Source organism: Paraburkholderia sp. BR14320, from assembly GCF_040948665.1.
GTDB lineage: Bacteria > Pseudomonadota > Gammaproteobacteria > Burkholderiales > Burkholderiaceae > Paraburkholderia > Paraburkholderia youngii.
In genome coordinates, this window is sequence record NZ_JBFPKG010000010.1 from 1 (window position 1) to 56,665 (window position 56,665).

The window sequence follows — 56,665 nt, forward strand, 5'->3', positions numbered from 1 at the left end:
CCGTCATGCCTGATGACCATAGCGAGTCGGTCCCACCCCTTCCCATCCCGAACAGGACCGTGAAACGACTCCACGCCGATGATAGTGCGGATTGCCCGTGTGAAAGTAGGTAATCGTCAGGCTCCCCCACAAGCCAGAAACCCCACCCCCAGCGGTGGGGTTTTTGCGTTTACGCGGCCAATTCCGCGCGCTTCAACTACTTTCCGATCCGCAGCGCATCCGCGTAACCCGTCAGTTCCAGATAGGCCCGCCCTACATCCGCATTCTGTTGACTTACCCGCACCGCGCCTTCCCAATACACCGCGCCGGTCGACTGTCGTGAATCGAGTTCCTGATCGTCCATCAGCGGATCGAGTTGCCATGTCAGCGTTCCGGTTCTAACCGTCATCGAGACCGGGTACAAAGTGTTTGTGTGCGGCGACCGCCACATGCGACGCGGCGTGAACGAAACCTCGCCGGGGCCGAAGTTCGCTACCTGTCCATCGCGTCTGCGAAGCGTCGCGTGGGCCCACGTTGCATGTCCATCGCGGCTGCGGATCTTGAATGCCATGAGCGCCGACCCGTCCGTCAAATTGGCGCCGAGCCAATCCCATCCAACCGCATTGGCGTCGAGCAATGTGCTCGACCATTCGTGATCGAGCCATGCGGTACCCGTCACCACAGCATTGCGCGTCGTGTCGTTTGCACCCGCGGCCGGGCGCACCACAGTGCCCGTCACGCGGAGTTGCGGTTCGCTGTAGTAATAGCTTGCCTGTTCGGGACGCGGTCCTTTGCGCGAGTAACCGCGCTCGCCCTGAATCAGCGGAGACTGCATTGGCGCGAGTTGGAGGTGTAGCGAGAATCCGCTTGCGTCGGCGGTGATGTCGTAGTGGCCGTCCGCGGCGCGAATCATTTTCCATGCGTCGAGTTTGACGTCGGTGTTGTCGGGCCTCGCGTAGGCAAGCCCGAGACCTTGCCGAGCGATGCGCTGATCGTGAACGAGGTGGCCGATGGCCGGATCGCTCAACGCAGCGTGCGCAATGATCAGTTGCGAGGGGGCGAACGCGCTGGGGTCGGCCGCGTCGTGACCGGTCGCCGAACGGAAGAACGTGATCTGGAATCCGAGCGGTTGGTGGTCGGGTGTCGTGAGCCAGCCCGTCGCGTACCACCATTCGGTGCGGAATTCCGGATGGGCACCGGTGTCCCGCGGAAACGAGATCGGATGTTCTGGTGTAACTACCGCGAAGGCGGCCGGCGCGGATGCAGAGGAATCGCTGCTAGCGGCAAAAGACGGCGACACAGCGGCTATGCCAACGCAAAGTAGGCTCCGAAAAGTTCGATGCGGGTATTTGAGCAAAGATTTGCAGGTACTCCAGAGCAATCGCATCCCGCACGCACTTCGCGCAACTCGCATCACCAGTCCTCCTTCACCGCTCGTACGGCATCCACCGACACCGCACCGCGTCCCGCGAGCACCGCCGTCGTGCACGACAGTACGAGCATCACCGACGCGACCGTGCCCAGCACAAGCCACGGCACATGCAGCGACATGCTCCAGTGAAACGACTGCGGATTGACGACGAACACGAGAATCAGGCTGATCGCGAAACCAAGCGCGAAACCGAGCGCAATGCCGGATGCCGTGAGCAGGCCGCCCTCCGATGCGAGGATCGCGAGAATTTGCGCGCGCGTCACGCCGACGTGGCGCAACATCCCGAACTCGCGAGCCCGAGCAAGTGTCTGCGCGGAAAAGGTCGCGGCGACACCGAACAATCCGATCACGATCGCCACCGCCTCGAGGAGATACGTGACCGCGAAACTGCGATCGAAGATCACCAGCGTGCGCTCACGGATCTCCCCCGGTTGCGACATCTCGAGCGAAGCGCCGAACGGCAACGCCTTCAAACTTGCGACGACGCGTTCGACACTCACGCCCGGCACCACGGTCACCGCGACGTCGGTTGCGGTGGAGTCGCCGGTCAGCCGCCGATAGTCGCCAAGCCGTATCTGAATCGCGCCGCTCTGCCGCGCGTAGTCGCGCCAGACGCCGGCGACGACGAACCTCTGACCGTGCTCCCCGAGCGGCAACCGTACGCGTTGACCTAACTGATACCCATACAGGTCGACCATTGCTTCGGAAACCCAAATAGGTATGTCGCCGGTGCGAAGCGCGGACGGCGACAGCACCGCGCCGGTCATCTGGAGGGTCGCGCCCGGATCGGCCGCATCGATCTCGCGGGCGAGCAGCGCGACGTCCGGGCGGGCGGGATCGAGCGTCAGATGTGTGATGCGCGAGAACGCGGCGTTGCGGATGCCGGGCACCGTCGCGATGCGCGTCTGTTCATCGGGCCGCAAGCCGCCACTGTCACCGCTATTGCCGCCGGAGGTGACGCGCACGTACAGATCCGCGGAGAGCAGATGCGTGATCCAGTCGTCGACGGATACGCGGAAGCTGGCCACCATGATCGCCATCGCGACGATCAGCGCGAAGCTCGACAGCACGCCGCCCATCGCGATCGACGCCTGCCCCGGCGCATTCGCGAGACGCGCAATCGCGAGCGTACTCGTCGCGCCCGCGCGGCGTCGCGTGGCGCGTGCGCGACTCGCCGCGCCGAATATCAGCGCGGTCACGCGCGGCATCAGCGCGATGCCGCCGACGAGCAGCAGCGCGACCGCCAGATAACCAGCGATCGGCGCATCGAACCACGGTGGCATGCGCGTCAGCGCGGCGGCCGCCAGCAAACAGCCGAACGCCGGCCACGGCGTCGCGAGCCGTGCCAGCGCGGTCTCCTCGGCGCCGGCCTTGAGTGCCGCGGCAGGCCGTGCGCGTGCAGCATCGATGGCGGGTGCGACGCTGCCCAACACCGACACCGCCACCCCGAGTGCGAGAAACACCGCGCTCGCGAGCGGCTCGAAGCCGACTCGTGGTTGCACACCCGGAAAATAGCCGCCGCCGAGATCGCTGCCGAAAAAGCGCAGCGCACCGCTTGCCATCGCGTAGCCGAGCGCAAGTCCGCACAACGAGCCGAGCAGCCCGAGCAGCGCCCCTTCGAGCAGGATCTGCCGCAACAGCTGAGCTCGCGTGAGGCCGATCACACGCAGCATTGCGAATTGCGAGCGGCGTCGCACGACACCGAGTGCCTGCGTCGAAAACACGAGGAATGCGCCGGTGAACAGCGCGACCAGTGCGAGCACATTCATGTTGATCCGATAAGCACGCGACAGGCGATCGGTACGGCTCTCAGTATCGCGTGTTTCGGCGACTACCCAGGCACTGCCGAGCCGTTGCTGCAGATCGCGTTTGAAGCGTTGCCGATCCACACCGCGTTCGAGTTGCAAGTCGACGCGCGACAGCTTGCCCACCTTGTCGAACCGCCATTGCGCGGCGGCGATGTCCATCACCGCGAGCCGTTGACCCGGCCGCGTGCGCACGAGCCCGCCCGCGACGCGCAGCTGCAGATCCGAGGTGCCGACGCGCAGCGTCACGTCGCCGCCGGTCTTGACGTTCAGCCATTGCTGCGCGGCCGTCGACAGAAATATCGCATCGGAGGCGAGCGTGTCGAACGGGCGCGCAGGCGAGGGCACGCCGATCAGATCGGGCGTGATCCGGCTCGCCTTGAAGACGTCGATGCCGAGAATGGGCAGTGCACCGTTGCGGCCGGGCACCGCGACGTCGAGCGCGAGCACGGGACTCGCCAGCGCCACCCCCGGTTCGTTGGCCAGCTGCGGATAAAGGGACTCGTCGATGAAAGGCTGCGCGCCGCGCACTTGCAGATCCGCTTCGCCGGACAGACTGCGCGCGGCCGCGGAGAATTCATCGAAGGCCGCGCTGTTGATCAATTGCACCGCATAGCCGAGCGCGACGCCGAGCACGATCGTCGCGATTGCGACGAGTGCGCGTCCGCGATGGCTGCGCCATTCCGCGGCCAGTAGCCAGCGCGCGAGAACGCGATATCCGGGCGCGCGCGGCAGTGGCTGAAGGTCAGCGGCCATCGTCGGTCGAGCGGGCCGCGGCGTGCGCGATGTTCGCGGCTTTATCGCGCGCGGCATGCAATCCGCCGTCGCTCAGGATCAACACGCGGTCGGCCACGGCTGCCGCGGCTTCCGAATGCGTGACCATGATGGTCGCCGCGCCCGTCGCCTTGCTTTGCGCGCGGAACAGGCCGAGCACGTCGTGCGCGGTCGCGGGATCGAGGTTGCCGGTTGGTTCGTCGGCGAGAAGCAGCGTCGGACGATGCACGAGTGCGCGTGCAATGGCTACGCGCTGCAATTCGCCACCGGAGAGATCGCGCGGAAAATCGTCGCCGCGTCCGCCGAGGCCGACCGCCGCGAGCATGTCGAGCGCGGCGGCCGTCGGTAGATCATTGAGCAGCAGTGGCAGCGCGACGTTCTGCGCGAGCGTCAGATGCGGCAGCACATGAAACGCCTGGAATACGAAGCCGAGCTTCTGGCGGCGCAGACGCGTCGCGGCGTTATCGTCGAGTTGCTCGACCGGGCGTCCGTCGATCAGCACACTGCCGCTATCGGCGCGGTCGAGTCCGGCGATCAGGTTGAGCAAGGTCGACTTGCCGACGCCTGAGTCGCCCATGATCGCAACGAACTCTCCCGCAGCGAGTGTGAAGTCGAGCTGCGCGAGCACGATGCGGCCGATGCCGTACCGCTTGCTGAGGCCGCGGCATTCGAGTGCGGGTACGACGTCGTCGTCACGAAGCGCCATGCGAGGAGGTCCGGAAAAGGGGCCGGGCGAGGGGAGCTGGCCGGGCGAAATGAGTGTGCCTTGCCGCGCGAATTTGCGCAGCAGCTACCCGCGCCGTAACGCTGTTGTTCGTAAGGTAAATGGAAGATTCGCGCGCCTCGGTGGAACAAATTCAGAGCATCTTCATCTGAGGCGCTCAGCACGGTTGCCCCTGTTCGCCGGTCAATTTAGACCGCCACCACAAAAAAATTTTTTATCGTCGAACAGGGCAAATTCTTGTTCAAATGCGGGTCGTCGCCACTGGTCGAAAAGCACCGTGCAGCACGATCCGTTCCAGCCGTACCGGCCCCACAAACAGGCGATGTCTAAAAGCGGTCAACCTCCGGGTAATTGCGAGCTTTTGCAGCCAAATCAGCCCGGCCCGCCAAGCCGTTTGTAGTCATGTGCAAACGCACATTTTGATGCGTTTTGCAAGCGTCCACGTCGCAACAATCTAATCCGAAGGGATTTCGCGGCTGCTGCGATGCAAAATTATTCTTATCTTGGTAATCTCCCACCCTCGGTCGGTCGGCTGCGGGTAAACGTGTAGCGGGAAACCCCTCCACGCGTCAATTTCAGCGCACTCCAACTTACATTTCTATTTCAATGCCTGCTGTTTTGGCGGCATTGACGCAGCGTTTTGTACTTCAAGTTTTGACAGAGCACATGCCATTGCCTCTCCTAAGTCTTCTCATCTGGATCCCAATAGTCGCCGGCTTCGTGGTTCTGCGCGCCGGGTCCGACGCGGCGCGTAATCGCACGCGCTGGCTCGCGCTGATCGGCGCGGTGGCGGGTTTCTTGCCGGTGATTCCGGTCGTGGCGAATTTCCGCAACGACGTGACCTCGATGCAGTTCGTCGAGAACGTCCGCTGGTCGCCGACGTTCGATATCGCATGGCATGTGGGAATCGACGGGATTTCGCTGTGGCTCGTCGCGCTGACCGCGCTGACGACGATCATCATCGTGATCGCGTCATGGGAGTCGATCACGCAGCGCACCGCGCAGTACTACGGCGCGTTCCTGATGCTGTCGGGTTTCATGCAGGGCGTGTTCACGTCGCTCGACGGCATGATGTTCTTCGTTGCATTCGAGGCGACGCTGATCCCGCTGTACCTGCTGATCGGCACGTACGGTCACAAGAACCGCACGTATGCGGCGGTGAAGTTCTTCTTCGTGTCGTTCCTCGGCTCGCTGATGATGCTGATGTCGCTGCTCTATCTGTACAGCCAGACGCACAGCTTCGACCTCGCCGTGTGGCGCGAAGCGCATCTCGACATGGTGCCGCAGACGCTGATCTTCCTCGGCTTCCTCGCCGCGTTCGGTGTGAAGGTGCCGATGTGGCCGCTGCACACGTGGCTGCCCGACGTGCACCTCGACGGCCCGACCGGCGCCGCGGTGATGATCGGCATGCTGAAGATCGGCGGCTACGGTCTACTGCGTTTCGCGCTGCCGATCGCACCGCAAGCGAGCCACTTCTTTGCGCCGATGATGATCACGCTGTCACTCGTCGCGGTGATCTATTCGAGCCTGCTCGCACTCGTGCAAACCGACATGCGCCGCCTGCTCGCGTATTCGACGGTCGCGCATATGGGCCTCGTCACGCTTGGTCTGTTCGTCTTCAACCGCTTCGGTCAGGCCGGCGCAATCGTGCAGATGATCTCCTATGGCGTGGTGTCCGGCGCGATGCTGTTGTGCACCGGCATGCTGTACGACCGCACGAAGAGCGCATCGATCGCCGAATACGGCGGCGTCGCGAACACGATGCCGCGCTTTGCCGGTTTCGTGATGCTGTTCTCGATGGCCAACATCGGTCTGCCGGGCACGTCGGGTTTCGTCGGCGAATTCATGGTGCTGATGGGCGCGATCCGCTTCAACTTTTGGATCGGCGCGATCGCCGCGACCACGCTGATCCTGAGCGCGGCCTACACGCTGTGGATGTACAAGCGCGTGATCTTCGGCGCGATCGCCAATGCGCGCGTTGCGAATCTGAAGGACCTCGGCAAACGCGAGTTCGCGCTGCTCGGTGCGTTGGCGCTGCTCGTGCTCGCGATCGGACTTAATCCGAAGCCGTTTACCGATGCGATCGATCCGTCGGTCGGCACGCTGCTCGCGCAATCCGAACGCTCGGCGCTGCCTTCTGACAACGTGCCGGCCGAAGCTGGCGAGCATCTGCAGGCGGCGGTGCCCGGACCGGCACCCGTCGCCACGCACAATCCGGGTTAAAAGAACAGAGCGCAAGAACCGTTGTCGCATCCGCGCGTCAGGATGCGGCGACGCTTTTGCGCTTTTGCGCGTCGCTATCAACCCCTTTATGAATGCATGCACGGCGGAGTACTGCGAACCCGCCGCGCGCCCAGCGGTTTTCCAGCGCTTATTTGAAGGGGCTCTTGCGATGCGTCAACTTTTCGATGCTTCGTTTTGAAGCGTCGCAAACGACGCTGGTGAGTAGGGTGTGCGGGGAAATGCGGCAACGTGTCGCACTGCGGCGCGCTGCAATAGATCGTTGCAAATTCGAGTGTTTATTAGCATTCGATGCCCCCCTATTATGCGAGCGCTTATTACTGGAGAGCCGTCGAATGACGTTCGTTGAAGTCAAAAAAACGAGGCAGTGGATATGAAAGGACGGGCGCTGGGAAGGCCGGCAAGTTTCATTTCCGCCAGCCTCATGTTGCTGCTTTCGGGTTGCAGCAACCTCGATATTCTGAATCCGAAGGGGAGTGTGGGACTGGCGGAGCGTGATCTGATCGCGACTTCGGTGTGGGCCATGCTGATTGTCGTGGTGCCAGTCATTCTGATGACACTGTTTTTCGCGTGGCGTTATCGCGCGTCGAATAGAAACGCCGAATACAAACCGGGGTGGACGCATTCCACCGCGATCGAAGTCGTCGTCTGGACGATTCCGGCGCTGATCATTTTGTTCCTCGCCGTGTTGACGTGGAAGAGCACGCATGAGCTCGATCCGTATCGTCCGCTCGAGTCGGAGGTCAAGCCGATCAACGTCGAAGTCGTCGCGCTCGACTGGAAGTGGCTGTTCATCTATCCGGACCTCGGTATCGCGTCGGTGAACCAGCTCGCGATCCCGGTGGGCACGCCGGTGAACTTCCGGATCACGTCGGACACGGTGATGAACTCTTTCTTCATCCCGCAATTGGGCGGCCAGATCTACGCGATGGCAGGCATGCAGACGCGCCTGCACCTGATCGCCGATCACGCTGGCGACTACGCGGGCCTCGCGGCGAACTTCAGCGGCAAGGGCTTCTCGGACATGAAGTTCCGTACGCTCGCCTCGTCGCCTGAAGAGTTCAACGCCTGGGTCGAGAAGGTGCGCGCTTCGTCGGACCGCCTCGACATGGACCGCTATCACGCGGTATCGGAACCGAGCGAAAAGGACCCTGTGCGGTACTTCTCGACCGTCGATCCGAAGCTCTTCAACAACATCATTGCCAAATACAACAACGGCAACGTCATCGACAACATGAAAGACGCCAACTGTGCGCCTAAGGGGTAACTCATGTTCGGAAAACTCACTCTCGATGCGATTCCGTATCACGAGCCCATCATCGTCACGGCGGGCGCCGGCATGGCCCTCGCCGCATTGGCGGTGCTCGGCGGAATCACGTATTTCGGCAAATGGCGCTACCTGTGGAGCGAATGGCTGACGTCCGTCGACCATAAGAAGATCGGTGTCATGTACATCGTCGTTGCGTTCATCATGCTGCTGCGCGGCTTTGCCGACGCAATCATGATGCGTATGCAGCTGGCGCTGTCGTACCTGAGCCCAGGCTATTTGCCGCCGCATCACTACGACCAGATCTTCACCGCGCACGGCGTCATCATGATCTTCTTCATGGCGATGACGTTCATGATCGGTTTGATGAACATCATCGTGCCGCTACAGATCGGCGCGCGCGACGTCGCTTTCCCGTTCATCAACTCGCTGAGCTTCTGGCTGACGGCAGTCAGCGCGATTTTGATCAACATTTCGCTGGTGGTTGGTGAATTCGCACAGACGGGCTGGCTCGCTTATCCGCCGTTGTCGGAATTGCAGTTCAGTCCGGGTGTCGGCGTCGACTACTACCTGTGGAGTCTGCAGATCTCCGGTGTCGGCACGTTGCTGACCGGTGTGAACTTCTTCGTGACGATCGTGAAGATGCGCGCTCCGGGCATGTCGTGGATGAAGATGCCGGTATTCACGTGGACCTCGTTGTGCGCGAACGTGCTGATCATGGCGTCGTTCCCGATCCTGACCGTCACGCTCGCGCTGCTCGGTCTCGACCGTTACCTCGGCATGCACTTCTTCACGAACGAAGCCGGCGGCAACGCGATGCTGTACCTGAACCTGATCTGGGCCTGGGGTCACCCCGAGGTGTACATCCTGGTCCTGCCGGCGTTCGGTATCTTCTCGGAAGTCGTCGCGACCTTCGCGAAGAAGCCGCTGTTCGGCTACAAGACGATGGTCTGGGCGACTTGCGCGATCATGGTGCTGTCGTTCCTCGTGTGGCTGCATCACTTCTTCACGATGGGCTCGGGCGCGGACGTGAACGCGTTCTTCGGCATCGCGACGATGGTGATCTCGATTCCGACCGGCGTTAAAGTGTTCAACTGGCTGTTCACGATCTACAAGGGCCGTCTGCAATTCACGACCCCGGTTCTGTGGACGATCGGCTTCATCATCACGTTCACGATCGGCGGTATGACCGGCGTGATGCTGGCGATCCCGGGCGCGGACTTCATGCTGCACAACAGCCTGTTCCTGATCGCTCACTTCCACAACGTGATTATCGGTGGCGTGCTGTTCGGCTATCTGGCTGGCTTCAACTACTGGTTCCCGAAGGCGTTCGGCTTCAGGCTGAACGAGAAGCTCGGCAAGGCCGCGTTCTGGTTCTGGCAGATCGGTTTTTGGGTCGCATTCACGCCGCTGTACGTGCTCGGCTTCATGGGCGCGACTCGTCGTCTGAACCACTACGACAACCCGGACTGGCACCCGTGGATGATCATCGCCGCATTCGGCGCGGTGCTGATCGCAATCGGTATCGCTTGCCAGCTGCTGCAACTGGTCGTCAGCATCCGCGATCGCAACAAGATGGAAAACCGCGACCTCACGGGCGATCCGTGGGACGGTCATACGCTGGAATGGGCGACGAGCTCGCCGCCGCCGGTTTATAACTTCGCGCACATCCCGGATGTCCGCTCGCTCGACGCGTTCAGCGAAATGAAGTCGCGCAAGGGCGGTGTCAAAGTGCCGGCGTATCGCGACATTCACATGCCGTCGAATACGTCCGCGGGTCTGCTGGTGGGGCTGTTCTCGCTGGTGCTCGGATTTGCAGCCGTGTGGCACATCTGGTGGCTTGCGATCGTTGGCCTGGTTGGCACCGTGCTCACCGTGATCGTCTACAGCTTCATGGACAACGACGGCTATTACATTCCGGCGGACACTGTCGCGCTGATTGAAGAGAAACGCAACGGCGGTGCTGGCGCCGTGGCCGGTGTCGGCGCAGGCGTCGGCAAGCAGGTCGCGCTGGAGGTGGACTGATGTTACAGAAGACTATTGCGGTTGAGCCGCATCTCGCGCCGGACCACGTGCCGTCGCACTCGGTGTTCGGCTTTTGGGTGTACCTGATGACCGACTGCATCATCTTCGCGGCACTGTTCGCAGTGTTCGCGGTGATGAGCCAGCAGTTCGCGGGCGGTCCGACCGGTAAGGAGCTGTTCGAGATTCCCGGCGTCGCGCTCGAAACGACGATGCTGCTGCTCTCGAGTATCACCTACGGCTTCGCGATGCTCGGCGCGCACAAGAACCGCAAGGGCGTGCTGCTCGGCTGGCTCGGCGTGACTTTCCTGCTGGGTCTCTCGTTCCTCGTGCTGGAATTGCGCGAGTTCTCGCACATGATCGCCGAAGGCGCGGGTCCGAGCCGCAGCGCGTTCCTGTCGTCGTTCTTCACGCTGGTCGGCACGCACGGTCTGCACGTGACGTTCGGCCTGATCTGGATGGTGGTGCTGGCGCTGCAGGTGCTGCGTCATCGCGACCTGACCGAACGCGACATGATCCGTCTGACGTGCCTGAGCCTTTTCTGGCACTTCCTCGACGTCGTGTGGATCGGCGTTTTCACCTTTGTCTATCTTGCGAGCGTGATCTAAATGGACCATAGCCATAGCGCCCATGGCGCACACTCGGAAGGCGGTCACGGCAGCTTCGGCAGCTATATGACGGGCTTCGTGCTCTCAGTCATTCTGACCGTCGCGGCATTTGCGATCGTGATGACCGGCACGTTGACGGGCCAGAGCGCGTTGTTCGCGATCGCGGGCCTCGCGGTCGTGCAGATCCTCGTGCATCTGGTGTTCTTCCTGCATATGAACGCGTCGTCGTCGCAGCGCTGGAATGTGACGGCGTTTGTGTTCACTGCGTTGACCGCGGTTATCGTGGTTGGCGGAACGTTGTGGGTGATGCATAACGTCAGTATGAACATGATGTCGCGCTAAACGGATAATGCTTTAGCGTTAGCTTCGATAAAAAGCCCCGCAAGATTGCGATCTTGCGGGGCTTTTGCTTTGATGGCGGCATGACGAGAGAGAACCCGAAACCTTATGCGACAGACATATCAGACGAAGAATGGGGCTTCGTCTGTAACGTGACAATGTTATTGAGTGGACGATTGGTTTGTCCGATCAGCGAGAAAACCTAACGTTCCAATTCTTTGAGACGCTTGACGTCGCGCAGCCTATCGATACAGTCGACTTGATTTTCAATCATGGTTTGCCGACGCGGTTTCGCGAAACTCGCATGTGCGGTGAAATCGGCGATCTCGCTCCACTCAACGGGACAGGCTCCTGGTAACCGGCCTGAATCGCAGACGGTTGCACCGGTATGCGTTTGTCTGGGTAGTATTGCAGTGATCGACTTTGCTCAGTGGCTTTCGATGCGCTGAAAAGGCCCGGTGTGTCGAGCTCGAGTTATCCCCGCAAGTGCACGATACCCCCGACACCCACCCGCAACCCCTCGAAACCAAGGACCCCCCATGCCCCACCTCAAACCCCTCGAATACGCCGACGCATCCCCCGAAGTCCGCGCCGTCTACGACGACATCAAAGCGACTCGCCAGGTCGACGACGTGAACAACTTCTGGAAGTACATCGCGCAGCATCCGCCGACCCTCGCGCGCACGTGGGACAGCCTGAAGGAAGTGATGGCGCCCGGCGCGCTCGATCCACTCGTCAAGGAACTGCTGTACGTCGCGGTCAGCGTGACGAACAACTGCGGCTATTGCGTCGCGAGCCACACGGCGGCCGCGCGGCGCGCCGGCATGACCGACGAGATGTTCGGCGAGTTGCAGGCGATCGTCGGAATGGCTAACGAGACGAACCGGCTCGCGGTCGGCTATCGCGTGCCGATCGATCCGGCCTTCGAATAAGAGCATGAAGCGCACGTTGCGGCCCGATCGTACCGACCCGGCCCGCAACGCATGCATGCTTGCGCCGTTGCACGCAGCGGCGCGAGGCCTCGTGCTTACAGCGGCACGACCTTGATCGGCTCCGGATGGCAGACCGGGGTATAGACCGGCTCGCAGCCGTAGTGCACCGGATGGCAGGGATTGTAGGAGGGCGGGTTGTAGTAGGACGGCCCGCGAACCGGCGGTTTTTCGCCGTAACACGAAGGCGGGTATTCCGGCGAGTGGCACGAGTGGCCGCCGCGTACGGACTGTGCAGCTACGTGGTCGAGGTCGTCGCAGCGCGACAGGTCGGCAAGGGTCAAGTTGGACATGATGAATCTCCGGCAACGTTGGATGGGTAGCGAGCGCGCAAATGCTTTACGCTCGGGCGTTCCTGTTGCACGCACCATGCCATGGGGCGGGATTCAACGTCTGTACTGGCGCGAGCGCTGATCGACTGCCTCCGCGCAGTCGGTAACTGATCGTCGTCGGCCAACTTGCGGCAGGCCGGTGTCGTCCAGCCGCCAACACGTCGGCCGATCAGCGCTTGCTCCATCCGGCGAGCAACGCGGGTAGCTCGGCCATCTCCTTGAACACGTGCACCGCGCCCGCGCCATGCAGCGCGGTCGCGCTGCTGTGGCCGAGGTGCGTCGGGCAATAGCCGAATACCGTCGCACCGGCCGCGACGCCCGCGGTTGTGCCCGTCACCGTATCCTCGACTACCGCGCAGCGTGCCGGGTCGACGCCGAGTGCCGCGGCCGCGGCGAGGTAGACGTCGGGAAACGGCTTGCTGCGCGGCATTTCGTGTCCGCTGAAGATGCGTCCTTCGAAGCAGTCGAGGAGGCCGGCCTTCACGAGCTGCAATTCGATCTTGATGCGATCCGCGCCCGACGCCACCGCAATGCGTCCGTTCAACGTTCGGTGCAGCGCGTGTACCGCGAAAGACGCGCCGTCGATCGCACGCAACTCCCTGTCGAGCGCCGCGTTGCGACGCGCGCGGAACTGCGCCAGCCACTCGGCCGTGATGGCAAAGCCGGTGTGCGCTTCGATCAGTTCGGCTTCGTCCTTGACCATCTTGCCGACGAAAATGCGCATCGTCTCTTCGACGCTCATATGCCAGCCGAGCTCGCCGAGCATTTCGGTGAGCACGTGATTCGTGATGGGTTCGGAATCGACGAGCACGCCGTCGCAGTCGAAGAGCACGGCGTCGAAAGGAAAATCGGCCATCGGGGAGGGTATGGATAGAGTTTGCTAAACCGGCAAGGATACCCCACCGGCTCGCGGGCCGCAGCGCGATGGCCGCTCGTCACGCGCGCGCAGTCATTCCCTGTACCCGTCGCTCAGCGTCTGCAGGAACGCGATAATGTCCCGAATGTCCTGGTCGTTCATCGCGGGTTGATCGCCGAACTTGCGGTCGAACGGCGCGTCGGCGACATCGATGTTGGCGTGATACCGCGGCGGCAGATCGTCGTACTTGATCACCTTGCCCGACGCATCGCGTGGATAGATCTTGTCCGGCGCCGTGTCGCGCAGATTGTAGAAGTCCATCACGTGCTTCAGGTCGTGATACACGCCGTTGTGAAAGAACACCTTGCGTTCGGCGACGTTGCGCAGCGTCGGCGTGAGGAACATGCCACAGTACTGGGTCTGCTTCGCGAGGTCGTCGCGAAACGGTCCGCATATCCCCATGTCGAAGAACTTCGGGTCATTGTTGATCGGAATCGCCGGATTGCGCGGCACACCCAATGCCTCGTATTGCGTATCGGTGAAGAGCGGCGGGAGGCCATCGCGGCTCGGCTGGCTCAGGTGGCAGCCCGCGCAATTCGCCTTGTTCTTATCGTTGAACAGTTGCAGACCGTGCAGTTCGGCATGCGTGAGCCGCGCCTTGCCTTCGAGCCAGTAGTCGTACTTGCTCGTGAACGCATGAAACGACGGATCTTCGATCTGATAGCGCCCCACCGCGAACATCGCTTCGGAAATCAGCAGGCTCGGGTTGTTCCCGATGCCAGCTCCGAAGATCCGTTTGAACTGATCGAGGTAGCGCGTTTGCAGCAGCTTTCGCGCGACGTCGGCTTCGCTCGCGTTGGCCATCTCGACCGGATTCGTCAGCGGGCCGATTGCCTGGTTCTGCAACGTATCGGCGCGGCCGTCCCAGAACAGGCCGCCTTGCGGCACCATCGCCGGCGTCTTGGGCGCGGCGAGCGCGGTCTTCTGCGCGCGTTGCATGCCGGCGGCCTGCGAGGCGAGCTGCGTCATGTCGACGGGAACGTCGGTATCGCCCTGATCGGGGCCGATGCTGAACGGCGCCTGCCGGTACAGATATGCGAGCGATGGGGGTGGACGATAGCCGGCCTGGTCAAGATGCGAGCCGCCCATCTGCACCGGCAACGCGTTATCCGGTCCATACGAATGCTGCGGCGAGTGACATGTCGCGCACGACTGCTGACCCGACGCGGACAGCGTCTTGTCGAAGAAGATCTGTTTGCCGAGCACCGCAACCGCACTGAGCGGCGCTTGCTGCGGACGCATCAGATGCACCGGATGCGGATTCGCACCGGTGATCTCCTCGACGATTTCGCCTACCGCCGGCGGCATCCACTCCGGATACACGAGTGCGTACGCGGAGAACGCGGCAAAGCCGAGCACGACAGTCGCTACGCTTCCCGCGTACAGCCGCAGCCACGCGCGGCGAGTGCTCGCGGAGTCCAGCAGCGGCGCTGGTGCAAATGCGTCTGACGGTCGGTTCATGACGTTGACGAATAGATCGATCGGATACTAAACAGCGACTTACACGTCAGCGGCACCCGCTCAGGTCGACGGCGGCGACGACAGCTTCGTGCCGAGGTTTTCGTCGAGATACAACGGCGCGGTGTTGCCCGTACCCGAGAAATTGAACATGTTCATGATGCTGCCCGCCGTCGCATCGAAAGAGCCGCCGCCGAGGCGCTGGCCGCCGAGCCAGTTGTCCTCGATAAAGCGCACCACCGACGCCTGCGTGATCGGCGTGTCGTCGACGAAGTTGACCTTCGCCCACGGCGACACGACGATGAATGGCGTGCGCGTCCCCGGCCCGCAGCGGCCGTTCACCACGTCGCCGTTGACGCCTTGCGGCTGTACCGCGCCCGCGGCCGTGCACTGGCCCGCCGCGCTGAGGTTGTCGCTGCCGGCCACCGTCGCGCCGCCCGCCGATTGCGGACTCGTCGAGTCGAACGACGCGCTCGTCGGCGCCTTGTAGCGGTGGTCGTACCAGCCGTCCGAATCGTCGTAGGCAATGATCACCGCGGTGTTCTTCCAGTCAGGCTGCTGTTCGAGGAAGTTGATCACCTTCGTGACGAACGCCTGCTCGTCGATCGGGTCCGAGTTGCCCGGGTGGCCGTCGCCGATGGCCGGCGCCTTCAGGAAGTTGACCGACGGGTAGTTGCCGGCCTTCACCGCGGTGAAGAAATCGTCGGTGTCGTACTGGTGATGCACCGGGGTCGCGGAGTTATCGAGCGGATCGGTCGCACCGATCGCCGCCGTCGACGACGGCCGCGTATGCGCGAGGTTCGCCGTACTCGCGTAGTACTGGAACCACGCGTGGTGCTGCACGTAGTCGGCCTTGCTCGCGTTGAGCACCTGCGAGAACGTCGAACGCGCGCAGCCGGTCGTGCCGTTCGTGTTGACGGTCTGCAGATTGAAGCCGCCCATGAAGCCGCCCCACGTGATGTTCTTCGCGTTCAGCAGGTCGCCGATGTTCCTGTTCTTCGACGACATCGCGCCGGTCACCTTGCTGCCCGCCGCGATCGTGCAGGCGTCGCCGGTCGGGTCGAGGTCGCCGATCATCGTGTTGCCGCCGGCCGAGTCGGGGATTGCGTTGGCCGACGTGCCGCCCGTCAGGATCACGCCGTTGTTCTGGCCGGACACGACTGCGAGTGCGCCGGGCGTCGACGGTCCGTAGGTATCCGTGTACGCGTTCTGGTTCATCGCGAAGTTCTGCGCGTAGTTCCACATCGCGGTGACCGTGTTGCCGTCGAAGTAGCCGAGCACCTGGCCTTTCGTCGCGAACGCGCCGGTGCTGCCGGCGATCGTCGTGCCGGCCGCCGTGAACAGCGGGAACGAATCCATCGCGCCGTTGTTATACGCGAGCTGCTCGGCCGCGTACGCGTGATTCTGGCTCGACGTATTCGCCTGCGAGCGATCGAGGCGGAACGGCAGCAGGTCCGCGGCCGGCAGCCCGAGACCCGCGATCGGCACCGTGCCGACCGTGCGGCCCGCCGTGTTCGGCGAGCTCGCCAGCGCGTTCGGGTTCGATGTCAGCAGATTGTTGCTGCTGAGGTTGTTGACTGTCGGCGTGCCCGCGGCCGCGGTGAATTGCGGTTCGCCGACCGGGTTGGCCGCTTGCGGATAGGTGCCGAAGTAATGATCGAACGACACGTTCTCGCCGAAAATCACGACGACATGCTTGATCGGCGTCGCGGTCGTCAGCGAGTCCTGCGCGGACACCGGGGCGGCCGGCGACGATGCGCCCGTGGTCGACGCCGCGGGCGTGCTGACGCTGTTGTTGCCGCAGCCGGCGAGCATCAGCATCGCAGCGAACGGAATGGGTAACAAAGCTCTACGGAACATGTGACTGACTCCAGATTCGACCTTCGCCGCGGAATATGGGTAGAAATGCCGTTGCTGTTACTGTTGTTGCCGCAATCAGGCTGCCGACGATTTCAGCAGTCCGCGATTAAAGATTCGAGTCGCGGACATTACGCCGGCTATCGGTTCCCATTCATCTCCCTGACTTCCGGTTCGCGCCGCGCTAATCGTGAAGCGCTTTCTTCCCGCCGCACTTTTTTGCACGCAGAGCGACGGATTTCCCCCAATTGACCCGTTGAAGCAGAAACGGGGCCACGCTGTGTCCGGCTCTTTTCGGTCCTATGGGAGAAAACGACATGATCTCTAACCGCATGAGTCGCCTGCTCGGTTCCACGCTGAGCGCCGCGCTGTGCTGCGCGGCCACGCTGACGGCCACACCCGCCTTCGCGCAAGTGGTGATCGCGCCAATGGCGCCGCCGCCGCGCGTCGAAGTCGTGCCCGCGCCGCGGGACGGCTACGTATGGGATCAGGGCCGCTGGCGCTGGGAGCATGGCCGCTATGTGTGGGCGCCGGGCCACTGGCAGCCGGTGCGCGTGGGCTATCGCTGGGTGCCCGGCCATTGGGCGCAACGTGGGCCGCACTGGCGCTGGATCGAAGGACATTGGGCTTGAGCGAGGCTTGCGATGAAAACACTCGTGATGATTCTGCTGGCGGCCTCGCTCGCCGGCTGTGTGGTCTATCCGGCACGTCCGGCCTATTACCGTCCGGCGGTCGTCGTATATTGACCGCGTACGTGATACCAGGCCGGATAGCGGCGTAGCGGCAGCAAAACCATACAACACGACAGCTGAAGGAGCGGCGGCAAGTGAACGACGTTGATCCCGTGATGCGGCCCGCACGCGAACGCGCGCGCGTGACGTCGCGACGGAGCCGCACGCCTTGAGCGACGCGCCGCCCGATCCGGACGCCGAGCTGATCGCGCGGGTGGGCCGCGAGGAGCCCGGCGCGGTCCGCTCGCTGGTCGCGCGCAAGCTGCCGCGGCTGCTCGCGCTCGCCACGCGCATGCTCGGTGATCGCATGGAAGCGGAGGATGTCGCGCAGGAGGTCTTCGTGCGAATCTGGAAACAGGCGGCTCGCTGGCGCGAAGGCGAAGCGAAATTCGACACGTGGATGCATCGGGTCGCGCTCAATCTTTGCTACGACCGTTTGCGCGGCCAGCGCGAAGACCCGAGCGACGAACTGCCCGACACGGCCGATCCCGCCGCGCCACCCGACGCGCGGCTCGAAGCACGCGCCGACCACGCGCGCGTGCGCGCGGCGCTCGCCGCGCTGCCGGCGCGACAGCGCGAAGCGCTCGTGCTGAGCTATTACCAGGAAATGTCGAACGTCGACGCTGCCGCCTTGATGGGCGTCAGCGTCGATGCGCTGGAGAGTCTGCTGAGCCGCGCGCGCCGCGGTTTGCGCGCTCAACTGGCCGGCAGCGGCCTTAGCAAGGACAAGTCATGACGCCCGAAAGATTCCAACAGATCGTTGCAGCGTACGGCGCCGACGCGCGTCGCTGGCCGGAGCGCGAACGCGCGGCCGCGCTGGAGTGGGCGCGCGCGCATCGCGACGAAGCCGACGCGGCGTTGAGCGATGCGGCCGGCCTCGACGCATGGCTCGCCGCGGACTGGATCGAGCCGCCGAGCCTCGAACTGCAGCGTCGCATCATCGATGGCGCGCCAGCGCGACGCCCGGCCGCGCGCTGGCGTTTTTGGTGGTCGGGCGCGGCGGTGGCAGGCGTCGGGCTGCTAGGGGGCGTGGCTGGCGCGCTCGCGGTGTCGTTCTTCGTGCTGACCGAGAACGCGCCGGTCGTGCATGAATCCTCGTATCTGACTTCGAGCTTCGGCGGCAGCTCCGCCGATTGGAGCGGCGAATGAACGGGCGCTCGTGGAAATTTGCGCTGCTGGGCTCCGCGGTGCTCAACGTGTTCCTGCTCGGCGCGATCGCCGGCGGCGCGTATCAGTGGTTCGCCGCGCACGGTGCGAATCAGCCGGTGGCGCCGGACCAGCGCGCGTTGCGGTTCGCCGCCGAGCCGCTGTCGGCGCAGCAGCGCCAGGCGTTTATCGACGGCCTGAAGAACGCGCGGCGCGACGGTCGCCAGTATGCGCGTGACGCTCGCGAAGGGCGTCGCGAGGTATTGCGGTTGCTCGCCGCGCCGCAGTTCGATCGCGCCGCGCTCGATGCCGCGCTCGCGCGTACCCGCGCGGCCGACAGCAATCTGCGCGCGATGGTCGAAGCGAGCGTCGCCGATTTCGCGGCGACGCTGACGCCCGAGGAGCGCGTCAAATTCGCCGAGAGCTTGAAGCTGCGCGGGCAATGGCGCGAAGCGCAGCCCGCTCCGAACACGAAGAAGCCGGAGGCGAATGGCGCATCCGGCGAATAGAAAAATGCGTGCGGTGGCGACGGATTTTCGTGTGTCGGCCGTTTAACGGACATGCAGGCGTGTTACCTGCCGACGAGGATCGTATGGCCCACTCACCGAATCTGAATGCCGCGGCGATCGCACTGAACCGCTTCGGCCTCGGCGCGCGCGCCGACGATACGCCGCCAGCCGATCCGAAGGGATGGCTGCTCGCGCAGTTCGAGCAGTATCAGCCGCGGCCGGACGCGTGGGCGAACCAGCCCGATTCGATCGCGTTGTCGACGCAGCTCGTGCAGCAGCGCATGCAGATCGAGCAGCAGGCGAAACAGAAGGCGGGCGAAGAATCCAACTCGAACCAGAGTGCGAACAACCGCGCGACCAACATCGCCAGCAACGCGGCAGCAGCCAGCCAGACCGACGCGCAAGCTGCAAAGCAATCCGAGCGAAAGGCGTTTCGCGTCGAAATACTCGACATGTATCGCTCATCGGTGAATGCGCGAGTCGCCAGCGCGCTGAGCACTCAGACGCCATTTATCGAACGCCTCGTGCATTTCTGGGCGAACCACTTTGCGGTATCGGCGGAAAAGCCCGGCGTCGCGGCGCTCGCCGGGTCGTTCGAAGCGGAGGCGATTCGCCCTCACGTGCTGGGCCGTTTCGAGGACATGCTGGTCGCCGTCGAGCGTCATCCGGCCATGCAGCTGTTCCTCGATCAGACGCGCTCGGTTGGTCCCGACAGCATGGCCGCGCTGCGCGCCGCGCAACGCAATCCGGACAACAGACGCGGACTCAACGAGAACCTCGCGCGCGAGATCATGGAACTGCATACCCTCGGCGTGCGCAGCGGCTATAGCCAGGACGACGTGACCGAATTCGCGCGTGCGCTGACCGGCTGGAGTCTCGTCGGCAATCCGGGCAACGGCGGCGCCAATCCAAACCGGCGCACGCAGGAGCCAGGCGGCGAACCCGGCAGCTTCGTGTTTCGCCAGGCGCTGCACGAACCGGGCTCGCGCACGATCATGGGACGCCGCTACGACGAAGCCGGCGAACAGCAGGCGCTCGCGATCCTGCACGACCTCGCGCACGCGCCGGCCACCGCGCAGCATATCGGCACGAAGCTCGCGCGCCATTTCGTCGCCGATAATCCGCCGGCTGGCGTGAGCGCTCGTCTGGCCGATGCGTTCGCTCGCAGCGACGGCGATCTGCCGACCGTCTATCGCGCGTTGATCGATACACCGCAAGCGTGGTCGCCGGGCGCGGTGAAGTTCAAGACTCCGTGGGAGTGGACCATTTCGTCGATGCGCGGACTCGGCTGGCACGACCTCGGTAATCTGCAGAGCGCGCCGATCCTGACGCAGCTAGGCCAGCCGGTGTGGCGGCCGGGTTCGCCCGCCGGCTATGACGATATCGCCGCGAGCTGGGCCGCGCCCGATGCGCTCGTGCGCCGCGTCGAAGTCGCGCAACGTTTCGCTTCGCGCGTGGGTGACCGGCTCGATGCGCGCTCGCTCGGCCAGACCTTGCTGGCTGGCTCGCTCAGCGAGCCGACGGCCACGGCGGTATCGCGCGCGGAAAGCGCGTCGACGGCGATCGCGCTGCTGCTCGTATCGCCCGATTTTCAACGGAGGTGAACGCCATGCTGTCACGCCGCCAGTTTCTGAGCGTCGCCGCCGTCGGTGCCGGCGCACTGCTCGTGTCGCCGCGAATTGCGTTCGCGCATGTCGCGACCGACCGCCGCTTCGTGTTCGTGATCCAGCGTGGCGCGGCCGATGGCCTGAACATCGTCGTGCCTTACGCGGACCCCGCGTATGCGAGTTTGCGCGGACCGCTCGCAATCGATGCGTCGAACGCGCCGCATCTGGACGGCACGTTCGCGCTGCATCCGGCGCTCGCGCAAATGGCGAAGCTGTACGCGCAACGCGAGGCGCTGTTCGTGCACGCGGTCGCTTCGCCGTATCGCGACCGCTCGCATTTCGACGGACAGAATGTGCTGGAAACCGGCGGCACATCGCCGTATCAGACAAAGGATGGTTGGCTCAACCGGCTCGCCGCGCAATTGCCCGCGACCCGCGAGAACGCGATCGCGTTCGCGCCGACCGTGCCGATGGCGCTGCGCGGTCCCGCTTCGGTGACGTCGTATGCGCCGTCGGCGTTGCCGCAGGCGCCCGATGATCTGCTCGCGCGCGTGTCGCAGCTGTACGAGCAGGACGCGCAGTTGCGTCCGCTGTGGGAATCGGCGATGGCGGCGCGCGGCGTCGCGGGCGATGCCGGCGCACGTCAGGACCCGGCGAGCCTCGGCAAGCTCGCGGCGAGTTTTCTGGCGCGCGACGACGGTCCGCGTATCGCGATGATCGAGACCGGCGGGTGGGATACGCACAGCGCGCAGAATGCGCGGCTCGCGAATCAGCTGAAGGCGCTCGACACGATGCTCGCGGCGTTGCGCGACGGCATGGGACCATCGTGGAGCAAGACCACGGTGCTGGTCGCGACGGAGTTCGGCCGGACCGCGGCCGCGAACGGCACGGGCGGCACCGATCACGGCACCGGCTCTGTCGCGATGGTGCTGGGCGGCTCGGTGCAGGGCGGTCGCGTGATAGCGGATTGGCCGGGGCTCGCGCCGCATCAGCTGTATCAGTCGCGTGACCTGAGGCCGACCAGCTCGCTCGATGCGTTGATCGCTGGCGCCGCGAGTGAGAGCCTCGGGCTCGATCCGGAACGCACGGCAGCGGCGCTGTTTGGCCGGACGGTGGCGGGCAGACCGATGACGGGCGTCGTACGGGCGTGACGCGTGGATGGTTGGCGCGGCGAGCGAACGTATTGCGCTCAATCCGGAGCGCACCGCGGCCGCGCTATTCGGCCGGAGGATCGCGGCGCTCGGCCGACTCCAACGCGCAGTGAGACCTCAACGCGCGCAGACGGACGCTTCGCCTTGATTCGCCGCGACCTGATGCGTCGCGTGCACCGAGCGCTCGCCGACGCGATGATAGCGGCGGCCGTAGTAGATCAGCGCATCGCCCGCGTCCTGCGTTCGCGTGGCCTTCACCGAGCAGAAGAGCACCGTGTGCGTGCCGACGACTGGGGATTAGCGGGAGACACCGCACGCATCGCAGGTTCGCGGCGCTCCCGTTCGCGAGTCGGATGCCGACGCTCAGCTTCCACCACCTCCGCGGGACGGGAAATTCAGCGTGAGCTTATTGGTCACCGAGGTCACGCCTGGCACGCCTTTCGCCACGTCGGCAGCCTGCTGGATCATGCCGCTTTCAGGCACCGAGCCGGTCAGCGTCACCGCGCCGCCGCGCGCCCGCACGAACACGTTCGAGACGTTGAAGCCCTGCGCTCTCGCGAGCGCGCGCCGCACGTCGCGGCCGAGCTTGCGATCCGCCGCACGCGTCGATTGGGTGGTCGTGGCCGGCGCGGCTGCCGTGGCGGCAGGCGCCTGAGCGTCGCTTGCCTGCGCGTAGGCGCTGGATGCGGTTGCCACGCACAATGCAATTCCGAGCATCTTCAAAAGATTGACTGTTTTCACGGTTTCACCATCCTCGAAAAGTTGATGTCGCTTCCTTGCATGTTAGAAACGTCGCGCTTTTGTCGAGCTGGTCCCGACTCTGGGAAGTGCCTGTCTTGTAGAGGAGTGGCGGTTTGGGCCCTTCCGGCGCGGTTAAACGATACTCCTGGCGGGGCTGGCATGCCAAAAAACCGTACCGCGGGGAGGTGCGACCAGCTATAAGCGCGGGCGGGTGGCGGCCAGTTTGTCCCAGAACGACGGGGGCAACGAAATCCTCGAGTCTCCTTTACCGGCATCTCCGCGGGAAAACTCGACGGACGGACCGAGATAGCGGGGCGGCGAATACGGATTCAGCGAGTATCGCAGGCCCGTTGACCAAAAAAGATCGGGGACAGGCGTGCTGAAAGTGCGCTGTGCAAGCAGCCTCCCGCTCTTTGCATCGAATAGTCGGCCGACATATTCAGGGCTCCCGCTGCGGCCCGGAGTCCATCGCAACAGGCAAAGCTCTGCTCTGTATATGCCGTCGACAGGTGCCGAATGACGACACTCGAGTCCATGCGGAGTATGGTCGAAGAGCCCAAAATAAAGCCCTGCGCTAAGACCAGCCAATAATGCAGCACGCTTAAGGATGCGCTTCATAGGTAGAGCACGATCGGCGGGAAAAGCGGAACGTAGCGACGGTCCGAGTAGATGATGAAATCGCCGCCACGCTGATGTCAACTTCGACGTGTTGAAATTGAAAAAACTGATGCAGATGCTGGGGATCATCCCGACAGATATGGTGCGTAGATAGCTCACTACTATGCCTGTAGAAACGGAGCTTCTTGTGAAGCACTTGAAGTGCCGCTGGTGACCGTATTGCATCGTTGACCAGGAAGTCGTATTTCCGTTTGGCGCGAGCGAACTTCAGTACCCAGTCCATCTTTATCGTGGTTGTATCGTACATGTCAGGCGGGTATGGCTTGCCCTCCTGATTGATTTCTTTGAGCTCGTCGCTGGGTACTGCGGAGTAGTTCAATCGGCCGGCAAACCATCGCTCCATCAACTTCGCTCCGATAGGCATCATTTCTTTGCGCAGAGCGTTCGGAATCTCCTGGATATCGAATAGCGGTACCGTCTTTTTCAGGGCGACGATCTTCGTCGCTTCGGACGGTTTGGACGGCACAGGTGTGTTCAACCATGTTCTGAAACGGGAAACCGAATCGGCGACCTTGAGAAGATCGTTGATCATTTTTACGGTTGGATCAGGTTTGGGAGACTTGGCTGGGCGAGGCACGGCATTCGATTTCGCGACTGGCGAGGCCGGAAACGGCGGCGGTGCCTTGTCCGTCGAAAGCGAGACCTCATGCACGATCCGAGCCCCGTCTTGCTTCTTCCAACGCCAAAACAGCTTGTCGATCTTGTAGTAAGAGTATTTGTCGTCGTGGTTCATGGGCGCTTACGGCTCTTAAGCATAAGTGAATGGAACCGGATCGCCTCAAACGTTCGAATTCGACCATTGGGAATTGAGCATGGCCGTGACGTTTTCGATCCGCGCCACTATTGTTCGCGAGTCAGTCCGCGGCAAAATGCGGAGAAATCTGAAAGTGAGGCCGCAAGGGCACGCCGCTGCCCCGATACCAGTGCCAGGTGGCCTGCTGAGCGGACTCTGGTGCGGCATCCCGGAACATCTCGACCACTCCCACGGCTCGCATCATCGGCACCAGGCGGCCGTTTCACGGCAAAGGAATTTCGCCCACGGATATCCGTCGACGAACCGACGAACGCACCCGATGACCGTTACAGCGCGCATCCCGCCATTTGCCTGTAAGCTTCCGTGACGGGTTCGCGCCAAGGCTGCGCGACCCGCTTTGGTGCTTCACGATTCGCAGACGGACCCGCACGTTATTGCCAATTTTTTGGGAGATATCAGTTATGAAGAGCTTCGCCATTAAACGAATCATGCTTGGGGTTTCGGCCGTCGCACTGGTGGCCGGCACCATTCCGCTCGCGGTCGCACAGGGCTCGACGGATGCCGCGGCCCAGCAAGGCGCGACGACCACCACTCCCAAGCCAACGAAGGCCGAGCGCAAGGCAGAGCGCAAACAGGCTCGCGCGAAAAAGAACGCCGAACTGAAGAAACTCGAAGACGCGGGCTACCAGCCGGCGCAGAACGATCCGAACTATCCGGACAAGCTGCAGGCGGCGCAGAAGAAGGCCGGCGTCGGTGCGCCGGCAAGCCAGTAACGGACAAGCGGACAAGCTCACGCCCGGCGCGGTAATCAGCGCCGACGAGACGCCGGGCGGCTTCGGTCAGGCTTTGCCGTCAGCAACGCGATCCGCGGGGAACGTGATCATGGCAACGAAGCATGAAGTGAAACGCTACAAGGCGAATCTCGCCGACGAACTGCACAGCGCCGCCCTGTATGAAACGCTCGCGCGCGTCGAGAAAGACGAGACCCGCAAGCAGGTCTATCAGGATCTCGCGCAATCGGAACACAGTCACGCGCAAGTGTGGGCCGACAAGCTCCGAGCCAACGGCATCGAACCGAAAGGCCGCGGTCATGCGATCAAAACGCGTTTGATGAAGGGGCTCGTGCGCGTGTGCGGCGCGGACTTCGTGCTGCCTACTCTGGCCGCCGCCGAATACGCGGACCGCAACAAATATCGAGGCCAACGCGACGCAGGCCACATGTCCGCCGACGAGCATCACCACGCGGCGGTCGTGCAGACGCTCGCGAGCACCAGCAATACCGACCTGTCGCCCGGCGCGCGCATCGCCGCGGCCGAGTCGTGGCACAAGGGCGCCGCATCGGGCAACGATCTGCGCGCGGCCGTCCTCGGCGCGAACGATGGCCTCGTGTCGAACTTCTGCCTGATCATGGGCGTCGCCGGCGCGGGCACCGGCAACCAGGCGATCCTGTTGACCGGCCTCGCCGGGCTGATCGCCGGTGCCTGTTCGATGGCGCTCGGCGAATGGCTGTCGGTCACCAATGCCCGCGAACTCGCGAGCACGCAGATCGCCAAGGAAGCCGAGGAGATCGAGGAACAGCCCGAAGCGGAGGAGCACGAGCTTGCGCTCATCTACCGCGCGAAAGGACTCGACGCGAACGAGGCGAAACGCGTCGCCGCGCAGATGATGCGCGACAAGGACAAGGCGCTCGACACCCTCACACGCGAGGAACTCGGTCTCGACCCGGCGGAACTGGGCGGCAATCCGTGGTCGGCGGCGGGCGTGTCGTTCTGTCTGTTCTCGCTGGGCGCGATTTTTCCGGTGATGCCTTTTCTGTGGTCGCACGGCGTCAGCGCGATCGTGCAGTGCGTCGTGCTGAGCATGCTGGCGCTGGCGTCGATCGGCGTGTTCACGTCGCTGTTCAACGGCCGCAGCGCGGGTTTTTCGGCGCTGCGCCAGATCATCATCGGGCTGATCGCGGCGGGATTTACGTTCGGCGTCGGACGTTTGCTGGGTGTGTCGATTTCCTGAGCGGTTCAGCTCCCACGCACCGTCTCGCCCCTGCAGCCGTCCGGGAGCAGCTTTTGCTCTGTCGCGACATCCTCCGCGCGCGGGCCAACCCGCGCCAATCCCTTCTCCCACAAGGCTTTCGCCGCCGAGTCGAGCGCTCACGGCGCGGCCGGGTGTCGCATTTCCTCATGTGCTTGTCGGAATTAGTCGGCTAACCGCACTTTTTTCTGGCAACTATGTAGGCACAGCGCGGGCGACGTCCGCAAGCGAGGAGAGCATTCGATGAATTCCCCCAAGGTCGTGGTCGAAGGGCTGTGCAAGGTATTCGGCACCAACCCTAAACAGGCGCTCGCAATGCTGGCCAGCGGCGCCACCAAAGAGGAGGTGTTTGCCCGCACCGGTCAGATCGTCGGCGTGCACAACGCGTCGTTCGAGGTTCGCGAGGGCGAGATCTTCGTGCTGATGGGACTGTCCGGCTCCGGCAAGTCGACGCTGATTCGCCTGATCAATCGGCTCGTCGAGCCCAGCGCCGGCAAGGTGCTGATCGACGGCCGCGATGTCGCGAGCGTGCCGCGCGCGGAGCTGACGGCGCTACGCCGCAAGGACATGAGCATGGTGTTCCAGTCCTTCGCGCTGATGCCGCAGCGCACCGTGCTGTCCAACGCGGCGTTCGGCCTCGAGGTCGCGGGCGTCGGCCGCAAGGAGCGGGAGGCGCGGGCGCTGACGGTGCTCGAACAGGTCGGCCTCGCGCCGTTCGCGCAGAAGCTGCCCGCCGAGCTGTCGGGCGGCATGCAGCAGCGCGTCGGGCTCGCGCGCGCGCTCACGGTCAACCCGTCGCTGATGATCATGGACGAGGCGTTCTCCGCGCTCGATCCGCTCAAGCGCAAGGAAATGCAGAACGTGCTGCTCGATCTGCAGCGCGAGCAGCAGCGCACGATCCTGTTCGTATCGCACGATCTGGAGGAGGCAATGCGCATCGGCACGCGCATCGCGATCATGGAAGGCGGCCGCGTCGTGCAGATCGGCACGCCGCAGGAAATCATCAAGAATCCGGCCGACGACTACGTGCGCGCGTTCTTCGAAGGCATCGACACGAGCCGCTATCTGACGGCCGGCGATCTGATGCAGACCGACGACGTGCCGCTGATGCACGCGCCGCAGATCGACGCGTCGAGCGTCGCCGCGACGCTGAACGGCAGCGCCGACTACGCGTTCGTGCTCGACAGCGAGCGCAGGATACGCGGCTTCGTGTGCCGCGACGCGACGGGCAGCGTGTCGCCGCAGCTCAACCAGATCGAATGCATCCATCGCAGCACGCCGCTCAACGACGTGGTCGAGCGCGTGGTGGCGAGCCGCGCGCCGCTGCCGGTCGTCGAAGCGGACGGTTCCTACTGCGGCTCGGTCAACAAGACGAACGTGCTGAGCGTTCTCACGCATCATCGAGGTTCCCATGTCTGAAATCATTCCGCTTGGCGCCTGGGTCGATCACGGCGTTCACTACCTGCTCGATCATGATGCGAAGACCTTCGACACGATTGGCAAGGTCATCGAGAGCTTCGCCGCGGCGGTCGAGCACAGCTTGCAGGCCGTGCCGATGTGGGCGCTGATGGCGTTCTTCGTCGGCATCGGCTTGTGGCGCGTCGGCTGGCGCTTCGCGGTGTTCACGCTGGCCGCGCTGCTGTTGATCTACGGCACCGGCTTCTGGGACCAGATGGTGATCACGCTCGGCCTCACGCTGTCGTCGACGGTGATCAGTCTCGTGCTCGGCGTGCCGCTCGGTATCTGGATGGCGAAGAGCCGCACCGTCGAAATGATCGTGCGCCCGGTGCTCGATCTGATGCAGACGATGCCCGCGTTCGTCTACCTGATTCCGGCCGCGATGCTGTTCGGCCTCGGCCGCGTGCCCGGCATCCTGTCGACGGTGATCTTCGCGATGCCGCCCGCGGTGCGTCTGACCGCGCTCGGCATCAAGCACGTGAATCACGAGATCGTCGAAGCGGGGCAGGCGTTCGGCTGCACGCCGTGGCAACTGCTCTACAAGGTGCAGTTTCCGAACGCGCTGCCGTCGATCATGACGGGTGTGAACCAGACCATCATGATGGCGCTGTCGATGGTGATCATTGCGTCGATGGTCGGCGCGGGCGGCCTCGGCAACGACGTGCTCGCGAGCATCCAGCGGCTCGATATCGGGCTTGGCTTCGAAAGCGGCATGTCGGTCGTGATGCTGGCGATCATTCTGGACCGCATCACCGAGAGCTTCGGCCGGGCGCCGGGCAAGGCACGCGCACCGCTGTTCGCCGGATTGCGCCAGGCGATGAAAGTGCGCCGGGAACCGGCGGCGCAACACGGCTGATGGCCTGACCCGATACGCCCATGAAGCGCGACGCAATCGCCACCACCGAAGAAGCCGATGCGCGGCTGTCCGCCGTCGCGCACGTCGGCTTCCTGACGCTGCCGAACTTCTCGATGATCGCTTTCACCAGTGCGGTCGAGGTGCTGCGCATGGCGAACTACGTGGGCCGCGCACAGCACTACCGGTGGTCGGTAGTCACACCGGATGGCGAGCCGGCGCGCGCGAGCAACGGCATCACGGTGAAGCCGACCACCACGCTCGCCGAGTCCGGCATGCCGGATCTGCTGTTCGTGTGCGCCGGCTGGCACGTGCGAGAGTATGTGAACGACGAGGTGATCGCGCTGCTGCGCGACGCGGGCGCGCGCGGCGTGCCGCTCGGCGGCATCTGCACGGGCCCGTATGCGCTGCTCGCGGCCGGGCTGCTCGACGGCTATCGGGCGACCGTGCATTGGGAGGACATGTCGCCGTTGCACCAGCGCTATCCGCACGTGCATTTCGACGACGAGCTGTTCGTGATCGACCGCGATCGGCTCACCTGCACCGGCGGCACCGCGCCGCTCGATCTGATGCTGCATCTGGTGGGCATGCGGCTCGGGCCCGCGGTGGCCGCGCAGGTGTCCGAGCAGTTCATCGTCGAGCGGATTCGCGGTTCGACCGATTGCCAGCATATTCCGGTCGATGCGCGGGTCGGCCTGTCGCGCGCCGAACTGATCGAAGTGGTGCGGCTGATGGAAGCGAACATCGAGGAGCCGCTATCGCTCGATGAACTCGCGCGGCTCGTGAACCTGTCGCAGCGTCATTTGCAGCGGATGTTCAAGCTGTTCCTGAACGTATCGCCGACGCATTACTACCTGAGCCTGCGGCTGCGCCGCGCGCGCGATCTGCTGCGCAATACCGATGCATCCATCGCACGTGTGACCACGGTGTGCGGTTTTCATTCGCCGTGTCATTTCAGCAAGGCGTATCGCGCGCAGTTCGGGCATGCGCCGAGCGTCGAGCGGCGCATGCCGGAGTAGCGCAGGCCGCGTCAATTCAGATCGCCTGCGCGCGCCCAGGAAACGTTTCGTCGTAGCACGAGCCGTCGTCGACTTGTTGCGCCGTGCCGCGCTGCTCGCGATACATCATCGGCGGCACGCCGAACTGTTTGCGAAATTCCCGCCCCAGGTGCGACGCGTCCGAAAAGCCGCAGCTCGACGCGATATCGGCGACGGTCTTGTCCGAACTCGTCAGCAGCCACGCGGCGGTGCGCAGCCGCACCTGCTTCGCGTAGGCCTGCGGCGCCTTGCCGGTCTGCGCCTTGAACAGCCGTTCCAATTGACGCGGCGACAGATCGAGCTTGCCCGCCAGTTCGTCGAGCGACAGCGCGCGGCCCACGTGCTGCTCCATCAGCAGGATCGCGCGCTTGACCTTCGGATGCGAGGCCGGCGCAAGACCGGGCGGATGCGGCTGCGGCGCGTTGCCTTTCTGCAGATCGTCGACGAGCAGGATGCGCAGCGCCTTCTGCACCGTCGCCGTTTCGAAGTGGCGCAGCAGAATCGCGGCGGCGACGTCGATCGACGCGCGCCCGCCCGAACACGTGATGCGCCGCCGGTCGATCACGAAGAGGCGGTCGGCGACCAGCATCTGTTCGTCGACCGACGGAAAGCGCTCGATGAAATCCCAGTAGTGAAACCAGCTCACGCAGATCCGATGGCCGTCGAGCACGCCCGCGCGCATCAGCGAGAACACGCCGGTGCACATGCCGACCAGCGTCGCGTCGCGCGCGGCGGCGCGGCGGATGAACGCGAGCGTCGCCTCGCTGGCGGCCGGCCCCGAGTGCAGCAGTCCGCCGACCACCACCACGTAATCGAACTTTTCCGCGGTCTCGAAGGTTTCCCACGGCGTGATCTGGATGCCGCAACTCGCGCGCACCGGAGCAAGGGTTTCCCCGATCACGCTCCACGAACAGCGCACCGGCTTGCTGAAGTCGCCTTCGTCGGCGGACAGGCGCAGCAGATCGACGAAACCCGAGAACGCGGTCAGCGTGAAGTTGGGCAGCAGGATGATGCCGAAGCGGATGCGCTGCTTCGTGGCTGTGTCGAGTGAGGAAGGGGCAAGCGTTTCAGCGGAATTCATGCGCGCGGCGGTCGGTGAAATGAACTGCGAAAGAGGGACGAACGTTGACCGAAAAGGGTATAGGCAAGCATAGCACCACGGACCTTCAGCATTGCCTGCCGCCATCGGGCCGCCTTTCGCTAATGCGTCGCAAGTCATCGCAAATCCGCCGGAAGGCCCGCCTGACGGGTCGTTTGACGACGCCATCCCATTGCGATGCCGTTTTTATTCTATCGATCAGGCCTGCCGTGCGGTGCAATAGACGCACTTTCCATCCGGGCGCATCAGTCGAGTCACAGCGCTTCCGGCGATCGCAACTCGCAGGACACAACGCACAAGGCAAGCCATGAACGTCAGCGTCTTCGATCTGTTCAAGATCGGCATCGGTCCATCGAGCTCACACACGGTCGGGCCGATGATCGCCGCATGCCGCTTCGCATCGCATGTCGAGGACGCGAATCTGCTCGGCTTCGTGCGGCGCGTCAGAGCCGAGCTGTTCGGCTCGCTCGGCGCGACCGGCAAGGGCCACGGCACCGATAAGGCGGTACTGCTCGGCCTCGAAGGCAATCTGCCCGACCAGATTGACCCCGACCTGATCGAGCCGAGGCTGCGGGCGATCCGCGAAACCAAACAGCTCGTGCTGCTCGGCAAGCATCCAGTCGCGTTCGACGAGCGCGAGCATGTCGGCTTCTACCGCAAGCTGATGCCGGGCGCACCGGGCTCGGGCGTCGTGCATCCGAACGGCATGCGTTTCCAGGCCTTCGACGAGAACGGCCAGTTGCTGGTCGAGAAAGAGTATTTCTCGATCGGCGGCGGCTTCGTCGTCAATCGCGACGGCGATCGCGTGAACGGACGTCGCGCGACTGCGGAGGTGCCGTATCCGTTTCGCACCGGCGACGATCTGATGCGCGTGTGCCGAGAAAGCGGCCTGTCGATCGCCGAAGTGACGTTGCGCAACGAATGCGCGACCCGGCCCGAACAGGAAGTGCGCGAAGGCCTGCTGGCGATCTGGCGCACGATGGCCGCGTGTGTCGAACGCGGCTGCAAGGTGCGCGGCGAACTGCCCGGCCCGATGCACGTGAAGCGTCGCGCGGCCGAACTGTGCGAGCGCTTGCGCGCACGCTCGGAGGAATCGCTGCGCGACCCGCTGTCGATGCTCGATTGGGTCAACCTGTACGCGATGGCCGTCAACGAGGAAAACGCCGCGGGCGGCCGGGTCGTCACGGCGCCGACCAATGGCGCGGCCGGCGTGATCCCGGCGGTGCTGCACTACTACGTGAAGTTCATGCATGCGGCGAACGACGCCGGCATCGTCGAGTTCCTGCTGACCGCCGCGGCGATCGGCATCATCTACAAGGAAACCGCATCGATCTCCGGCGCCGAAGTGGGCTGCCAGGGCGAAGTGGGCGTGGCCTGCTCGATGGCCGCCGCGGCCCTCGCAGCCGTGATGGGCGGCACGCCCGCACAGGTCGAGAACGCCGCCGAAATCGGCATGGAACACAACCTCGGCATGACGTGTGACCCGGTCGGCGGGCTCGTGCAGATTCCGTGCATCGAGCGCAACGCGATGGGCGCGATCAAGGCGATCAACGCGGCGCGCATCGCGATGAAGGGCGACGGCAAGCACGTGGTGTCGCTCGACAGCGTGATCCGCACGATGCGCGAAACCGGCGCCGACATGAAGACGAAATACAAGGAGACGTCGCGCGGCGGGCTGGCCGTGAACGTCATCGAGTGTTGAACCGCTACCGCTACACCGTATCTGCAAAACCGCAAAGGACCCACGATGAGCCGCTATTCGATATTCAGCCTGCTGCGCAACGGGATGTCGTATCACGAGAACTGGGAGCGGCAATGGCGCAGCCCCGAGCCCAAACGTGAGTACGACGTCGTGATCGTCGGCGGTGGCGGGCATGGTCTCGCGACCGCGTACTACCTCGCGAAGGAACACGGCGTGCGCAACGTCGCGGTGCTCGAGAAGGGCTGGATCGGCGGCGGCAATACCGCGCGCAATACGACGATCGTGCGCTCGAACTACCTGTGGGACGAATCCGCTGGGCTCTACGAGAAGGCGATGAAGCTGTGGGAAGGGCTCTCGCAGGATCTGAACTACAACGTGATGTTCAGCCAGCGCGGCGTGATGAACCTCGCGCATACGCTGCAGGACGTGCGCGATACCGAACGCCGCGTCAACGCGAACCGGCTGAACGGCGTCGACGCCGAATTTCTCACGCCCGCACAGATCAAGGAACTCGAGCCGACCATCAATCTGAACAGCCGCTATCCGGTGCTCGGCGCCTCGATCCAGCGGCGCGGCGGCGTGGCCCGGCACGATGCGGTGGCCTGGGGCTTCGCGCGCGGCGCGGATCAGGCCGGCGTCGATATCGTGCAGAACTGCCAGGTCGTCGGCATTCGCCGCAACGGCAGCCAGGTAACGGGCGTCGATACGACCAAGGGCTTCATCAAGGCGAAGAAAGTCGCGGTGGTCACGGCCGGCAACACGTCGACGCTCGCCGATATGGCCGGCGTGCGCCTGCCGCTCGAAAGCCATCCGTTGCAGGCGCTGGTGTCGGAGCCGATCAAGCCGGTGGTCAACACGGTCGTGATGTCGAACGCGGTGCACGCGTACATCAGCCAGTCCGACAAGGGCGATCTGGTGATCGGCGCGGGCGTCGATCAGTACACCGGGTTTGGGCAGCGCGGCAGCTTCCACATCATCGAGGGCACGCTCGAGGCGATCGTCGAAATGTTCCCGGTGTTTTCTCGCGTGCGGATGAACCGGCAGTGGGGCGGCATCGTCGATGTGTCGCCGGACGCGTGCCCAATCATCAGCAAGACCGATGTGAAGGGGCTGTATTTCAACTGCGGCTGGGGGACGGGCGGCTTCAAGGCGACGCCCGGTTCGGGATGGGTCTTTGCGCACACGATCGCGAAGGACGAACCGCATCCGTTGAACGCGCCGTTTTCGCTGGACCGGTTCTATACCGGTCATCTGATCGATGAGCACGGCGCTGCTGCCGTAGCCCACTAGTCGACGAGGAGACACAGATGTTGCTGATCGAATGCCCGTGGTGCGGTCCCCGCGCCGAAACTGAATTCTCCTGCGGCGGCGAGGCGGACATCGCCCGCCCGCTCGACACGGAATCGCTGACCGACAAGGAATGGGGCGACTACCTGTTCATGCGCAAGAACCCGCGCGGCGTGCATCGCGAGCAATGGTTCCATACGCAGGGTTGCCGCCGCTGGTTCAAGGCGCAGCGCGACACCGTCAGTTATGCGTTCCAGGGCTATCAGACGTTCGAGCGTCCGTTGCTGGCGCTGGACGCTAGCGATCCACAGGCAGCCAACGCACAGGTAAAGGCGAAGGCACAAGAGGGCAAAGCATCATGAGCCAGAAAGACCGACTCCCAACCGGCGGCCGCATCAACCGCGCGATCGCGCTCAGCTTCACGTTCAACGGCGTCGAATACCAGGGCTATCAGGGCGATACGCTCGCGTCCGCATTGCTCGCCAACGGCATGCACTTCGTCGCGCGCAGCTGGAAATATCATCGGCCGCGCGGCATCGTGACCGCGGGCGTCGAGGAGCCGAACGCGGTCGTGCAACTGGAGACCGGCGCCTACACGGTGCCGAACGCGCGCGCCACCGAGGTCGAGTTGTACCAGGGCCTTGTCGCGAGCAGCGTGAACGCGAAGCCGAGCATCGAGAAAGACCGCATGGCGATCAACCAGAAGATCGCGCGCTTCATTCCAGCGGGCTTCTACTACAAGACCTTCATGTGGCCGCGCAAACTCTGGCCAAAGTACGAGGAAGCGATCCGCGACGCGGCCGGCCTCGGCACCGCGCCGAAACAGCGCGACGCGGACCGCTACGACAAGTGCTTCGCGCATTGCGACGTGCTGGTGGTCGGCGGCGGCCCGACCGGGCTCGCGGCCGCGCATGCGGCGGCGTTGTCCGGCGCGCGGGTGACGCTCGTCGACGATCAGCCCGAACTCGGCGGCTCGCTGCTGTCGTGTGGCGCGGAGATCGACGGCAAGCCCGCGCTGCAGTGGGTGCAGAAGATCGAAGACGAATTGCGGCAATTGCCCGACGTGAAGATCCTGAGCCGCAGCACCGCGTTCGGCTATCAGGACCACAATCTCGTCACGGTCACGCAGCGACTGACCGATCATCTGCCCGTGTCGCAACGCAAGGGCACGCGCGAACTGCTGTGGAAGATCCGCGCGAAACGCGTGATTCTGGCGACCGGCGCGCATGAACGGCCGATCGTGTTCGGCAACAACGATCTGCCTGGCGTGATGCTCGCGTCGGCGGTGTCGACCTATCTGCATCGCTATGCGGTGCTGCCGGGCCGCAACGCGGTCGTGTTCACCAACAACGACGACGGCTATCAATGCGCGCTCGATCTGAAAGCGGCCGGCGCGCAGGTGAGCGTCATCGATCCGCGCGCCGGTGAATCGAAGGGCACGCTGCCCGCGCTCGCGCGCCGCCACGGCATCAAGGTGCTGAACGGCACGGTCGTCACGGCGGCGCACGGCAAGCTGCGCGTCGCGTCGGTGTCGATCGCGTCGTATGCGAAAGGTCAGATCACCGCTCAACAGGGCCAACTGCCGTGCGATCTGCTCGCGATGTCGGGCGGCTGGAGCCCGGTGCTGCATCTGTTCGCGCAGTCGGGCGGCAAGGCCCACTGGCATGACGACAAGGCCTGCTTCGTGCCGGGCAAGGCGGTCCAGCCGGAGACCAGCGTCGGCGCCTGCGCGGGCGACTTCACGCTCGGCCAGGGCATCCGTTTCGCGGTCGATGCCGGCGTCGAAGCGGCGCGCGCGGCCGGGCACATCGTCGCGCGGCCCAAGCCGGTGCAGGTCGCCGAGCTGAGCGAAACGAAGCTGGAGCCGCTGTGGCTCGTCGGCGGACGCGAACTGGCCACGCGCGGACCCAAGCAGTTCGTCGATTTCCAGAACGACGTCTCGGCCGCCGATATTTTCCTCGCCGCGCGTGAAGGCTTCGAATCGGTCGAACACGTGAAGCGCTACACCGCGATGGGCTTCGGCACCGACCAGGGCAAGCTCGGCAACATCAACGGCATGGCGATTCTCGCGCAGGCGCTCGGCAAGACCATTCCCGAGACCGGCACCACGACGTTCCGGCCGAACTACACGCCAGTCACGTTCGGCACGTTTGCCGGCCGCGAACTGGGCGAATTGCTCGATCCGGTGCGCAAGACCGCGATCCATGAATGGCACGTCGAACATGGCGCGGCGTTCGAGGACGTCGGCAACTGGAAGCGGCCGTGGTTCTACCCGAAGAAAGGCGAGGACCTGCACGCGGCGGTTGCGCGCGAGTCGCTCGCGGTGCGCACGAGCGTCGGCATTCTCGATGCGTCGACGCTCGGCAAGATCGACATTCAGGGCCCGGACTCCGCAAAGCTGCTGAACTGGGTATACACGAACCCGTGGACCAAGCTCGAAGTCGGCAAGTGCCGCTACGGCCTGATGCTCGACGAAAACGGCATGATCTTCGACGACGGCGTGACCGTGCGTCTCGCCGATCAGCACTACATGATGACGACCACCACCGGCGGCGCGGCGCGTGTACTCACGTGGCTCGAACGCTGGCTGCAAACCGAATGGCCCGACCTGCGCGTGCGGCTCGCATCGGTCACCGATCACTGGGCGACGTTCGCGGTGGTCGGACCGCAGAGCCGCAAGGTGCTGCAAAAGGTTTGCGAGGACATCGACTTCGCGAATGCGGCATTCCCGTTCATGACGTATCGCGAAGGCACGGTCGCGGGTGCGGCGGCGCGCGTGATGCGCATCAGCTTCTCCGGCGAACTCGCTTATGAAGTCAACGTGCCGGCCAACGTCGGACGCGCGGTATGGGAAGCGTTGATGGCCGCGGGCGAGGAGTTCAATATCACGCCGTACGGCACCGAGACGATGCACGTGCTGCGCGCGGAGAAGGGCTACATCATCGTCGGCCAGGATACCGACGGTTCGATGACGCCGCACGACCTCGGCATGGGCGGGCTCGTCGCGAAGTCGAAAGACTTTCTCGGCAAGCGCTCGCTCTCCCGCTCGGACACCGCGAAGGCGGGCCGCAAGCAACTGGTCGGGCTGCTGTCGGAGGATGCGTCGTTCGTGATCCCCGAGGGCTCGCAGATCGTCGCCGGTCCGTTCCAGGGCGAGACCGCGCCGATGCTCGGGCATGTCACGTCGAGCTATTACAGCCCGATTTTGCGGCGCTCGATCGCGATGGCGGTCGTCAAGGGCGGTCTCGACAAGATCGGCACGACCGTCACCATTCCGCTCGCGAGCGGCAAACAGATCGCGGCGAAAATCGCGAGTCCGGTGTTCTACGACAGCGAAGGAGCACGTCAACATGTGGAATGAAACAGGCGGAACGGTATCGGTCGTGGACCGTACGATCGGGCGGCAGAACGGCGCGTGGCAGGAGTCGCCGCTCGTCGGTGTGGATGGCCTGCTGAAACAGCATCAGGCCAGCGCGACTGCCGCGTTCCGGCTCGGCGAGCGGCCGTTTCTCGAACTCGTGAACATGCGCGGCGATACGCGCGACGCGGCGTTCATCCGTGCGGTGGAACAGGTGATCGGCTGCAAGCCGCCGGAGAAGGCGAACACCGTCGCGCGCGGCAACGGCTACGACATGGTGTGGCTCGGCCCGGACGAATGGCTCGTGCGTTCGGAGACCGCGCATGATGCGACCCGCACGGCGCCGTTGCTGGCGTTGCTCGGCGCGGCGTTCGCGGGCGTGTTCGCCTCGGCGGTCGATGTCGGCAGCGGCTATACCGTGCTCGAAATCAAGGGCACCCGGACGCGCGACGTGCTCGCGCGCGGCTGTCCGCTCGATCTGCATCCGAAACTATTCGGCGTGGGGCAGTGCGCGCAGAGCCATTATTTCAAGGCGTCGATCACGTTGCTGCCCACCGGCGCCGACAGTTTCGACATCGTCGTGCGCCGCAGCTTCGCCGATTACTTCGTCAGGATCATGCTCGACGCCGCCGAGCCGTTGATGTCCTGAGTGGTTGATACACGGCGGGCGGTGTGTGTTCAGCCACCGTCCGCCGCTTTCTTCGCTTCTTCCTCATCTTTCGCCATGACGTCGACACGTGTCGCCACCGCGCGTCTTACGGCGCTTGCGTGCGATGAGCGCGATGCCGGCGCCGCGCTCGCGCTGCTCGATCAGAGTATCGCGCTGCGTCATCGGCGCATTGCGCTGATCCGCTATCTGCTCGCGCGGGAGCTGGGCGCGCCGCTCGAAGCGCGGCATCACGCGTACGTCGAAAAAATCGCGGCCCGTCTGAGCGCGGATGCGCTCGCGCGCATCGCCAGTGCCGCGCGTGCGCGACTGCGGAGTTAGACACACGGCGTCTCAGTGCTTGCCGCCATCCAGCGCAGAGAGGATTTGATGCGCGGCGCTCACGCGTGCCTCGTTCGGAAAATTGCGGTTCGCGAGCATCACGATCCCGAGGCGCTTTTGCGGCACGAACGCGACATACGCGCCGAAGCCGTTGGTCGATCCGGTCTTGTTGATCCAGACATTTTGCTGCGGCGGCAGCGGCGGTTCGATTGCGGTCGACGGCGTTCCATTGAGAACCATCTGCAGCGAATTGCCGGCCAGCAAGGTCGGCAATTCGACCGGATACGGGTACTGCTCCCAGATCAGATCCTGAGTCAGCACGCCGGCCTGGAAGTAGCCGGTATGCGTATCCGTGATCGCACGCTGGAACTGGCTGTCGAGCGGAATCAGGTTCATGTTCGCCTGCACGAAGCGCAGCATGTCGGCGGCGGTCGACTTGACGCCGTACGCTTCGGCGGAAATCACGCCGCCCGTCATGCGGATCGGCGCACCGTCTTTCGCATAGCCCTGCGCGTAGTCCGGCATTTTCGCGGCGGGGACGTCGATGTAAGTGCTCTTCATGCCGAGCGCCGGAAACACGCGTTGCTGCATCAGGGCGGTGAAGTCCTGCCCCATGGTCTTCGCGGTGATCAGGCCCAGCGTGCCGATGCCGGGATTCGAGTAGGTGCGGAACGTGCCGGGCGGATGAGTGGGCTGCCAGTCGTGGAAGTACTGCAGCAATTGCGTGTCGTTATGGATGTCGTCGGGCACCTGGAGCGGCAGACCGCCGGGCGTGTGCGTGCCGAGGTTCAGCAGGCTGACTTTGCCGAACGGCCGGCCGCGCAGCGTCGGCAGATAGCGCTCCGTGCCGTCCGCCAACGACAGCTTGCCGTCGAGCTGCGCGTACGACGCGAGCGTCGCCGTGAAGGTCTTGCTGACCGAGCCGAGTTCGAACAGCGTGTCGCGCGTGACCGGCTTGCCGGTTTGGGTCGATGCGACGCCGTAGTTGTACACGTAGGGCTTGCCGTCGTCGATCACGCCGACCGCCATGCCGGCGATATGGTACTTCGCCATCAGCGGCCGGATCGCCGCATCGACGGTGGCTTGGAGTTGCGCGGCGGCGGGCTCGGCCGCGTGAGCGGCGGGTGAGATCGCGCACAGCGTGAACAGCGCGAACGTCGCGGTTGTTATCAGTTTGAGCGCTCGGGTCTTCATTGCAAACGGGTCCTCGGTCGGGGAGTGTGAGTCGGCGGATCGGCGATTCGGCTGAGGCAGCACTATCGGGCTTTTGCGAAACGCTGGCAAACGAGGATATGTTGCGCGGGGATAAAGAAAAAGTTGTGGGCCGCAACGCGAGCGATGCCGGCGTTGTCGGTTGTGGCCAAACGCGTGTCGGGTTCGGCACAGGTGCCGCCGCGGACGGCCGCTACGCTGGTGGAACGGCGCGCCATGCAGCGTGCGGGCGCGCCGCTCACGAACATGGAGACGAGACAATGAGCAGCAATCGCGGCGTCGTGTATCTGGGGCAGGGCAAGGTCGAAGTGCAGTCGATCGACTATCCGAAGATGGTCGATCCACGCGGCCGTTCGATCGGCCATGGCGTAATCCTGAAGGTGGTGAGCACGAATATCTGCGGCTCCGATCAGCACATGGTGCGTGGCCGCACGACCGCCGAGGTCGGCCTGGTACTCGGGCACGAGATTACCGGCGAAGTGATCGAGGTAGGGCGCGACGTCGAAACGCTGAGCGTCGGCGATCTGGTGTCGGTGCCGTTCAACGTGGCCTGCGGACGCTGCCCGACCTGCAAGGCGCAGCATACCGGCGTGTGCCTGAATGTGAATCCGTCGCGCGCGGGCGGCGCGTATGGCTATGTCGACATGGGCGGATGGATAGGCGGCCAGGCCGAATACGTGCTGGTGCCTTACGCGGACTTCAATCTGCTGAAATTCCCGGACCGCGCGCAGGCGATGGCGAAGATCCGCGACCTGACCTGCCTGTCCGACATTCTGCCGACCGGCTATCACGGCGCGGTGATGGCCGGCGTGAAGCCCGGCGCGACTGTCTATATCGCGGGCGCGGGACCGGTCGGCATGGCGGCGGCCGCGTCCGCGCGCCTGCTGGGCGCAGCGTGCACGATCGTCGGCGACATGAACGAAGCGCGCCTCGCGCATGCGCGCAAGATGGGCTTCCAGACCATCAATCTGTCGAAGGACGCGACGCTCGGCGAACAGATCGAGCAGATCCTCGGCAAGCCCGAAGTGGATTGCGCGGTGGACTGCGTCGGCTTCGAAGCGCACGGTCACGGCAGCAGCGGCTCACACGAGGAAGCCCCGGCCACGGTGCTCAATTCGCTGATGGAAATCACCCGCGCGGCCGGCGCGATCGGCATTCCCGGCCTCTACGTGACCGATGATCCGGGCTCGACCGATGCCGCCGCACGAAAGGGCAGCCTCAGTTTGCGGTTCGGCCTGGGCTGGGCCAAGTCGCATTCGTTCCACACCGGGCAGACGCCGGTCATGAAGTACAACCGCAATCTGATGCAGGCGATCCTGTGGGATCGTTTGCCGATCGCCGATATCGTCAACGTGACGGTGGTATCGCTCGACGATGCGCCCGAGGGCTACCGGCAATTCGACGGCGGCGCGCCGAAGAAGTTTGTGATCGACCCGCACGGGCTCTTGAAGGCGGCTTGAGGTTCGCTAGCCGCGAGCGTGCCGCGACAGCGCTGGGTGGGCTGCTGGTCCACGCAGCGCGTCGTCTTTATGCATGCGCTGAACGGAGACACCGTTCAGCGCGTATTTTCATCGATCAAGCCGCCAGCACGGGCGCACTGGACAGCGAGGGCACCTGGCTGCGGCGCTCGCGCGTCGGCGCGGTGCCGAACGCATCGCGGTAGCTCTTCGAGAAGTGGCAAGCCGACTGGAAGCCGCACGCCATCGTGATGTTCATGATCGACATGTCGGTCTGCAACAGCAGCTCGCGTGCGCGCCGCAGGCGCAGCGTCAGGTAGTAATGCGTCGGCGTCATGCCCAGGTGCTCGCGGAACAGCCGTTGCAACTGCCGTTGCGACATGCCGGCGAGTCGCGCGAGCTCCTCGCGCGACAGCGGCTCCTCGATGTTGTTCTCCATCAGCGAGATCACCTCGAACAGCGACTTGTTGGCCGAGCCGAGCCGCGCGACCAGCGGCATCTTTTGCTGCGCGCTGGTGTCGCGCACGTGTTCGACGATGAACTGCTCGGCGATCTGCGTGACGCGCGCGGTACCGACGCGCGGCGAAATCAGATTCAGCATCATGTCGAGCGGCGCGACGCCGCCGGTGCAAGTCACCCGATCCCGATCGATCACGAACAGCTCTTTCAGAAAGCGCGTGTCGGGAAACTCCTCCTTCAGCGCCGACATATTTTCCCAATGAATCGCGCACGCATAACCGGCCAGCAGACCGGCGCGCGCGAGCGCATAGGTGCCCGTGCACAGACTGCCCAGCACGCAGCCCATGCGCGCGAAACGGCGCAGCGCGGACAGATGCTCGGCGGTGGTGGAGCGCTGCACGTCGATGCCGCCGACCACAAACACGATATCGGGTTGCCCGACGCATTCGACCGGACCGGTATCGACGGAAAGCCCGTTGCTCGCCATGACCGGCCCGCCGGCCGGACTCACGATCGACCAGCGGTAAAGCGTCTGGCCCGTCAGGTAGTTCGCCATGCGTAGCACTTCGATCGCGTTGGTGAACGCGATCATCGTGAAGTTGGGAACCGGCATAAATGCGAAATGCGACAACGATGCCGTGCGATCGGTGGACATGGGAACGGGGAATCCTGATGTAATTTTCGCGTCGCCGTGGGGAAGGCGACTATCTCAATTCTGAGTAGCAGGGCAACTACCATGCCATCAGGCTAAACCCTTGGATGCTCCGCACAAAGCCTGGAATGGCTAAGCAATCCGCTGATGAAATCGCTTCCAGGCGGCACCAGAACGGCGCCGCGACGGCATACGGCGCACCCGAACGGCGCAGCAAGTCTGCGTTGTAGTGCAGCCCCACGCGGGCGGACTGCGCCGACTTGTCGAAAAAGGACGCGCATGGCGGAAAAGGCAAAGAACGCGTCTGAATTCGTAAATCGACGCGCGGGCCGACCGTCAAGAATAGATCCAAGGCAAAGCGGCGGCGCGACCCCGCCGGCAACCCGCAACGGCCTCCCCGTCAACGTTCTTACGGACCTTCCATGTCGAACCCGAATCCCTTCTTCGAAGACTCGCTACCGGCGCGCGATCCGGCAGTGCGCGGCGCCATTCTGAAAGAGCTCGAGCGTCAGCAGTCGCAAGTCGAGCTGATCGCGTCGGAAAACATCGTGTCGCGCGCGGTGCTCGACGCGCAGGGCTCGGTGCTGACCAACAAGTACGCGGAAGGGTACCCGGGCAAGCGCTACTACGGCGGCTGCGAATACGTCGACGAGATCGAGATGCTAGCGCTCGATCGTATCAAGCGGCTTTTCGACGCGAAGTTCGCCAACGTGCAGCCGCATTCCGGTGCGCAGGCGAACGGCGCGGTGATGCTCGCCCTGACGAAGCCGGGCGATACGGTGCTCGGCATGTCGCTGGACGCGGGCGGGCATCTGACGCACGGCGCGAAGCCCGCGTTGTCGGGCAAGTGGTTCAACGCGGTGCAGTACGGCGTGCGGCGCGACACGATGCTGATCGACTACGAGCAGATCGACGAACTAGCGCAACAGCACAAACCGACGCTGCTGATCGCTGGCTTCTCCGCCTATCCGCGCGCGCTCGACTTCGCACGGCTGCGCGCGATCGCCGACGGCGTCGGTGCGAAGCTGATGGTGGACATGGCGCATATCGCGGGCGTGATCGCGGCCGGCCGTCATGACAATCCGGTCCCGCATGCGCACGTGGTCACGTCGACCACCCACAAGACCTTGCGCGGTCCGCGCGGCGGCTTCGTGTTGACCAACGACGAAGAGATCGCGAAGAAGATCAACTCCGCCGTGTTCCCCGGCTTGCAGGGCGGCCCGCTGATGCACGTGATCGCCGGCAAGGCGGTCGCGTTCGGCGAGGCGCTGCAGCCGGGCTTCAAAACCTACATCGACAGCGTGCTCGCGAACGCGCGGGCGCTCGGCGACGTGCTGAAAGCGGGCGGCGTCGATCTGGTGACGGGCGGCACCGACAACCATCTGCTGCTGGTCGATCTGCGGCCGAAGGGGCTCAAGGGCAATCAGGTCGAGCAGGCGCTGGAGCGCGCAGGCATCACCTGCAACAAGAACGGCATTCCGTTCGACACGGAGAAGCCGACGGTCACGTCCGGCATTCGCCTCGGCACGCCGGCGGGCACGACGCGCGGCTTCGGCGTCAGCGAGTTTCGCGACGTCGGGCGTCTGATCGTCGAGGTGCTCGATGCGCTGCGGGCGTCCCCCGAAGGCGACGCCGCCACCGAACAACGCGTGCGCCGCGAGATTTTCGCGCTGTGCGACCGCTTCCCCATTTACTGATTACGTGCGGAGCAAACGATGAGTCAATTGCACGAGAACAGCATCATCATCGACGGGCTGAACATTTCGAAGTTCGAGCGCTCGGTGTTCGAAGACATGCGCAAAGGCGGCGTCACCGCCGTGAACTGCACGGTGTCGGTCTGGGAAAGTTTTCAGAAGACCGTCGACAACATCGCCGAAATGAAGCAGCAGATCCGCCAGTACAGCGAGATCCTCACGCTGGTGCGCACCACTGACGACATTTTCCGCGCGAAGAAAGAGAACAAGACCGGCATCATCTTCGGCTTCCAGAACGCGCATGCGTTCGAGGACAACCTCGGCTATATCGAAGCGTTCAAGGATCTCGGCGTCAACGTGGTGCAGCTTTGCTACAACACGCAGAACCTCGTCGGTACCGGCTGCTACGAGCGCGACGGCGGTCTGTCCGGCTACGGGCGCGAAGTGATTCAGGAGATGAACCGCGTCGGCATCATGGTCGATCTGTCGCATGTGGGCGGCAAGACTTCGTCGGAGGCGATCGCGGCGTCGAAGAAGCCGGTCTGCTATTCGCATTGCTGCCCGTCCGGGCTCAAGGAGCACCCGCGCAACAAGAGCGACGAGCAACTGAAGGAGATCGCCGATGCGGGCGGCTTCGTCGGCGTGACGATGTTCGCGCCGTTCCTGAAGCGCGGCCCCGATGCGACCGTCGAAGACTACATCGAGGCGATCGAGTACGTGGTGAATCTGATCGGCGAGGACCAGGTAGGAATCGGCACGGACTTCACACAGGGCTACAGCACCGAGTTCTTCGACTGGATCACGCACGACAAGGGCCGTTATCGCCAGTTGACGAACTTCGGCAAGGTCGTGAATCCGGAAGGCATTCGCACGATCGGCGAGTTTCCGAACCTGACCGCCGCGATGGAACGCGCCGGCTGGAGCGAGACGCGCATCCGCAAGATCATGGGCGAGAACTGGGTACGGGTGTTCGGCGAAGTCTGGAAGGTGTGAGCCTTTTTACAGCGGATAGAAACGGAGTTCCCCACATGCAACCTCAACTGCCCATCGATGTGAATCCGGACACCGGCGTCTGGACCACGGACGCGCTGCCGATGCTCTACGTGCCGCGTCATTTCTTCACCAACAACCACGTCGCCGTCGAGGAAGCGCTCGGGCGCGACACGTACGCCGAGATTCTCTACAAGGCCGGCTACAAGTCCGCCTATTTCTGGTGCGAGAAGGAAGCGAAACAGCACGGCCTCACCGGCATGGCGGTATTCGAGCACTACCTGAACCGTCTGTCGCAGCGCGGCTGGGGCCTGTTCAGGATCATCGAAGCCGATCCGGCGAGCTCGCATGCGCGGATCGAACTGCGGCACTCGTCGTTCGTGCTCGCGCAACCGGGCAAGACCGGCAAGCTCTGCTACATGTTCGCCGGCTGGTTCGCGGGCGCGATGGACTGGGTCAACGACACCGTGCCCGACGGCGCGCGCAAGGGTCCGCCGTCGCAATCGAAAGAAGCACGCTGTGCGGCGGAAGGACACGAACACTGCGTGTTCGAAGTGTCGCCGCTGGCATCAATCTAATCCGAGCATTCCGAGGTCGACCGCGATGCGTTACCCGAACCTTTTCAAGCCGCTCACGTTGAACAAGCTGACGCTGCGCAACCGCATCGTCAGTACCGCGCACGCGGAGGTCTATGCGGAACCGGGCGGTCTGCCCGGCGACCGTTATATCCGCTACTACGAGGAAAAGGCCAAGGGCGGCGTCGGACTCGCCGTGTGCGGCGGGTCGAGCCCGGTGTCGATCGACAGCCCGCAAGGCTGGTGGAAGTCGGTGAATCTCGCGACCGACAAGATCGTCGATCCGCTCGCACGGCTCGCCGAAGCGATGCACACGCATGGCGCGAAGATCATGATTCAGGCTACTCACATGGGACGGCGCTCGGCGTTTCACGGCGAGCACTGGCCGCATCTGATGTCGCCGTCCGGTGTGCGCGAGCCGGTGCATCGCGGCAATGCGAAGATCATCGAGGTCGAGGAGATTCGCCGCATCATCGGCGACTTCGCGGCGGCCGCGAAGCGCGTGAAGGATGCGGGCATGGACGGCATCGAAATCTCGGCCGCGCACCAGCATCTGATCGATCAGTTCTGGAGCCCGCGCACCAACTTCCGTACCGACGAATGGGGCGGCTCGCTCGAAAACCGGCTGCGTTTCGGCGTCGAAGTGTTGCAGGCGGTGCGCGCCGCGGTGGGCGCCGACTTCTGCGTCGGCCTGCGCATGTGCGGCGACGAATTCCATGAAGACGGGCTCGATCACGAACAGCTGAAGGAAATCGCCCAGGCAATGAGCGAGAGCGGCCTGATCGACTATCTCGGCGTGATCGGTTCGGGCGCCGACACCCACAACACGCTCGCCAACTGCATGCCGCCGATGGCGCTGCCGCCCGAGCCGTTCGTGCATCTGGCGGCCGGCATCAAGCAGGTCGTCAAGGTGCCGGTGATGCACGCGCAAAGCATTCGCGACGCGGGCCAGGCCGAGCGGCTGCTGGCGAGCGGCATGGTCGATCTGGTCGGCATGACGCGCGCGCAGATCGCCGATCCGCATATGGTCATCAAGATCCGCGATGGCGGCGAGGACGAAATCAAGCAGTGCGTCGGCGCGAACTACTGCATCGACCGTCAGTACAACGGGCTCGACGTGCTGTGCGTGCAGAACGCCGCGACCTCACGCGAAGCGACGATGCCGCACGTGATCGTGAAGTCGCGCGGGCCGAAGCGCAAGGTCGTCGTGGTCGGCGCGGGACCGGCGGGGCTCGAAGCGGCGCGCGTCGCGAAGTCGCGCGGTCACGACGTGGTGCTGTTCGAGAAGAACGATCACGTCGGCGGCCAGATCATGCTGGCGGCGAAAGCGCCGCAGCGCGAGCAGATGGCGGGCATCGTGCGCTGGTTCGACATGGAGACGAAGCGCCTCGGCGTGGACCGCCGCCTCGGTGTCGCCGCCGACGAGCGGACCATCATGGCCGAGAAGCCCGACATCGTCGTGCTCGCCACCGGCGGTTCGGCGTTCACGTCGCAGGTCGCGGCATGGGGTGTCGACGCGGGGCTCGCGGTCAGTTCGTGGGACGTGCTGGCCGGCAAGGTCGAGCCGGGCAAAAACGTGCTCGTGTACGACGGCGTCAGCACGCATGCGGGCGCGGGCGTCGCTGATTTCATCGCGAGCCGTGGCGGGAACGTGGAGATCGTCACGCCCGACGTGAAGGTTGCCGACGACGTCGGCGGCACCACGTTCCCGATCTTCTATCGCCGGCTGTACGCACAAGGCGTGATCCATACGCCCAATTACTGGCTCGACAAGGTGTATGAGGAGGACGGCAAGAAGATCGCCGTGATCCGCAACGAGTACACCGAGGAGCAGGAAGAACGCGCGGTCGATCAGGTGGTGATCGAAAACGGCAGTACGCCGAACGACCAGCTTTACTGGAAGCTGAAGCCTGAATCGCTCAATCGCGGCCAGGTCGACGTGCACAAGCTGTTCGCGTCCGAACCGCAGCCGTGTCTGGACGAAGAACTCGGCAACGGCCGCTTCCTGCTGTTCCGGGTCGGCGACTGCATCTCGATGCACAACATTCACGGCGCGATCTACGACGCGCTGCGCCTTTGCAAGGATTTCTGACGATGAGCCCCGTGTTTGTCATCACCGTCCTGCTGTGGGTGTCGGTGGCCGGTCTCGCGTTCGCGCTGGCACGCCGCGCCGCCTACTGGCGCGAGGGCCGCGCGACCGTCGCGGGCGCCTACGGCTGGGCCAATCTGCTCGCGATCCCGAAGCGCTACTTCGTCGACCTGCATCATGTGGTTGCGCGCGATCCGTACATCGCCCGCACGCACGTTGCGACGGCGGGCGGAGCGATCCTCGCGATGGCGCTCGTGTTCGTCAACTACGGCTTCGCGATCTACTCGCCGTGGCTCGACAAGCTGATCTTCGTCGCCGCGCTGGCGATGCTGATCGGCACGGTGTTCGTCTGGCGCCGCCGGCATGGGGCGAAAGCAGTGCCGGCGCGGCTCTCGCGGGGACCGTGGGATCAGTTGCCGTTGCTGCTGGGTTCGTTCGCGCTCGGTCTCGCCTTGTTCATCGCATTGCCCGCGACGGCGATGTCCGGTGCTCTTGCTGTGATCGTCGCGCTGCTGATCGCGGCGGGCGCGTTCACGATGACGTTCGGCGCGGCGCGCGGCGGTCCGATGAAGCATGCGTTGGCCGGGTTGCTCCACCTCGCGTTTCATCCGCGTCAGGAGCGCTTTGCCGATGCTGCCGCGGCGCGTAACGCTCCCGACGCGGTGCCGCCCACGGCATTGAAAATGCCGCTGCTCGACGCGAAGGAATACGGGGTCGGCAAGCCGGTCGAATTCCGCTGGAACCAGTTGTTGAGCTTCGATGCCTGCGTGCAATGCGGCAAGTGCGAAGCGGCGTGCCCCGCGTTCGCGGCGGGACAGCCGTTGAACCCGAAGAAGCTGATTCAGGATCTGGTGACCGGCATGGTCGGCGGCACCGACGCGCAGTACGCGGGCAGCCCGACGCCCGGCATTCCGGTCGGCAAGCATGGAGGCGCGCCGGGCAAGCCGCTGATCTCGTCGCTGATCGAAGCCGACACGCTGTGGTCGTGCACGACCTGCCGCGCCTGCGTGCAGGAGTGCCCGATGCTGATCGAGCACGTCGACGCGATCGTGGACATGCGCCGCAACCAGACGCTCGTCGAGGGCAGCGTGCCGGGCAAGGGGCCGGCGACGCTCGCGAATCTGCGCGAGACCGGCAGCAGCAACGGCTACGACATCGGCGCGCGTTACGACTGGGCCGTCGATCTGCAGGTGCAGGTCGCGCAGCCTGGCCGTCATGTGGACGTGCTGCTGATCGCCGGCGAAGGCGCGTTCGACATGCGCTATCAGCGCACGCTGCGCGCGCTGGTCAAGGTGCTGAACCGCGCCGGCGTCGATTACGCGGTGCTGGGCGGCGTCGAAACCGATACCGGCGACACCGCGCGGCGTCTGGGCGACGAAGCCACGTTCCAGCAACTGGCTCGTACGCTGATCGGCACGCTCTCGCAGTACTCGTTCGCGCGCATCGTCACCGCCGATCCGCATGTGCTGCATAGCCTGCGCAACGAGTATCGCGCGCTCGGCGGCTTCTACCAGGTGCAGCATCACACGGCGCTGATCGACGAACTGATCGCGAGCGGCAAGCTGTCGCCGCGCGCGGCCGCCGCCGTGACTGAGCGCAACATCACGTATCACGACCCGTGCTATCTGGGCCGTTACAACGGTGAGACCGAAGCGCCGCGCCGTGTGTTGAAGAGCATCGGCATCAAGGTGGTCGAGATGGAGCGGCACGGGATGCGCGGACGCTGCTGCGGTGGCGGCGGCGGCGCACCGTTGACCGATATTCCCGGCAAACGGCGGATTCCCGATATCCGTATCGATGACGCGCGCGCGAGCGGCGCGGAGATCGTCGCGGTCGGCTGCCCGAATTGCACGGCGATGCTCGAAGGGGTAGTGGGGCCGCGCCCGGAAGTGCTGGACGTGGCCGAACTGGTCGCCGCGGCGCTGGAGTAACGCGATGATGAATACGCTCAAACGAATCGATCCGCGCCGGCCGTTCACGGTGACGGCACAGGGACTCAGGCGCATCACGCTCGGCGCAATTGGCGTGACGGCTGCCGGCGGCAGTGCGTCGTTAGCTGATGCGCGTCATGCCGCGCATCGCGAGCAGCCGAAGCCGCGCCGCACGACGGCCACGCCGCACCATGTGCTGCTGGTAGCGGCGCACGCGGATCGCGGCGCGCTCGATGAACATGCGCGGCAAACGCTCGCCGCCGCGGCGCTGATCGCGGACTTGCAAACCGAAGTCGCGCTGCTGGTGTTCGGCGAATTTACCGGCGATGCCGCCGCGCTCGGCGCCGACAAACTGATCGAATTGCCGATGTTCGATCGCCGCACGTACGCGCCGGACGATGAGCTGAATGCGCTGGCGGCCTGCGTCGCCGCATACGCGCCGGCCCATGTCTTCCTGCCCGACAACGCGACCGGCGACGGCGACCTGGGCCGCCGTTATGCGTCGGTGGCCGATGCGAGCGTCGCGACGCACGTCGTCGAGATCGATGCGGCGCACGTGTCCACCTATATCCGCGCGAATACGGCGCTAGCCAGCCGCGCGCTGCCCGAAGTCGTGCTGCTCGCGCCGAATGCGGTCGACCCGAAGCTGCCGTTCGTCGGCGCGGGCGAACGGGTCGCGTGGCGCTTCGACCGGGAAGCGGATCGCCCGCTCGTGCAACGCGCAATACGCGATCTCGGCATCGACGAAATCGACGCAGCGCAGGTCGCGTTGGAAGAAGCGGACTTCATCGTATCTGCGGGCAATGGCGTGAGCGACGTAGCCGCGTTCGAGCGGCTCGCGACGACCCTCGGCGCGGCGATCGGCGCGAGCCGGGTCGCCGTCGACGACGGCAAGTTCACGCGCGACAAGCAGATCGGCGCGACCGGCAAGACCGTCGAGGCGAGCGTGTATATCGCGTTCGGTATCTCCGGCGCTGTGCAGCATCTTCAGGGCATCAAGGATTGCCGCCATGTGATCGCGGTGAACCTCGACGCGAGCGCGCCGATCGCCAAGCGCGCGAATCTGACCGTGATCGCGGACGCGCAGGAAACCATCGCGGCGCTCAACGAAGCGGCGGCCGCGGCGCGCGGCGCGCGTGCGACGTCGGCCGCACTGCTGCAACCGGGCAAGCTTGCCGAAGGAGTGCTCGCATGAAGATCGCCGTATTGGTTTCAATCGGACGTCATCCGGTTAGCGGCGTCGCGCGCTACAGCCGCAACGATGCGGCGGCGTTGGCGCTGGCGCTGTCGCTCGCGAGAACGCACGGCGCGACGCTCGACGTGCTGCATGCGGGCGATCCGTCGAACGCCGCACTGAACGAATATCTGGCCCTCGGCGCGCGTTCGGTCGAAGTGCTGGAGATGCCACCCGACGCCGATCCGGCGCCGCAACTCGCCGCGCGTTTGCGTGGCTACGAACTGGTTCTCACCGGCACGCGCGCCGAAGGCGGCTTCGATAGCGGCATGCTGCCGTATCGCGTCGCGCATGCGCTGGCGGTACCGCTCGTCGGCGCCGCCGTGGATCTGGCTGTGCGCGACGGTTGTGCGCAAGTCCGGCAGTTCATGCCGAAGGGCCTGCGACGGCGCGTCGAAGTGCGACTGCCCGCGTTGATCGCCGTGCATCCGCTCGCGAACGCCGCGACCTCGTACGCGTATGCGCGGCTGCGCGAAGGCAGGATCGAGCGCACCGCCGCGGTCGGCGGCGCCGCGCCGCAGCGCACCACTCCCGAACAGTCCGCGTGGACGATCGGCCCCGCCTCGAAACCGGTGCGACTCGCCGCCGCCGAAAAGCGCTCGGGCCACGCCCGCATGCTGTCGGCGACGACGACCGAGAGCCGCGGCGGCAGCGTCGTAATTGAAGGGAGTTCCGTCGAAAAAGCACAAGTGATCCTCGCGTATTTGCGCGAGCATCAACTGGTGGATTACTGAATTCCGGCTCGGGCCAGCATGCGACCAGGAGGGCCTGGCGCGGCGCCAGACGTGACACGCAACGGAGCACACAATGAAAGTTTCCGCAGACGTTCGCGCAATGATCGAACGCCGCAAGCAGAATTACACGCTGGAAGCGCCGTTCTATACGAGCGAGGAAATATTCGCGCTCGATCTCGACGCGATTTTCCGCCAGCACTGGATTCAGGTCGCGGTCGAGCCCGACGTGCCCGAGCCGGGCGACTACGTGACGGTCGAGATCGGCAACGACTCGATCCTGATCGTGCGCGACGACGACATGCAGGTGCGCGCGTTTCATAACGTCTGCCGCCATCGCGGCGCGCGTCTGTGCAATACCGGCAAGGGCTCGCTCGGCAATATCGTCTGTCCGTATCACAGCTGGACGTATAGCCTCAATGGCGACCTGATGTTCGCCGAGCACATGGGCGAACAGTTCGACCGCTGCAAACATAGCCTGAAGGCGGTGCATGTCGAAAATCTCGCGGGGCTGATTTTCATCTGTCTCGCCGAGCAGCCGCCCGCCGATTTTTCAGTGATGCGCGCCGCGATGGAGCCGTATCTGTTGCCGCACGATCTGGCCGGCTGCAAGATCGCCGCGTCGATCGACATCATCGAAGAGGGCAACTGGAAGCTGACGATGGAGAACAATCGCGAGTGCTATCACTGCGTCGCGAACCATCCGGAGCTGACCATCTCGCTGTACGAATACGGTTTCGGTTATCAGCGCACGCCGGCGAACGAAGAGGGCATGGCCGCGTTCGAGGCGACGGTCGCGCGCCGCACCGCGCAGTGGGAGGCGATGCAGTTGCCATCGGCGGAAATCGAGCGGCTCGCCGATCTGGTCACCGGGTTTCGCACGCAACGTCTGCCGCTCGATCGCGACGGCGAATCGCAGACGCTCGACGCGAAGATCGCCTCGAAGAAACTGCTCGGCGGTTTCAAGGAGGCCGACCTCGGCGGCCTGTCGTTCTGGACCCAGCCGAATTCGTGGCATCACTTCATGAGCGACCATATCGTCAGTTTCTCGGTGATTCCGCTGTCGGCCGGCAAGACGCTGGTGCGCACCAAATGGCTCGTGCACAAGGACGCGCGCGAAGGCATCGATTACGACGTCGACAACCTGACCGCCGTGTGGCGAGCGACCAACGACCAGGATCGCGCGCTCGTCGAATATTCGCAGCGCGGCGCGACGAGCAGCGCGTATGAGCCGGGTCCGTATTCGCCGTTCACCGAAGGACTCGTCGAAAAGTTCTGCGAATGGTATATCGGCCGTCTCGCGGATTACGACGCGAACCCGCGAGCAGCGCACGACGAGAAAGTCGTGTCGTTCGCGCGCTGAGTGCAACACCGCAATGACGAGCGGGGGGACAACCATGATGCGCGATCAGGCCATGTTTCAAGCGGACATCGAGCAGACTTCACAGAATCCAGCCGGCGCGCTGAGCCGTGTGACGCAGCCGCGCTTCTGGGACGCGCTGCCGGCGCGCTGGAGCAGTGATTCCGACGACACGCTGGAGTGCTGCCAGGTCCGCAGCGAAACGCACGACGTGAAGAGCTTCTTCTTCCGCGCGCCATCCGGCCGGGCGTTCGTGTTCGAGCCGGGGCAATTCATCACGCTGGAGCTGGAGATCGACGGCGAGCGGATCAATCGCTGCTATACGATCTCGTCGCCGCCCACGCGGCCGCATACGATTTCGATCACCGTGAAGCGCGTGCCGGGCGGCCCGGTGTCCAACTGGCTGCACGACCATCTGCATGCGGGCATGCAGGTACGCGTGCTGGGGCCTGCCGGCGAATTCACCTGCGCGCGGCATCCGGCGCGCAAGTTCCTGTTTTTGTCGGCGGGCTCGGGCATCACGCCGCTGATGTCGATGAGCCGTACGCATCATGAACTCGGCGAGGACAGCGATATCGTCTTCGTGCATAGCGCGCGCACGCCGGACGACATCATCTTCGCGCGCGAACTCGATCTGATCGCCGCAAATCAGGCGCATTTCCGCACCGCGTTCGTCTGCGAGCGCGTGGGCGCGCGCACCAATTGGCCCGGCATCACCGGCTTTCTGACGCTGCCGCTGCTGAAACTGATTGCGCCGGATTTTCTGGAGCGCGAAATCTTCACCTGCGGCCCCGCGCCTTATATGCAGGCGGTGCGCAAGCTGCTCGACGAAGGGGGTTTCGATCGCCGGCACTATCACGAGGAAAGCTTCTCGTTCGAGACCGTCAGCGAGGTGGCCGCGCCATTGGCCGAAGCGCATGCCGCCGACGAGCTGCGCGATGCGCCGGCGCCAGTCGAAACCGAAACGCGCTACAAGGTGAGCTTTACGCGCAGTCATCGCGAGATCGAGTGCGGCGCTGGCCAGCACGTGCTCGAAGCGGCGAAGCAGGCGGGCGTGCGGCTGCCGGCGTCGTGCACGCAAGGCATGTGCGGCACCTGCAAGGTCAAGCTCGTGTCGGGCGAAGTGGCGATGAAGCACGCGGGCGGTATCCGTCAGCGCGAGATCGATCAGGGCATGGTGCTGCTGTGCTGTAGCAAGCCGCTGAGCGATCTCGTCGTCGACAAGTAATACGACTGATAACACCACAAGAAACAGCAAACACTGCGCGGATGTGCGTGGAAGTCGCATGCGGACAACTGCATGTCGCAAAACAACACTACCTGGCAATTCTGGCTGGCGATTCTAAATGCGCGATCTGCGGTTCGATGGCAAACGCGTCAATTGGCAAATGTATCAACGGGAGAACGTCGATGAGACTGATCGGAAAGATAGTGGTGGCAAGCGCGTTGGGGGTGATGCTGGCGGCGGTCAGTGCGGGCGTGTCGGCCGATTCGAAGCCGACCATCAAGATCGGTTACGTGGAGGGATGGGACGATAGCGTTGCGACGTCGAACGTGGCCGCCGAGGTGATCCAAAAACGCCTCGGTTATCAGGTGCAACTGGTGCCGGTGGCGGCCGGTGTGATGTGGCAGGGCGTGGCGCGCGGCGATCTCGACGCGACGCTGTCCGCGTGGCTGCCGGTCACGCACGGCGCGTACTGGAACAACTTCAAGGACAAGGTGGTCGACCTCGGGGCGAACTTCAACGACGCGAAGATCGGGCTGATCGTGCCGGACAACGTGGACGTGAAGAGCGTCGGCGATCTGCAGGCGAAGAAGGCGGAATTCGGCGCGCGCATCGTCGGCATCGACGCTGGAGCTGGCGTGATGCAGAAAACCAGCGAGGCGATCAAGGCCTATGGGCTCGACTATCAGCTGATGCCGAGTTCCGGCAGCGCGATGACCGCCGAACTGGCGCGCTCGGAGGCGGCCAGCAAGCCGATCATCGTGACCGGCTGGAAGCCGCACTGGATGTTCGCGAAGTACAAGCTGAAATTCCTCGACGATCCGAAGAAGGTGTTCGGTGAAGCGGAGCACGTCGATACGGTGGTGAATCCCGAGCTCGAGAAAAAAGCGCCGACGGTGGTCGCGTTCCTGAAGAAGTTCCAATGGAAGCCGGGCGAGATCGACACGGTGATGCTGGCCACGCAGAATGGTGAAAAGCCGACTGCGGCGGCCGACGCGTGGATCAGCGCGCATTCGGACCGCGTGGATAGCTGGGTGAAGTAAGTCGGCAAGCGCCGGCTCGGCCAGATGAAAACGCCGCTTTTCAGCGGCGTTTTTCTGTTTACCGCAGCACGACGGTGCGCTCGCCGTTGATGAACACGCGCCTCTCCACGAACGCCTTCACCGCGCGCGCGAGCGTAATGCATTCGACGTCGCGTCCGGTCGTCAGCAGCCGTTCGGGGCTGTACGAATGATCGACCGGTTCGACTCCCTGCTCGATGATCGGACCTTCGTCGAGATCGTCGGTAACGAAATGGGCGGTGGCGCCGATCACCTTGACGCCGCGCGCATGGGCCTGATGATACGGTTTCGCCCCCTTGAACCCCGGCAGGAACGAATGATGGATATTGATCGCGCGCCCGGCGAGCGCGCGGCTCGTTTCGGCGGACAGGATCTGCATGTAGCGCGCGAGAATCAGCAGCTCGGCGCCGGACGAGTCGAACAGCTCGAGCAGTTGCGCTTCCTGTTGCGGCTTCGTGTCGGCGGTGATCGGCAGATGATGGAACGGCAGGCCGTGCTGCCGCGCGAGCGGTTCGAGATCGCGATGATTCGAGCCGATGCCGACGATGTCCATTTTCAGCTCGCCCATGCGCCAGCGAAACAGCAGATCGGCGAGGCAGTGTTCGAGCTTCGACACCATGATCATGACCTTCGGCCGGACCGACAGATCGTGGATCGCCCACGTCATCCGGAAGCGTTCGGCGATCGGCGCGAATTCCTGCTTCAGCGTGGCAATCTGCAACGCGTCGTCGCGATCGACGTGGTGAAACACACAGCGCACGAAAAAGCGCTCGCTGAGTTCGTCGTCGAAAACGGTGAGTTCGTCGACATAGCAACGATGCCGTTCGAGAAAGCCGGCGACGGCGGCAACCTGGCCCGCCGCGCTCGGACACGCGACGGTGAGGACCCCTTGAGCAGGACGGGAAATGGCGGACATGAGCTCTCCACATTGACGATCAGGCGAGGCCGCGGGGCGCGGCGCGCATCGTCGCAGTAGAGCAAATCGGGCGATCGCGGGGATAGAAGCTAACCGCCGTTGCGCTGGAATGGGAACGCCAGGAGGATCTGCCGCGCTAATCCGCGGGGTCCGCCGCGAGCCTTCGCTTCAGCGTATCGATCAATGCGCGCACTTTCGCCGGCGGGTGACTCGTCGGCGGAAACACGGCCTGGATGCTCGCCGGCGCGGTCGCCCATTCGGGCAGCAGCCGGATCAGCCGTCCCGCCGCGACGTCGTCCGCGATCGAAAAATCCGTCAGCAGACCGATGCCGCCGCCCGCGAGCGTCGCCGCGCGGCAGGCATCGGCCGTGTTGACACGCAGAGCGGACTCACAGCGCACGCTCGCGGTTCTACCGTCGGCGTGGCACAGATCGAGCGTCAACGGATGCGGCAGCACCGACAACGCGCAATAGGGCAGGGTCTCCAAAGCGGCCGGCGTACCCGGCACGCCCCACGTGTGCAGGAACTCGGGACTCGCGACGAGCCACTTGACGAAGCTGCCGAGCTTCACCGCGCGATAGTTCGAATCCGCGAGACGACCAAGCCGGATCGAGACGTCGATGCCATCGGCAATCAGATCGACGTAGCGGTCACTGCTCAGCAGCTCGACGTCGAGCTGCGCGTGGGTGCGGCGCAATTCGACCAGCGCGGGCGTGACGACGAGCGCGCCGTAGTCGTTCGGCGCACTGACGCGCAGCGTGCCGCGCACCGGCGAGGTTTCCCCGCCGAGCGCGTTCAACGCGTCCTCGGTGGCGCGCAGTATCTTCACGCTCGCCTCGTAGAACGTGCGGCCCGCCTCGGTGACGCCGAGCCGCCGCGTGGTGCGCACCAGCAGGCTCGCGCCGACCTCCGCCTCGAGCCGCTGCATGTGCGTGCTGACCATCGTCTTCGCGAGTCCGAGCCGCGTCGCGGCGGCGCTCAGCGAGCCCGCGTCGATGACCGCGACGAAGATCGCGAGGCGGTTCAGGTTCACGTTGCGCACGTCGGCCATGATCGATTGTCCATTCTCGCTTGACTGTGTTTCCCGGATTATCGGGCTTCCGCGCGACAGTGCCTACGCCCTATGCTGGACGTGTCATTCAACCTCTCCGGAGACCTCCATGTCCGCCACCCGACCCGCCCAGCCTATCAAGCTGTATACGACACGGC

Annotated in this window: 49 protein-coding genes, 1 rRNA gene and 3 pseudogenes (1 of these 53 cut by a window edge); 36 read left to right on the forward strand and 17 right to left on the reverse strand. The window is 64.3% G+C overall.

Annotation, left to right across the window (positions count from 1 at the left end):
- Nucleotides 1-8: 8 nt before the first annotated feature.
- Nucleotides 9-122 (forward strand): 5S ribosomal RNA (rrf, locus tag AB3X89_RS12330).
- Between the two features lie 74 nt (nucleotides 123-196).
- On the opposite strand, the gene AB3X89_RS12335 is transcribed toward rrf, so the two are convergent.
- The 3 genes from AB3X89_RS12335 to AB3X89_RS12345 form a co-directional block, all read right to left on the reverse strand.
- A complete protein-coding gene (locus AB3X89_RS12335) occupies nucleotides 197-1,279 on the reverse strand; it encodes a lipocalin-like domain-containing protein (protein WP_368583520.1) in 1,083 nt (360 codons plus the stop codon).
- A gap of 113 nt (nucleotides 1,280-1,392) precedes the next feature.
- Nucleotides 1,393-3,972, reverse strand: coding sequence for an FtsX-like permease family protein (locus AB3X89_RS12340; RefSeq protein WP_368583521.1), 2,580 nt, complete (start codon nucleotides 3,970-3,972; stop codon nucleotides 1,393-1,395).
- Complete coding sequence (locus AB3X89_RS12345; protein ID WP_368583522.1) at nucleotides 3,962-4,696, reverse strand: ABC transporter ATP-binding protein; 735 nt, start codon at nucleotides 4,694-4,696, stop codon at nucleotides 3,962-3,964. Before AB3X89_RS12345 ends, AB3X89_RS12340 begins: the two co-directional genes overlap by 11 nt.
- 684 nt (nucleotides 4,697-5,380) lie before the next feature.
- Here AB3X89_RS12345 and AB3X89_RS12350 point away from each other — a divergent pair.
- The 6 genes from AB3X89_RS12350 to AB3X89_RS12375 all read left to right on the forward strand — a co-directional run bounded on the left by AB3X89_RS12350 (nucleotide 5,381) and on the right by AB3X89_RS12375 (nucleotide 12,123).
- A complete protein-coding gene (locus AB3X89_RS12350) occupies nucleotides 5,381-6,937 on the forward strand; it encodes an NADH-quinone oxidoreductase subunit M (RefSeq protein WP_368583523.1) in 1,557 nt (518 codons plus the stop codon).
- A gap of 391 nt (nucleotides 6,938-7,328) precedes the next feature.
- Entirely contained in the window at nucleotides 7,329-8,222 is an 894-nt protein-coding gene (gene cyoA / locus AB3X89_RS12355) for a ubiquinol oxidase subunit II (protein WP_368583524.1), read from the forward strand.
- A gap of 3 nt (nucleotides 8,223-8,225) precedes the next feature.
- Nucleotides 8,226-10,247: a cytochrome o ubiquinol oxidase subunit I gene (cyoB, locus tag AB3X89_RS12360; protein WP_368583525.1), complete on the forward strand. Its 2,022-nt coding sequence runs from the start codon at nucleotides 8,226-8,228 to the stop codon at nucleotides 10,245-10,247.
- Nucleotides 10,247-10,852, forward strand: coding sequence for a cytochrome o ubiquinol oxidase subunit III (gene cyoC, locus AB3X89_RS12365; RefSeq protein WP_368583526.1), 606 nt, complete (start codon nucleotides 10,247-10,249; stop codon nucleotides 10,850-10,852). Before cyoB ends, cyoC begins: the two co-directional genes overlap by 1 nt.
- Nucleotides 10,853-11,194: a cytochrome o ubiquinol oxidase subunit IV gene (gene cyoD / locus AB3X89_RS12370; protein WP_018437951.1), complete on the forward strand. Its 342-nt coding sequence runs from the start codon at nucleotides 10,853-10,855 to the stop codon at nucleotides 11,192-11,194.
- Nucleotides 11,195-11,730: 536 nt separating this feature from the next.
- Nucleotides 11,731-12,123: a carboxymuconolactone decarboxylase family protein gene (locus tag AB3X89_RS12375; RefSeq protein WP_368583527.1), complete on the forward strand. Its 393-nt coding sequence runs from the start codon at nucleotides 11,731-11,733 to the stop codon at nucleotides 12,121-12,123.
- A gap of 95 nt (nucleotides 12,124-12,218) precedes the next feature.
- On the opposite strand, the gene AB3X89_RS12380 is transcribed toward AB3X89_RS12375, so the two are convergent.
- The 4 genes from AB3X89_RS12380 to AB3X89_RS12395 all read right to left on the reverse strand — a co-directional run bounded on the left by AB3X89_RS12380 (nucleotide 12,219) and on the right by AB3X89_RS12395 (nucleotide 16,746).
- On the reverse strand, nucleotides 12,219-12,473 hold the full coding sequence (locus tag AB3X89_RS12380; protein WP_368583528.1) for a hypothetical protein: 255 nt from the start codon (nucleotides 12,471-12,473) through the stop codon (nucleotides 12,219-12,221).
- A gap of 208 nt (nucleotides 12,474-12,681) precedes the next feature.
- Entirely contained in the window at nucleotides 12,682-13,368 is a 687-nt protein-coding gene (locus tag AB3X89_RS12385) for an HAD family hydrolase (RefSeq protein ID WP_368583529.1), read from the reverse strand.
- Nucleotides 13,369-13,461: 93 nt separating this feature from the next.
- Nucleotides 13,462-14,889 carry a cytochrome-c peroxidase gene (locus tag AB3X89_RS12390; protein ID WP_368583530.1) on the reverse strand — a complete coding sequence of 476 codons (1,428 nt, stop codon included), beginning with the start codon at nucleotides 14,887-14,889 and terminating at the stop codon, nucleotides 13,462-13,464.
- A 60-nt stretch (nucleotides 14,890-14,949) separates the two neighbouring features.
- Complete coding sequence (locus AB3X89_RS12395; protein ID WP_368583531.1) at nucleotides 14,950-16,746, reverse strand: alkaline phosphatase family protein; 1,797 nt, start codon at nucleotides 16,744-16,746, stop codon at nucleotides 14,950-14,952.
- Between the two features lie 314 nt (nucleotides 16,747-17,060).
- Here AB3X89_RS12395 and AB3X89_RS12400 point away from each other — a divergent pair, with 314 nt between their 5' ends.
- The 6 genes and pseudogenes from AB3X89_RS12400 (at nucleotide 17,061) to AB3X89_RS12425 (ending at nucleotide 21,887) form a co-directional block, all read left to right on the forward strand.
- Nucleotides 17,061-17,375, forward strand: coding sequence for a YXWGXW repeat-containing protein (locus AB3X89_RS12400; protein WP_368583532.1), 315 nt, complete (start codon nucleotides 17,061-17,063; stop codon nucleotides 17,373-17,375).
- Nucleotides 17,376-17,613: 238 nt separating this feature from the next.
- Nucleotides 17,614-18,210 (forward strand): annotated as a pseudogene (locus tag AB3X89_RS12405) (RNA polymerase sigma factor); the annotation flags it as partial.
- The gene (locus AB3X89_RS12410; protein WP_368583533.1) at nucleotides 18,207-18,623 is read left to right on the forward strand and encodes a hypothetical protein; all 417 of its coding nucleotides are present in this window, start codon (nucleotides 18,207-18,209) and stop codon (nucleotides 18,621-18,623) included. The pseudogene AB3X89_RS12405 and the gene AB3X89_RS12410, both read left to right, overlap by 4 nt.
- The gene (locus AB3X89_RS12415) at nucleotides 18,620-19,129 is read left to right on the forward strand and encodes a periplasmic heavy metal sensor (protein WP_368583534.1); all 510 of its coding nucleotides are present in this window, start codon (nucleotides 18,620-18,622) and stop codon (nucleotides 19,127-19,129) included. The genes AB3X89_RS12410 and AB3X89_RS12415 overlap by 4 nt, the downstream gene beginning before the upstream one ends.
- 83 nt (nucleotides 19,130-19,212) lie before the next feature.
- On the forward strand, nucleotides 19,213-20,733 hold the full coding sequence (locus tag AB3X89_RS12420; protein ID WP_368583535.1) for a DUF1800 family protein: 1,521 nt from the start codon (nucleotides 19,213-19,215) through the stop codon (nucleotides 20,731-20,733).
- A 5-nt stretch (nucleotides 20,734-20,738) separates the two neighbouring features.
- The gene (locus AB3X89_RS12425) at nucleotides 20,739-21,887 is read left to right on the forward strand and encodes a DUF1501 domain-containing protein (protein WP_368583536.1); all 1,149 of its coding nucleotides are present in this window, start codon (nucleotides 20,739-20,741) and stop codon (nucleotides 21,885-21,887) included.
- A 117-nt stretch (nucleotides 21,888-22,004) separates the two neighbouring features.
- Here AB3X89_RS12425 and AB3X89_RS12430 read toward each other — a convergent pair whose 3' ends face one another.
- The 4 genes and pseudogenes from AB3X89_RS12430 to AB3X89_RS12445 all read right to left on the reverse strand — a co-directional run.
- Nucleotides 22,005-22,145 (reverse strand): hypothetical protein, encoded by a 141-nt coding sequence (locus AB3X89_RS12430; protein ID WP_368583537.1) that lies wholly within the window; start codon nucleotides 22,143-22,145, stop codon nucleotides 22,005-22,007.
- Between the two features lie 105 nt (nucleotides 22,146-22,250).
- Nucleotides 22,251-22,628: a BON domain-containing protein gene (locus tag AB3X89_RS12435; protein ID WP_368583538.1), complete on the reverse strand. Its 378-nt coding sequence runs from the start codon at nucleotides 22,626-22,628 to the stop codon at nucleotides 22,251-22,253.
- Between the two features lie 614 nt (nucleotides 22,629-23,242).
- On the reverse strand, nucleotides 23,243-23,302 hold the full coding sequence (locus tag AB3X89_RS12440) for a hypothetical protein (RefSeq protein WP_368583671.1): 60 nt from the start codon (nucleotides 23,300-23,302) through the stop codon (nucleotides 23,243-23,245).
- 89 nt (nucleotides 23,303-23,391) lie between these two features.
- Nucleotides 23,392-24,039, reverse strand: a pseudogene (locus AB3X89_RS12445) (DUF6402 family protein); the annotation flags it as partial.
- Between the two features lie 482 nt (nucleotides 24,040-24,521).
- Here AB3X89_RS12445 and AB3X89_RS12450 point away from each other — a divergent pair.
- From AB3X89_RS12450 to AB3X89_RS12470, 5 genes are all read left to right on the forward strand, one after another.
- Nucleotides 24,522-24,833: a hypothetical protein gene (locus tag AB3X89_RS12450; RefSeq protein WP_026229180.1), complete on the forward strand. Its 312-nt coding sequence runs from the start codon at nucleotides 24,522-24,524 to the stop codon at nucleotides 24,831-24,833.
- Between the two features lie 109 nt (nucleotides 24,834-24,942).
- Complete coding sequence (locus tag AB3X89_RS12455) at nucleotides 24,943-26,070, forward strand: VIT1/CCC1 transporter family protein (RefSeq protein ID WP_368583539.1); 1,128 nt, start codon at nucleotides 24,943-24,945, stop codon at nucleotides 26,068-26,070.
- A 261-nt stretch (nucleotides 26,071-26,331) separates the two neighbouring features.
- Nucleotides 26,332-27,507, forward strand: coding sequence for a glycine betaine/L-proline ABC transporter ATP-binding protein (locus AB3X89_RS12460; protein ID WP_184128054.1), 1,176 nt, complete (start codon nucleotides 26,332-26,334; stop codon nucleotides 27,505-27,507).
- Nucleotides 27,500-28,402, forward strand: coding sequence for a choline ABC transporter permease subunit (gene choW / locus AB3X89_RS12465; RefSeq protein ID WP_368583540.1), 903 nt, complete (start codon nucleotides 27,500-27,502; stop codon nucleotides 28,400-28,402). Before AB3X89_RS12460 ends, choW begins: the two co-directional genes overlap by 8 nt.
- 20 nt (nucleotides 28,403-28,422) lie before the next feature.
- Nucleotides 28,423-29,418, forward strand: a complete 996-nt coding sequence (locus tag AB3X89_RS12470) for a GlxA family transcriptional regulator (RefSeq protein WP_368583541.1) — start codon at nucleotides 28,423-28,425, stop codon at nucleotides 29,416-29,418.
- A 16-nt stretch (nucleotides 29,419-29,434) separates the two neighbouring features.
- On the opposite strand, the gene AB3X89_RS12475 is transcribed toward AB3X89_RS12470, so the two are convergent.
- On the reverse strand, nucleotides 29,435-30,517 hold the full coding sequence (locus AB3X89_RS12475; RefSeq protein ID WP_368583542.1) for a GlxA family transcriptional regulator: 1,083 nt from the start codon (nucleotides 30,515-30,517) through the stop codon (nucleotides 29,435-29,437).
- 325 nt (nucleotides 30,518-30,842) lie between these two features.
- Between AB3X89_RS12475 and AB3X89_RS12480 the strand changes: the two genes are divergently transcribed.
- The 6 genes from AB3X89_RS12480 to AB3X89_RS12505 all read left to right on the forward strand — a co-directional run bounded on the left by AB3X89_RS12480 (nucleotide 30,843) and on the right by AB3X89_RS12505 (nucleotide 37,870).
- Complete coding sequence (locus AB3X89_RS12480; protein WP_368583543.1) at nucleotides 30,843-32,237, forward strand: L-serine ammonia-lyase; 1,395 nt, start codon at nucleotides 30,843-30,845, stop codon at nucleotides 32,235-32,237.
- 45 nt (nucleotides 32,238-32,282) lie between these two features.
- A complete protein-coding gene (locus AB3X89_RS12485; RefSeq protein ID WP_013091654.1) occupies nucleotides 32,283-33,527 on the forward strand; it encodes a sarcosine oxidase subunit beta family protein in 1,245 nt (414 codons plus the stop codon).
- Between the two features lie 17 nt (nucleotides 33,528-33,544).
- Nucleotides 33,545-33,886, forward strand: a complete 342-nt coding sequence (locus tag AB3X89_RS12490) for a sarcosine oxidase subunit delta (protein ID WP_368583544.1) — start codon at nucleotides 33,545-33,547, stop codon at nucleotides 33,884-33,886.
- Nucleotides 33,883-36,885, forward strand: a complete 3,003-nt coding sequence (locus tag AB3X89_RS12495; protein WP_368583545.1) for a sarcosine oxidase subunit alpha family protein — start codon at nucleotides 33,883-33,885, stop codon at nucleotides 36,883-36,885. The genes AB3X89_RS12490 and AB3X89_RS12495 overlap by 4 nt, the downstream gene beginning before the upstream one ends.
- Entirely contained in the window at nucleotides 36,875-37,531 is a 657-nt protein-coding gene (locus AB3X89_RS12500) for a sarcosine oxidase subunit gamma (protein WP_368583546.1), read from the forward strand. Before AB3X89_RS12495 ends, AB3X89_RS12500 begins: the two co-directional genes overlap by 11 nt.
- 75 nt (nucleotides 37,532-37,606) lie before the next feature.
- Nucleotides 37,607-37,870 carry a hypothetical protein gene (locus AB3X89_RS12505; protein WP_368583547.1) on the forward strand — a complete coding sequence of 88 codons (264 nt, stop codon included), beginning with the start codon at nucleotides 37,607-37,609 and terminating at the stop codon, nucleotides 37,868-37,870.
- Nucleotides 37,871-37,882: 12 nt separating this feature from the next.
- On the opposite strand, the gene ampC is transcribed toward AB3X89_RS12505, so the two are convergent.
- Nucleotides 37,883-39,064 carry a class C beta-lactamase gene (gene ampC, locus AB3X89_RS12510; RefSeq protein WP_368583548.1) on the reverse strand — a complete coding sequence of 394 codons (1,182 nt, stop codon included), beginning with the start codon at nucleotides 39,062-39,064 and terminating at the stop codon, nucleotides 37,883-37,885.
- A 278-nt stretch (nucleotides 39,065-39,342) separates the two neighbouring features.
- Between ampC and fdhA the strand changes: the two genes are divergently transcribed.
- A complete protein-coding gene (fdhA, locus tag AB3X89_RS12515) occupies nucleotides 39,343-40,542 on the forward strand; it encodes a formaldehyde dehydrogenase, glutathione-independent (protein ID WP_368583549.1) in 1,200 nt (399 codons plus the stop codon).
- A 115-nt stretch (nucleotides 40,543-40,657) separates the two neighbouring features.
- Here fdhA and AB3X89_RS12520 read toward each other — a convergent pair whose 3' ends face one another.
- Nucleotides 40,658-41,653: a GlxA family transcriptional regulator gene (locus AB3X89_RS12520; protein WP_368583550.1), complete on the reverse strand. Its 996-nt coding sequence runs from the start codon at nucleotides 41,651-41,653 to the stop codon at nucleotides 40,658-40,660.
- A 76-nt stretch (nucleotides 41,654-41,729) separates the two neighbouring features.
- Nucleotides 41,730-41,990 (reverse strand): hypothetical protein, encoded by a 261-nt coding sequence (locus tag AB3X89_RS12525; protein ID WP_368583551.1) that lies wholly within the window; start codon nucleotides 41,988-41,990, stop codon nucleotides 41,730-41,732.
- Nucleotides 41,991-42,072: 82 nt separating this feature from the next.
- Here AB3X89_RS12525 and AB3X89_RS12530 point away from each other — a divergent pair, with 82 nt between their 5' ends.
- From AB3X89_RS12530 to AB3X89_RS12575, 10 genes are all read left to right on the forward strand, one after another.
- Nucleotides 42,073-43,347: a serine hydroxymethyltransferase gene (locus AB3X89_RS12530; RefSeq protein ID WP_368583552.1), complete on the forward strand. Its 1,275-nt coding sequence runs from the start codon at nucleotides 42,073-42,075 to the stop codon at nucleotides 43,345-43,347.
- Between the two features lie 18 nt (nucleotides 43,348-43,365).
- A complete protein-coding gene (locus tag AB3X89_RS12535) occupies nucleotides 43,366-44,337 on the forward strand; it encodes a dipeptidase (protein WP_368583553.1) in 972 nt (323 codons plus the stop codon).
- 35 nt (nucleotides 44,338-44,372) lie between these two features.
- Nucleotides 44,373-44,912 (forward strand): DUF5943 domain-containing protein, encoded by a 540-nt coding sequence (locus tag AB3X89_RS12540; RefSeq protein ID WP_368583554.1) that lies wholly within the window; start codon nucleotides 44,373-44,375, stop codon nucleotides 44,910-44,912.
- Nucleotides 44,913-44,937: 25 nt separating this feature from the next.
- Nucleotides 44,938-47,001: an FAD-dependent oxidoreductase gene (locus AB3X89_RS12545; RefSeq protein ID WP_368583555.1), complete on the forward strand. Its 2,064-nt coding sequence runs from the start codon at nucleotides 44,938-44,940 to the stop codon at nucleotides 46,999-47,001.
- Nucleotides 47,002-47,003: 2 nt separating this feature from the next.
- Nucleotides 47,004-48,929, forward strand: coding sequence for a (Fe-S)-binding protein (locus AB3X89_RS12550; RefSeq protein ID WP_368583556.1), 1,926 nt, complete (start codon nucleotides 47,004-47,006; stop codon nucleotides 48,927-48,929).
- A 7-nt stretch (nucleotides 48,930-48,936) separates the two neighbouring features.
- Complete coding sequence (locus AB3X89_RS12555) at nucleotides 48,937-50,124, forward strand: electron transfer flavoprotein subunit alpha/FixB family protein (RefSeq protein ID WP_368583672.1); 1,188 nt, start codon at nucleotides 48,937-48,939, stop codon at nucleotides 50,122-50,124.
- A complete protein-coding gene (locus AB3X89_RS12560; protein ID WP_368583557.1) occupies nucleotides 50,121-50,897 on the forward strand; it encodes an electron transfer flavoprotein subunit beta/FixA family protein in 777 nt (258 codons plus the stop codon). Before AB3X89_RS12555 ends, AB3X89_RS12560 begins: the two co-directional genes overlap by 4 nt.
- Nucleotides 50,898-50,970: 73 nt before the next feature.
- The gene (locus tag AB3X89_RS12565) at nucleotides 50,971-52,257 is read left to right on the forward strand and encodes an SRPBCC family protein (RefSeq protein ID WP_368583558.1); all 1,287 of its coding nucleotides are present in this window, start codon (nucleotides 50,971-50,973) and stop codon (nucleotides 52,255-52,257) included.
- 52 nt (nucleotides 52,258-52,309) lie between these two features.
- Entirely contained in the window at nucleotides 52,310-53,482 is a 1,173-nt protein-coding gene (locus AB3X89_RS12570) for a 2Fe-2S iron-sulfur cluster-binding protein (protein ID WP_368583559.1), read from the forward strand.
- Nucleotides 53,483-53,664: 182 nt separating this feature from the next.
- Complete coding sequence (locus AB3X89_RS12575) at nucleotides 53,665-54,522, forward strand: glycine betaine ABC transporter substrate-binding protein (protein ID WP_368583560.1); 858 nt, start codon at nucleotides 53,665-53,667, stop codon at nucleotides 54,520-54,522.
- 58 nt (nucleotides 54,523-54,580) lie between these two features.
- Here AB3X89_RS12575 and purU read toward each other — a convergent pair whose 3' ends face one another.
- Nucleotides 54,581-55,456, reverse strand: coding sequence for a formyltetrahydrofolate deformylase (gene purU / locus AB3X89_RS12580; protein ID WP_368583561.1), 876 nt, complete (start codon nucleotides 55,454-55,456; stop codon nucleotides 54,581-54,583).
- Between the two features lie 136 nt (nucleotides 55,457-55,592).
- Entirely contained in the window at nucleotides 55,593-56,507 is a 915-nt protein-coding gene (locus AB3X89_RS12585) for a LysR family transcriptional regulator (protein WP_368583562.1), read from the reverse strand.
- A 109-nt stretch (nucleotides 56,508-56,616) separates the two neighbouring features.
- On the opposite strand from AB3X89_RS12585, the pseudogene AB3X89_RS12590 reads away from it, so the two are divergent.
- A pseudogene (locus tag AB3X89_RS12590) lies at nucleotides 56,617-56,665 on the forward strand (glutathione S-transferase family protein) (it continues 592 nt past the right edge of the window).

Excerpts from the sequence above, each read along its gene's own strand:
- AB3X89_RS12380 (WP_368583528.1), bottom strand. The coding sequence starts at position 12,473 with ATGTCCAACTTGACCCTTGCCGACCTGTCGCGCTGCGACGACCTCGAC.
- AB3X89_RS12495 (WP_368583545.1), top strand. The coding sequence starts at position 33,883 with ATGAGCCAGAAAGACCGACTCCCAACCGGCGGCCGCATCAACCGCGCG.
- AB3X89_RS12420 (WP_368583535.1), top strand. The coding sequence starts at position 19,213 with ATGGCCCACTCACCGAATCTGAATGCCGCGGCGATCGCACTGAACCGC.
- AB3X89_RS12540 (WP_368583554.1), top strand. The coding sequence starts at position 44,373 with ATGCAACCTCAACTGCCCATCGATGTGAATCCGGACACCGGCGTCTGG.
- AB3X89_RS12570 (WP_368583559.1), top strand. The coding sequence starts at position 52,310 with ATGTTTCAAGCGGACATCGAGCAGACTTCACAGAATCCAGCCGGCGCG.
- cyoA (WP_368583524.1), top strand. The coding sequence starts at position 7,329 with ATGAAAGGACGGGCGCTGGGAAGGCCGGCAAGTTTCATTTCCGCCAGC.
- AB3X89_RS12550 (WP_368583556.1), top strand. The coding sequence starts at position 47,004 with ATGAGCCCCGTGTTTGTCATCACCGTCCTGCTGTGGGTGTCGGTGGCC.
- choW (WP_368583540.1), top strand. The coding sequence starts at position 27,500 with ATGTCTGAAATCATTCCGCTTGGCGCCTGGGTCGATCACGGCGTTCAC.
- AB3X89_RS12415 (WP_368583534.1), top strand. The coding sequence starts at position 18,620 with ATGAACGGGCGCTCGTGGAAATTTGCGCTGCTGGGCTCCGCGGTGCTC.
- ampC (WP_368583548.1), bottom strand. The coding sequence starts at position 39,064 with ATGAAGACCCGAGCGCTCAAACTGATAACAACCGCGACGTTCGCGCTG.
- AB3X89_RS12385 (WP_368583529.1), bottom strand. The coding sequence starts at position 13,368 with ATGGCCGATTTTCCTTTCGACGCCGTGCTCTTCGACTGCGACGGCGTG.
- AB3X89_RS12545 (WP_368583555.1), top strand. The coding sequence starts at position 44,938 with ATGCGTTACCCGAACCTTTTCAAGCCGCTCACGTTGAACAAGCTGACG.
- AB3X89_RS12345 (WP_368583522.1), bottom strand. The coding sequence starts at position 4,696 with ATGGCGCTTCGTGACGACGACGTCGTACCCGCACTCGAATGCCGCGGC.
- fdhA (WP_368583549.1), top strand. The coding sequence starts at position 39,343 with ATGAGCAGCAATCGCGGCGTCGTGTATCTGGGGCAGGGCAAGGTCGAA.
- AB3X89_RS12400 (WP_368583532.1), top strand. The coding sequence starts at position 17,061 with ATGATCTCTAACCGCATGAGTCGCCTGCTCGGTTCCACGCTGAGCGCC.
- AB3X89_RS12485 (WP_013091654.1), top strand. The coding sequence starts at position 32,283 with ATGAGCCGCTATTCGATATTCAGCCTGCTGCGCAACGGGATGTCGTAT.
- AB3X89_RS12410 (WP_368583533.1), top strand. The coding sequence starts at position 18,207 with ATGACGCCCGAAAGATTCCAACAGATCGTTGCAGCGTACGGCGCCGAC.
- cyoC (WP_368583526.1), top strand. The coding sequence starts at position 10,247 with ATGTTACAGAAGACTATTGCGGTTGAGCCGCATCTCGCGCCGGACCAC.
- AB3X89_RS12460 (WP_184128054.1), top strand. The coding sequence starts at position 26,332 with ATGAATTCCCCCAAGGTCGTGGTCGAAGGGCTGTGCAAGGTATTCGGC.
- AB3X89_RS12500 (WP_368583546.1), top strand. The coding sequence starts at position 36,875 with ATGTGGAATGAAACAGGCGGAACGGTATCGGTCGTGGACCGTACGATC.
- AB3X89_RS12560 (WP_368583557.1), top strand. The coding sequence starts at position 50,121 with ATGAAGATCGCCGTATTGGTTTCAATCGGACGTCATCCGGTTAGCGGC.
- AB3X89_RS12470 (WP_368583541.1), top strand. The coding sequence starts at position 28,423 with ATGAAGCGCGACGCAATCGCCACCACCGAAGAAGCCGATGCGCGGCTG.
- cyoD (WP_018437951.1), top strand. The coding sequence starts at position 10,853 with ATGGACCATAGCCATAGCGCCCATGGCGCACACTCGGAAGGCGGTCAC.
- AB3X89_RS12350 (WP_368583523.1), top strand. The coding sequence starts at position 5,381 with ATGCCATTGCCTCTCCTAAGTCTTCTCATCTGGATCCCAATAGTCGCC.
- AB3X89_RS12585 (WP_368583562.1), bottom strand. The coding sequence starts at position 56,507 with ATGGCCGACGTGCGCAACGTGAACCTGAACCGCCTCGCGATCTTCGTC.
- AB3X89_RS12490 (WP_368583544.1), top strand. The coding sequence starts at position 33,545 with ATGTTGCTGATCGAATGCCCGTGGTGCGGTCCCCGCGCCGAAACTGAA.
- AB3X89_RS12455 (WP_368583539.1), top strand. The coding sequence starts at position 24,943 with ATGGCAACGAAGCATGAAGTGAAACGCTACAAGGCGAATCTCGCCGAC.
- cyoB (WP_368583525.1), top strand. The coding sequence starts at position 8,226 with ATGTTCGGAAAACTCACTCTCGATGCGATTCCGTATCACGAGCCCATC.
- AB3X89_RS12565 (WP_368583558.1), top strand. The coding sequence starts at position 50,971 with ATGAAAGTTTCCGCAGACGTTCGCGCAATGATCGAACGCCGCAAGCAG.
- AB3X89_RS12450 (WP_026229180.1), top strand. The coding sequence starts at position 24,522 with ATGAAGAGCTTCGCCATTAAACGAATCATGCTTGGGGTTTCGGCCGTC.
- AB3X89_RS12505 (WP_368583547.1), top strand. The coding sequence starts at position 37,607 with ATGACGTCGACACGTGTCGCCACCGCGCGTCTTACGGCGCTTGCGTGC.
- AB3X89_RS12575 (WP_368583560.1), top strand. The coding sequence starts at position 53,665 with ATGAGACTGATCGGAAAGATAGTGGTGGCAAGCGCGTTGGGGGTGATG.
- AB3X89_RS12340 (WP_368583521.1), bottom strand. The coding sequence starts at position 3,972 with ATGGCCGCTGACCTTCAGCCACTGCCGCGCGCGCCCGGATATCGCGTT.
- AB3X89_RS12475 (WP_368583542.1), bottom strand. The coding sequence starts at position 30,517 with ATGAATTCCGCTGAAACGCTTGCCCCTTCCTCACTCGACACAGCCACG.
- AB3X89_RS12555 (WP_368583672.1), top strand. The coding sequence starts at position 48,937 with ATGAATACGCTCAAACGAATCGATCCGCGCCGGCCGTTCACGGTGACG.
- AB3X89_RS12425 (WP_368583536.1), top strand. The coding sequence starts at position 20,739 with ATGCTGTCACGCCGCCAGTTTCTGAGCGTCGCCGCCGTCGGTGCCGGC.
- AB3X89_RS12535 (WP_368583553.1), top strand. The coding sequence starts at position 43,366 with ATGAGTCAATTGCACGAGAACAGCATCATCATCGACGGGCTGAACATT.
- AB3X89_RS12390 (WP_368583530.1), bottom strand. The coding sequence starts at position 14,889 with ATGAACCGACCGTCAGACGCATTTGCACCAGCGCCGCTGCTGGACTCC.
- AB3X89_RS12530 (WP_368583552.1), top strand. The coding sequence starts at position 42,073 with ATGTCGAACCCGAATCCCTTCTTCGAAGACTCGCTACCGGCGCGCGAT.
- AB3X89_RS12520 (WP_368583550.1), bottom strand. The coding sequence starts at position 41,653 with ATGTCCACCGATCGCACGGCATCGTTGTCGCATTTCGCATTTATGCCG.
- purU (WP_368583561.1), bottom strand. The coding sequence starts at position 55,456 with ATGTCCGCCATTTCCCGTCCTGCTCAAGGGGTCCTCACCGTCGCGTGT.
- AB3X89_RS12395 (WP_368583531.1), bottom strand. The coding sequence starts at position 16,746 with ATGTTCCGTAGAGCTTTGTTACCCATTCCGTTCGCTGCGATGCTGATG.
- AB3X89_RS12480 (WP_368583543.1), top strand. The coding sequence starts at position 30,843 with ATGAACGTCAGCGTCTTCGATCTGTTCAAGATCGGCATCGGTCCATCG.
- AB3X89_RS12375 (WP_368583527.1), top strand. The coding sequence starts at position 11,731 with ATGCCCCACCTCAAACCCCTCGAATACGCCGACGCATCCCCCGAAGTC.